This is a genomic window from Pectobacterium jejuense (assembly GCF_026800125.1).
GTDB lineage: Bacteria > Pseudomonadota > Gammaproteobacteria > Enterobacterales > Enterobacteriaceae > Pectobacterium > Pectobacterium jejuense.
Map to the genome: position 1 here is coordinate 115,344 of NZ_JAPQKX010000001.1, position 56,735 is coordinate 172,078.

The following is a 56,735-nucleotide window of genomic DNA, read 5'->3' on the forward strand; positions in this document are numbered from 1 at the left end:
GGAATCAGCGGTAAGAGGCATGCGCGGTAAGAAGAAACGGCCTGCCGGGATGACAGAAAATCATCCCGGCAGGCCGTTATGCTACGGATGTGTGACGACAGAAGTCAGAACAAAATCAGAATAAATCTACCCGCACGTCTACGCCAACGGTTCGGCCTTCGTTGACCTGTGCATAGCCCGATGTACCGCTCATAAAGCCAAAGGTACGGTAGCGGCGGTCGAAAACGTTATCCACATAGCCGGCGATATTCACCCGGTCGGTAGCCTGCCAACTGAGGCGCAGGTCGGTTGTGGTATAGGTGCCCTGACGCAATGCATTGTCGCCGTCGAAGTAGTGCGGCCCTACCACGTTGAAGGCCAGACGCGGCATTAACGCGCCAAACGAGGTATCAATCAATCCGTTCAGGCTGGTGCCGGCACCGTAGCGCGGGACGAAGGGCACGCGTTTATCCTGATAGCTCTCACTGTCGCCCGTAAATTCAGAACGGACATAGGTGCCGTTGATATCCCATGACCAGTTGGGAACGAACTGCCACTTCAGCATCATCTCTACGCCGCTGGCGTCGGCACTACCTGCGTTGCTGAGCGTTTGCATACCGACCGGGCCGGAATACAGCTGCATATCACGCGTGTGGGTGTGGAACACTGCGCCCTGAAGCTGCACATCGCCGCTCTGGTAGCGTGAGCCGATTTCATAGTTAATCGATTTCTCTGCGCTATACGGAATGGCCTGCGTGCCGGCGGCAGGTGAATAGTTAAAGCCGGTTGGCTTGTAGCCCTGCGCGACGCGAGTATAGACACGCCAGTCATTATTCAGCAGATAGCTGGCGGAGAGCTGTCCCAGTACCTGATCGTCATCGACGCTATTGCGGTCGCCCACGTTCATGCCGGAGAACTGCTGGTGGTAACGGGTTTCGGCTTTATCGTGCGACACGCGCAGCCCGCCGCCCAGATCGATGCGGTCGGTCAGATGCCAGGTCAGATCGCTGTAGGCGGCTAAGGTCTCCGACGACGTATTGGCATTGCTCTTCATGAACGGAGAACCTGCCGTGCTGTAGGTCAGATCGAGTTTTTCACGCGTGTTCTGTCGGTAAAGACCGAACACCATATCCACCGTGCGGCCTGCACCGTGTGTCGCGGCACGCAGTTCCTGCACGTCCTGATTCCAGCGCTCCGGCATGTCGGCCATCAGCGTACCGTTCGGGAAGGTACGGTCGTAATTTTGCTGTTGCCACGCGCCGATCAGGCTGAAGATCCAGTTATCGGTGGTGTATTTTCCGCTTAGCGACTGGCTGTGTGTACAGCGGCGTAATGTCGGATCGGGGGCGCCCGCGGCGATCTCCAGTGTCCGATTTTTAGCATCGCCAAACGGCAGATAAGTATCCTGCGTGGCGCGCGTACAGTCTTCCGTCAGTGCCAGACTGGTTTCCCACGGCTGACCATCGGGTGCCAGTCGCAGTCGAAGATTCCCGACGCTGGACTTTGTCCCGCCGAGATTGTCGCTGCCTGTGGCAGGGTTGGTCATCGCGCCTGAATCGACCTGACGCAGCAGCGTAACGCTGCCGTACAGCAGGCCATCCTGAATGGGGCCGCTGAGGTTGATTTTGCCGTGATAGCCGTCGCGGCTGGCGACGCCGCCTTCGACATAACCACGCGGCGTGCTGTCCGGCTGTTGAGTTACGATGTTGATAATGCCGCCCTGTGCGCTTTTACCATACAGAGTCCCCTGTGGGCCTCGCAGCATTTCGATGCTTTCCACATCGGAGAGCGCCTGCACGGTGTTGGTGGCGAGCTGTGGTACGCCGTCCACGTAGACCGTCACCGCCGGACTGTAGAAATCCTGGGCGGAAGACACGCCGCGTAGTGAGATGGAAGGGAACAGCAGGCTACCGTTATTGCCGAGGTTCAGGCCGGGCATCACGCGGGTCAGCTTGTCGGTGCTGGTCACGCCAGCATCTTTCAGCTCCGGTGCCGTCACGACGGTAGAAGAGACGTTATTGGCCGAGGCGGAATAGGGCGACTGTTTGCTGGCGGTAACAACAAGCGTATCGTCCTGAGCAGCAAAGGCATAAGAAGAGAGAAACATGCCAGTTAAGGCAAGCGGATAAAGACGCATTATTTTCATTATTAAATCCCTGAAAAGACTAAAATTGCTGTCAACGTAACGGCTTTCATCACGACGCGCTGTAGTACGATACGGAAAGCTACAATACGGAAAGCTACAATACGGAAAGCTACGATACCGAAAGCTACGGTACGAAAAGCGCGTAAGACAGAGAATGATGAAAGTTAAATGATAATTGTTTGCATTTTTTGAGCTACCCGTATCGGGTCTATTTCAACCCGAATACAGCAGACTGCCTGCGAGTTTTCCCTTCCACTAATCCTGCCCCTGCTGGCTTGCTGTAGCTGGGGGAATCCCCTCTGAAAATAGGCGGGAAAAGCGCACTGATAGCCGTTTGGCGGGCCACAGGCTGGCGACGGCGAAGCAGGCCAGCACGCCCAGCGTGGTTTGATAGTTCGTGTGATGGGCTAACTGGAGCGCAGCAATCGACACGATCATGGCGACGGCAGCGTCGGTCGATTGGAACAGCGCATAGTCGGACACGGGCTGATGCGGTCTGACTAAGCCCATCAGGACGTTATATAGCGTGACAAACCCGATGGCGGCAGCCAGATTGACCACGCCAAAGAGCGCGATCCAGGCGTTCAAAGGATACAGCGGGTAGCCGACGGCCAGCACAATGGCTAACAGGGCGTGCACAACCATCACGGGCAGCAGGCAGCGCAGTGCGCCCATGCGTCGAATCAGGACATTGGCGAGCACAATCCCTACGCCGCTGACGGCGGTGCTGTACACGGTCATGATGATACCCAGTTGGCTCAGGCTAAGCTGTCTGTCGATCAGCATGACGGTCTGTAGCGCCATCATGCCGCGCATCGCCAGATAGAAAATGGCCGTGAAGGCTAATACCGGCCAGAGCGCTTTAAACGTCAGACGATTTAGCGTCGGGCGTGCGGCTTGCTGACTCTGACGATCCTGAGTTTGGCTATGCTGGATAGGGGATTGCTGGAGATAGCGCAGCGGCAGGATGAGCATCAACAGCGACAGCCCCGCCAGCGCGAAGAAGCCGCCTCGCCACCCGGCCTGTTCCGCAATACTCAGGAACGCATAAGAGCCGAACAGAATACCCAGATAGCTGCCGCCGACCTGCGCGGTATTCGCCAGCGCGCGACTGGTGGCGCTGGTGGTGCAAATCGTGATGCCGTCGGCATAGATATCGTGGCTGGCGGAGAGCAGTGCCAGCAGCATCAGCGCAATGATAATAGTGAGGACAGAGTGCTCGGGGGAGATGACGCCAATCACAACCAGCGTTGCCGCCATCGCGATCTGGAGCAGCACCAGACTGCCTAAATAGGGATTGCCGCGCAGGGGAAGTGCGTGACGCTCGCCCCACGGTGCCCACAGGCATTTGGCAATCCACGGCAGAAAGGTCAGCGACAGCCAGCTTAGCTGCGCTAGATCCAAACCCGCGTGGCGAAAGTAGCCCGCCACGCCTTGCATAATGAGGGCGGTGATCATGCCCTGATGGAGGTAGAAACACCAATAGGGCAGATAGCGTGTCATCGAATTGTGCGTCATGGTTTACTGCAATCCAGCAGCGTTATCGCCAGCGCCTGTGCTTCAAGCGAGGTGGCGACGACAAAATAGGCATACGGCGCTTGCCCAGACTGCGCCCAGTTCTCCGCCCATTCCACGTACTTTTGCCTTTTGGCTTCGTCGCTTTCGATACGAATCGCACCCGCACAGTATTGCTGTTGCAGGCTGACGTTATCGCGTGTCCACTGAAGGTAAGCATTCATAAAGACGGGGGAACGATGGGGCAGGTCGGCACCCGTCATACAGAGTACAAAACGTTCTTGTGCGGCATACAGCTGAACGATCTGCGCCATATAACCAGCGGATTCATCGTCGGGCACCTGTTCTGGCATGTGTAAGAAGACCACCGGCCAGGCGTCTGTATCAAGGAAAGGATGTGGCGTTGCAATGGAATCGGGCATGGCGGTTTCTCCTGCTTATAATGGAGAAAATGATAATCATTCGCTGTTGCGGCGCTACCCGAATCCAGTCTATTTGTACCCGTATCGGGATGAACGGGGGGCTGCTAAATGTTCAGGCGCTTGAAAGCAGAAGGCGTGACGCCGAACTGCTTTTGGAAGGCGGCGCTAAAGTGGCTGGCGTTGGCGTAGCCCAGATCGGTGGCAACCACCATGACGGGCGCACCCGTGACAAACAGCCGACGCCGTGCTTCCTGCATACGTTCGGCCTGAAATAGCCCATAGATACTGTTATTGAAGAGTTGGCGGAATCCGCGTTTCAGCTTGAGTACGCTTAATCCGGTTTCTCTGGAGAGCATGGCGATAGTGGGGGCTTGTGACAGATCCGCCAGCAGCAGATCTTTGGCCCGCAGCAGCTTTTGGCGATCGGCCAGGCTGAGCGTGTCCTGCTGCGGAACGGTGTCGGCATGTCCGGCGACGGCGAGGCTAACCAGAATCATGCTTTGCCCCAGTAGCCACAGCGGCGCATGGCGGTTTTCGCCGGCCTGCTGCGGGTGCGTCAGGCTGGACAGCGCATGGCTTAACACCTGAGCGGTTGCCCGCATTTCGGCATTGCAGTCGCAGCGGGTGCAGAGTCGGCCGGAATCCAGCTGCTGTCGCAGATTACCGGTGAGATCCGGTACCCAGTTAGCCAGTAGTTCAGGGCTCAGCGACACCGTGACGCTTTCAAACCGTCCGGCGTAGGACGACGTGCCCTGACAGTCCGGGGTGTAGCTAATACAGCCCGAATCTTGCTTCAGCACGTGCTCCCGTCCCCGATCGCCTTTCAGCGAGAATTGCGAATCTCCCTGCAACGAACAGGAAAAATTGATGCGTCCCCAGTCGTCGTGCAAATGCATGGTTGTCGGCTGCCGGAACTGCCCACGCCACACCAGAATATCCAGCCCTTCCTGAAGCGTCGCGCGCAGCAGGCTACAGTCCGCGCCGGTATCCGGCCGCACGACGTGCAGCTCCGCGATCAAATTCGAAATGGTGACTTCAGGCTCGCTGGTGGCTTTCAGTGGGGAGGCATTCAATGGACAGACTCCTGAAGATACGGGTTGCGGTTATCGAACGATCATCGCACCGCAGTTGATGACAGAAACCCGTACCGATTCGGGTAGAAATCGGCTCGAATCGGGTAGATACGCAATTGAGAATAGTTATTATTCCTGACTTTATTGCCGCCGTCGAGTTGATTTGCTTGGGTTACGGGTAAGCGACTGTGCGGGAAGGAGAAAAGAGAAAATTATGCCACATTCCGCTGTCGAGGGCGGTTCATCTGCCGCCGCGCCGCCTTCTATGCCACAGAACCGTGCCTGGCACATTATGCACCCCGTAAGAGGGCAAATTCGTCTGGCGATGTGCCTGTCGGGGCTGTCGGTTCTGGCTGGCATCGCATTTCTGCTTTTTCTGGCGTGGAGTATCCAACTGCTGATCGTGCAACCTGCGTCATGGCCGCTGTTGACGATGGTCGGGGCTGTGTTGTGCCTGTGCGCCAGTTATCTGCTACGTCTGCTGGCATTTAATCAGTCTCACTACGCCGCATTTCGGCTGGAAAATCAGATTCGCAGCGCGCTGGCGGAACAGCTGGCGCGGATCCTGCTGGGCGAGGTGCAGCGTTTGGGCACTGGCTCGTTGGCGAAGATCGTTCAGGATGATGTAAAAGCGCTCCACCTGTTTGTGGCGGATAGCACGCCGCTCTATGCCCGCGCCTTTGTGGCACCGCTGTGTACGGGGGCGTTACTGTTCTGGCTGGATTGGCGTTTAGCGCTGGCCGCCTTGCTGGTACTGGTCATCGGTGCCGTAGTGCTGATGCTGGCGATGCGCAATGCCGGTGAGATGAATCAGCGCTATAACCAGGCGCGGGAGGACGTCAGTACCGCCGTGATCGAATTTGTGCAGGCGATGCCGGTGGTGCGCACCTTCGATACCGGCGCGTCAACGTTTGGGCGCTACCAGCAGGCGCTGGAAAATTATCTGGACGTGCTTACGCGCTGGTATCAGCAGGCGGGGTTTTCGGCGCGTTTCTCCTTCGCGGTGCTTAACCCGCTTCCAACGCTGCTGGTGCTGTGCTGGGTGGCCTACGGTTTCTATCACGCCGTCGATCTTGATTTCAGTCTGTGGGTCGCGGTGCTGCTGCTCGGTAATGGCATGGCGGAGGCCGTCATGCCGATGATGGCGCTGAACCATATGGTGGCGAAAACCCGATTGAGTATCAGCCGGATTCAGGACGTGCTGGCGCTATCGCCGCTGCCGGAAGCGGAAAGTGATGCCTTGCCCGTCGATGCCAGCGTGAGCGTTGAGCAGGTGAGTTTCCGCTATGACCAGCACACGAGCGACTGGGTGCTGGAGGACGTCAGTTTTCAGGTGCCAGCAGGATCGGTTACGGCGTTGGTGGGGGCATCTGGCGCAGGGAAAACCACTGTGGCGCGACTCATTCCCCGCTTTTGGGATGTAACGGGCGGGCGCATTTTGATTGGCGGCGTTGATATCCGGCAGATGAAAACCGCCACGCTCATGCAGCAGGTGTCGTTTGTTTTTCAGGAGTCATTCCTGTTTGCGGACACCATCGCTAATAACATCCGACTCGGTTTGCCTGAAAAAAGCATGGACGAGGTGATAGCCGCCGCGACGGCGGCGCAGGCGCACGATTTTATCATGGCGTTGCCGCAGGGTTACGACACGCTGGCCGGTGAGCGCGGCCAGTTCCTGTCCGGCGGACAGCGCCAGCGTATCGCCATCGCGCGGGCGCTGTTGCATAACCGGCCGATTCTGGTGCTGGATGAACCGACGGCCTTTGCCGACCCGGAAAACGAGGCGGCGCTGCTGGCGGCACTTGGCGTCCTGATGCAGGGGAAGACGGTCATTATGGTGACGCACCGTCTGTCGACAATTCGTGATGCTGACCAGATCGTGGTCTTCGATCGTGGACGGCTGAGTGAATCGGGTCGGCATGAGGCGCTACTGGCGGCACAAGGCCGCTATAGCGCACTGTGGCAACACTATGAGCAGGCGCAGAACTGGGCACTAGGCAGCGCACCGTGTAGCACATCGTCGAGCAACGGGCAGTCAGGAGATCGCGCGTGATGAACAAAAACCATACCGTCATAAACCATTCCGCCATAACGACGCGGCTATCCGCGTGGTGGCACACGTATCGTCAGTTGGAGCGGGTGACGGGTTCACAGTCTCGGTTGTTCCGTCGGTGTTGCTTAAGCCTGCTGGCGGCGGCGATGACGCAGGGACTGGCGCTGGCGTGTCTGTTTCCGCTGCTGTCGGCTTTTGCCCATGCGGCGGCTTCCCGCGAGATAGCGATGTGGCTGGCGTTCATGACACTCCTGAGCCTGCTGACGTTGGTGCTGCGCTGGTATGGTCAAGGGTTTGAATATCGTGGGCAGCTTGCGGCGGCAACTCATGAACTGCGTATGCGTCTGGGAGAACAGCTGCGGAGCATGCCGCTAACCACGCTTCAGTCCGCAAGGGCGGGGGATATCAACGTGCTGCTGCTGGGCAGCGTGGATGAGAACCTGAACTATATGCTGGCGATAGTAAACCAACTGCTGCTGGCTATCGTGACGCCCGTCGTGATAGCGCTCGTCATGCTGATGGTGGAGTGGCGACTGGGCGTAAGTCTGTTGCTGATCTTTCCCGCTATCGCGCTGCTTTATCGCTGGCGGCGACCGACATTTGCCCGCACGATGCAGGCGCTGGCGGAGGTGAATCAGCAAACCAGCGCCGATATCGTGGAATATGTGCAGGGGCTCGCCGTCCTGAGAACCAGCTGTCAGCAGGCTGAACGTACGTCGGCGCTGCGTCAGCGTTTTCAGCACCTACAGCAGATACAAACGTCGGCTCACCGCAGCGGTGCCAAACCCGGCGCAGTGGTTACTAGCGTCGTGGAGTTGAGCCTGCAAGGTGTGCTGATTTTGGGAATCAGCGGCGTTGTGGTAGGCGCGTGGGATATAGCTATCGTCGCTGCGATGATGGTGATTGTAGTACGTTTCTCTGAACCGCTGGCGACGTTTGTCAGCTATACGGCCGTGCTGGAACTGATTGATACGGCGCTGCATCGCATTGACGATCTGCTGGCGATTGAACCGCTTCCCGTACACCAGCCTGTTGAGATGCCGACGACGTATGCGATCACGTTCGAGCAGGTGAGTTTTCGCTATGCGGACAAGGCTGAGGCGGTGCTCGATAGGGTAGATATTGCGCTGTCGGAGAAGGGGATGACGGCGTTGGTCGGGCCGTCGGGTTCGGGGAAAACGACGATAACGAGACTGCTCATGCGTCATGCGGATCCGCAACATGGGCGTGTGTGTATCGGCGGCGTGGATATTCGCCACATTCCAACCCGTGAATTGAATAAGCTGATTTCCGTGGTATTTCAGGATGTCTATTTGTTTGATGATTCCGTGCTGGCAAACATTCGGATGGCACGCCCGGATGCCAGCGACACAGAGATCGAGCGAGCTGCCGAGGCTGCACAGTGTCTGGACTTTATTCAGCGACTGCCGCAGGGATGGCAAACGCGGCTGGGCGATATCGGCGGCAGATTATCCGGCGGTGAACGGCAGCGTATTTCGATTGCGCGAGCTTTATTGAAGGACGCGCCGATTGTGATTTTGGACGAACCGACGGCGGCGTTGGATACCGAAAGCGAACTCGCCGTACAGCGGGCGATTGACAGGCTGGTTCAGGACAAGACGGTGATTGTCATTGCGCATCGGCTATCGACAATTGTGGGCGCACATCGAATTTTGGTTGTCGAGAATGGGGGGATTTCCCAGCAGGGAACACATAATGAATTACTGCATGCTGAAGGCCGTTATCGCGCGTTGTGGAACGCGCAGCAGAAGAGTAAGAGCCTATCCCACCATGCCCATGCTTAAGGGGTATGTCGAGGGGGGATAGATTTGATGGGATTATAACGGTTCGGGCTTGATGAGCTGTAATTCTACGCCCAGCCTGATGGCGTGTTTGGCATTCAGCACGCCCAGTTTTTTTACTACATTACCAATATGGAATTTCACGGTGCTGATTTTGATATCCAGAATCAGCGCAATTTCCGGGTAGGTTTTTCCCATGCTGGCCCAGTACAGAATTTCGTTTTCGCGCTGGGAGAAAATCTCTTTGTCACCTTGCTTTTTACTCTGCGGGCTTTGCGTCATCTCTTTGTAAAGATTGGTGATTTTCTCATGAACGGCAATAAGCAGCATTTGCAGTTTGTCTTTGTTTTCTTCAACAATATTTTCCATATCCGTTGGCGCGTGTTCTTCAAACATAATCGATAACGCCGCCAGATTATTATTGTTGTCATGCAAGACAAAGGTGTAGCCATTAACAATATCGTACTCTTTTGACAGATTAAAAATCTTGGAAAACTTCAGCTTAGAGTTAATAACGATGTTGTCTTCCCAGGAGAACGGCGAGACTTTATTTATCGCCGTCAAAATAACCGGATCAATATGCTGATAGTTATTTTCTTTATAGGTATTAACCCATTCCTGCGGGTAATTTGAGATGATCACAACCTGAGAGGGGTTCTTCTTGTTCATGATCATGTAGGCGTATTTCAGGTCGCCATATTGCTTTAATTTTCGGCCGAGATAGCTTTTTATCGTGTTATTGATAATTTCATTGTCAGAGCAAAATACAGACATGTAACGGCCTCAATAAAAGCAAGAAAGTACCTATGATATAGATGGCATCCTAAAAGTATAGTGCTGACCTATACCTAAGTCTAACTACTGTTACCCCATGATATCACTTATAATTTTTTCATGAACAGGACAATTTATAAAAAAATTCAAGAAAGTAAATTTTAAAAAATTGTTACAAATTGATTTGCCAACCCAGGGAATTACCCATAATTTTGTTCCTGTTCTGTCTACTGAATTTAGGGTGTGTGGTGTCAAGCCACGCACCCTAAAAACAGTTATCCCTTCATTCGGAGCTGGATAGTAAATAATCCGTTTTCGCTTATCAACCCCCGTCGTACTTTGCTGTTCATCGTCATGCCTTTCTCGTTCTTCTCTCGTTGTTACAGGCTGCAATGCTGCGTTGTGTAAAGAGGCGGCGGCGAGGCTAATGTTTTGATAATATTGCTATATCGAATTCTATTTTGCTCGTCAGCATCGGCTGGCAGGAGTGGTGATGAAAGTCCGCACTAAGGCTCGCCGTGAGGCTATCGTGAAAACAGCGGCGCTGCTTTTTCAGGAAATGGGCTATGAACGCGCCACCATGAATGAGCTGGCGAAGCGGGTCGGTGGTTCCAAGGCGACGCTGTATGGCTATTTTTCAACCAAAGAAGAACTGTTTACGGCTGTCGTTCGTGAACATGCGACCATGCATCTGTCCGAGGCAACGGCGGAGCTGATGACGGACACGCTGGCAGCCGAAACGCTGGACGTACAGCTGTCGCGCTTCGGCGAACGCATTCTGTACGTGTTGACCAACGATAGCAGCGCGATGGCAATTTATCGGATGGTGGTGGCAGAGGCCGGGCATTCCGATATTGGTTCGCTGTTTTATGATTCTGGCCCGAAAGAAAACGTTGATAAGCTGTCTGAACTGATGGCGGCGGCGATAGCACGGCAGGAACTTAAGCCGGGAAACCCACGTTTGCGGGCGTTACAGTTTTTGGCGCTGCTGACGGCAGAAATCGATGACCGCATATTCCACCGTCATTTACAGCCAATAAGCCTCGACCGCATCCGCGAGATCGTCGGGGATGCGGTCAGTATGTTTATGGCCGGGGCGGCGGCGTAGAGCAGGTGCCTTGGCGATTCGGCATCCAGCGAGTCGCCGTTGCGGCGATTTGCTCCGCTAGCCGCGTGATGACCTGCTGCTGAGCGTGCAGCATGGCGGTATCACTGTTCGCCGCCTGCTCGGTAAACTGGCTGCGACAGATCAACCGTGCGCGCTCATCTTCTTTTCCAACGGCGCTTAGGCTCCAGTCGGCGTCAAACGTCACCGATTGACCGGGCCAGCTATCAAATCGCCGAACCTGAAGCTGAATTCTGACCACCGGCGTGTCTGCCGAACGTACCAATCCTGAAACATCCTGCGTGTTGAGACGCTGCGTCAGATCGGCGGAAAGCGCGGTACGGATTTCCTCACTCAGCGGGCTGAGCCAACGGTCATTATCCAGCACGACGGCACCGCTATCACCCTGTCGAATAACGAGCTGCGACGTATCAAGCTGTGCTGGGACACCAACGGGCAGCACATCGATAAAAAAGGGTGCTGCATGTGTTGTGTTTGTCATAAAGGATAGCGTTGCAGCTGGCGAGGCGGGCGTCAGCAGCGTGTGGTAACGTACCGGAGGCGACGAGCAGGCGCTCAGCAACGCCATAACGGTAAGCGATAACAATAATGCCACTCGTTTCATCTTGAAGATCCTTCTCGGGAAAGGGGATCGCGGTTCAATGCTGCCGACGATGAATCACTTGGTCGCCCTTGCAGCAGCGACTCCGGATGACGGTCAATCTGCTCGGCTAGGCTGCGCAGGGCGCGCAAGGTGCGCTGAATTTCCTGTAGTGACTGCGTGATGCCCAGTTGCAGCGGCGAATCCTCTTCCAGAACATCCTGTGCGCGGCGTGTGGCCTGCTGCATTTGTTTCATCAACCGATTAGCCTCTGGCAATGTCTGTCCGTTAACCTGTCGCAGCGCTTTATTGGCTTCTACCAGCGTGGTGTTCATGTTGCGGCCGATTGCATCCAGCGGCAGGTTATCGATCTTGCCGATGATACTCGCCATCTGCGTTTGTAACCGATCGAATCCCCCATCGACGGTGGGCAGCACTAACGGGCGGGCGTTGAGATCAAACGGTGTCTTCGCCGCATCAGGCACAAAATCGAGTGAGATATAAAGCTGTCCGGTCAGCAAATTGCTCGGTGCCACCTGTGCACGCAGACCGTGTTCAACCAGATCGCGCGTAAACTCAGCAGTTTGCTGTTCGAGCGACATCGCCTGCTTAGGTAACTTATCCAGCACGTTGCCGAGCCGGTTAGGAAACACGTCAATGCTGACGACGGTTGGAAAGCGATAGCCCGTTTTGCTGTAATCCAGCTCAATAGCAGTGACATGGCCGATTTTGACGCTGGAGAATTCCACGGGCGCACCAATCTCCAGGCCGTGCAGCGAACGGTCAAAGCGGAGTTTGAAGGAGATGGGGGGACCATCCGGCGGTGACAGGGCTGATTCCCGATCGCTCGCCAGTTTGTAGGTGGTCAGCGGTTCCGGTCGGGCAATCGTGTTGTCCAGATCGGGCGTGGAAAACGCGATGCCGCCAGTCATGACGGCAGCGAGGGTTTGTGTTTTGAGGCGAAAACCGTTGGCGTCCACCGAGAGATCCACCCCGCTGGCATTCCAGAAGCGGGTATTGGGTGTAACAAAGTGGTCATAGGGCGCATCAATGAAAACCTGAAGCTGGACGCTGCGACCATCGCGATTCAACTGGTAAGACGCGACGCGGCCGACGGGGATGCGGCGGTAGTAAACCGGCGAACCGCTATCCAGCGATCCGAGATCGTCCGCCTGAATGACAAAACGGCTGCCCGGCATGCCGTTAATTACCGCGGGCGGCGACTCTAAACCGATAAAGCGAGTTTCTCCCTGAGTCGATTCGCCTTTATCGGCTCCAATGTAAGCGCCGGAAAGCAGGGTATCGATGCCTGTCACACCGTTGATAGCGACGCGTGGGCGAACCACCCAAAAACGGCTATCGGTACGCGCCAGATTTTCCGCATTTTTATTGAGCTGTACCGTGACGAGAACCTGCTGGCTGTCCTGACTCAGCGAGATGTCTTTTACACTGCCTATCACGACGTCTTTATATTTGACGACGGTGCGGCCCGCCTCAAGGCCGCTTGCGCTCTGAAAAGAAATCACGATTTCCGGCCCGGTATCCGACCAGGTGTGAATCAGCATAGCGAGCCCCGTTAGCATGGCGAGTGCCGGTACCAGCCAGATTAATGAGATTCGCCAGCGTTGGCGGATAATCACCGGCTCGCCGGGTTGTTCGTCGATCATTTCTTGTCACCTTTCCAGATAAGACGCGGGTCATAGCTCATGGCAGATAACATGGTCAGTACCACCACCAGCCCAAAAAAAAGAATGCCGCTGCGAGGTTCCGCTTCACTCAGCGGTGGAAATCTGACGAGCGCAGAAACGGCGGCAATGATGACGACATCCAGCATGGACCAGTAACCCACCCATTCCGTTAGCCTATACAGTGTCGCGCGCTCGGCCATCGCCTTACGGCTTTTTTGGCGAGACATGACGAGCAGCAGGCCGAGAATCAGAAATTTCATACAGGGGATGACAATGCTGGCGGTAAAGATCAGCAGGGCGATGCCGTAATCGCCGCTGTGCCAGAAATCCATCACGCCGCTTAAGATGGTGCTTTCGCTCCCCAGTCCGAACAGACGGGTGTACATCACGGGTAACACGTTGGCGGGGATATAGAAAATCAGCGCGGCAACCAGCAGCGCGGAAGAGTACGCGGTGCTGTCTTTGTGGGAAGGCGTCAGCCGCGACCGGCAGCGTGGGCAACGTACCGCATCGTGCGAGTCGGCATCATGCTGACAGACGAGCCCGCATACCGGACAGGCGACCAACGGCAACGGTTGGGGGGACGGATTACTTTTCATGGCTGACCACGCTGCGGTTACCGTCCGTGGGCACCAGTGACCACAGTGGGCGAAGGTCCACGCTGTTGACGACGACGAGCAGCAGCATCAGCGCCGCCAGCGCCCAACAGCCTGCCCCAGGCATCACCTGCATAAAACCGGAGAGCTTGATGGCGGCGATCAGAAAACCCAACGTCGCAATTTCCAGCATGCTCCAGGGACGAAGCCACAGCAGTATCTTCATTACAGGAATAAAACCGGGGGCGCAGCGGCCTTGATTAGCGAACATCAGCACCCAGCCAGTCAGCATGATTTGCAGAAAGGGGGCAATAATCAGGAGAAAAAAACAGCCTATCGCCAGCGGCAAGGTTGCCCCGTTAGCCAATGCGAGCGCCGCTTGCCACAGCGTGGCCGTATTCTGTAGCGCATGGAAACTAACGCTCAGTACCGGATAGCTATTGGCGATAAAAAACAGGATGGCCGCCGTTTGTATCAGTGCCAGCCGATGCCCGATATTCATCCAGCCTGAACGATACAGTGTGGCCTGACAGCGCGTGCAGCGTGCCGCCTCACCGGGGTTTAACGCTCGGTAATGATGCACGCTGTCACAGTGCGGACAGATAATTAAGTGGGGATAGATTGTCATCATGCTGTTCCGCACCGTGATAGTCGTTTTCCGCTTACTTCAGCATGTCAGCCAGTTCTTCAGCCGCTTTATCGATACCGACCTCTGCGGCGCTCAGTGCACCCACGCTGGCGCTGACGTTCATGGCGTTCGGGTACTGCTTCGCGACATAGGCATTGAGCAGTTTGTTGGTCGTCGCATCATAAATTTCAACGGCATAGTTCACGGATCCGTTGAGCAGACCTTCTTTGCCACGGATGGACTGCACGATGTTGTATGGCCCGCCAGCCAGGTCGAATTTGGTAAACGTGCCGGCAACCGGTGTTGTGGTATCGGCCCCCGTCAGCGTCAGTTTCAGCCGCAATGTGCCGGGGGCAGGCGAGGTCACTTCGTTGAAACGGGAGCGCAAGGTTTTACTGAACGTATCCTGCATATAGGCGGCCAGCGACTGCTTGTCCTGCTGTGACATGTCCTTGAACTGGTTATCGCTGCCCTGATAAATGCTGACCGGGTCGATGATGATGTGAGTGTATTGCGTCCAGTCGACGGGCGTGGTGTAGCGGTAAGGAATGCGATCCGCGTGCTCACCGGTGTTTTGCGCCAATTGCGAAGACGATGCGATGCCGCTGTAGCGCACGGGGGGATTACTCGCGCAGCCCGCGAGTACGACAGCCAGAGCCAATACGGTAGGACGTGCAACCCGGGATAATGTGAACATATGAGAATCCTGTAAAGAGAACCGCGAAATAGCGTGATAACACGCAGCCTTAGCCACACGACGTCCAGCCACGCCAGCCGCTGAGGTGCCAGAGCACCGTCACGGTTGCTATGCGTAAATGTCGGCATGCGTACTTTTTATAAAACTGAACTGTACGGTATGTTTTTAGTTTTTTCTGACTGCGCTGTCAAGAGAGGTGTGAGGTTTTCTTCTCAGGCAACATTTCTGTCACGATTTGGGATAAGGTGTTGGCAAATTCTGCCGATATTAATGATTCAGGGAATGTTATCTGCACCTTAAGGATGCTAGCCGACTGTTATACTGAAGAGGGCTGATATCCGTCTACTGGTCCGATGATTAGCATCGTTGGATGATAAGGTTGACACACTTAACAAATATTTACGTTTGACGCTGGATAAGATTAAAGAACACGACTATCACGTACAGTGGAGCGGTCGGATGTTGGTTCCTGTTTGCTCACATCTCGAATGTTGCCTGGTTACGGTATACCTATAATGACAATGACTCGCACTGAGGAAAGCATGGATAATTTTCAAAAAGAAATTGATGAGAGAACAAACCTCACCTCTGCTAATAAATTTGAACTCTTATTATTCCAGCTGGGCAAATCACCCGAAGGTGGCAAATCTGAGCTGTTTGGCATCAACGTGTTTAAGCTGCGTGAAATCGTGCCGATGCCTACGCTGACCAAAGCGGCTGGCATGAAATCGCCGATGCTGGGTATGGTCAACATTCGTGGACAAATCATTCCCGTTATCGATCTTCCTGCCGTAGTCGGCAGTTCATCGGAAACTGGCCTGAACATCCTCCTTATCACGGAGTATGCGCGTAGTACGCAGGCATTCGCCGTGGAGTCAGTCGACGATATCGTGCGTCTGGAATGGAGTCAGGTTCTGGCCGCTGAAGCGGGCGTGAGCAGCTCCTATATCACAAGTATTGCGCGTCTTGATAACGACAAAGACAGCAACCGTCTGGCGCTGGTGCTGGATGTTGAACAGATTCTGTTTGATATCATTCCTGGCGATCGCGAAACCAAGCTCAAGAACGCAGAAGAGAAAATTTACCCTTATACGCCAGGTGCGATTGCGATTGTCGCGGAAGATTCCAAAGTCGCTCGTTCGCTGCTTGAGCAGGGGCTAACCCAGATGGGCATTCCGTTTAGTATGCACATCACCGGGCAGGATGCCTGGAACAAGATTCGACAAATTGCGCTAGAAGCACAGTCGGAAGGCCGACCTATCTCGGATAAGATCTCAATGGTCCTGACCGATTTGGAAATGCCGGAAATGGACGGCTTTACGCTGACAAGAAATATCAAGCGTGAAGAATACCTGAAGAATATCCCGGTGGTGATTCACTCTTCACTGTCTGGTAGCGCGAATGAAGATCACGTACGCAATGTTGGCGCAGATGCTTACGTCGCGAAATTCGAGATCAATGAACTGTCGACGGCGATTCAGACGGTACTGAATAAAGTGAAACGCCGCTAATTAGTCAATCGCGCGAATTACCCTATTCGGCCTTTGCCTCCTCCTTGACGGGAGAGGGCAGAGGCCGATTTTTTTAGTCATTGAATACGGCCAGTATTGATCTGGTAGCAGAAGATTAATCCAAATCAGATGCCTGATGGCGCTCGGCGACCTGCTCAGACTCTTCGCCCCAGGTGCGGTTGACCTTACGACCGCGAATCACTGCCGGACGAGCGGCAATCTCGTCAGCCCAACGAATCACATGCGTATAGTCGTGTACGGATAAGAACTCTCCGGCGGAGTAAAGCGCGTTTTGTACCAGCCCGCCGTACCACGGCCAGACGGCGATATCGGCAATCGTGTAGCTGTCACCTGCTAGATAACGGCTCTCTGCCAGTCGACGGTTGAGTACATCCAACTGACGCTTGGTTTCCATCGTGAAACGGTTAATCGGGTATTCAAATTTTTCCGGCGCGTAGGCGTAGAAGTGCCCGAACCCACCGCCAACGTAAGGGGCGGAACCCATCTGCCAGAAGAGCCAGTTCAAGGTTTCAGTACGCGTGGCGAGGTCGTTCGGCAGCAGCGCGCCAAATTTCTCGGCCAGATACACCAGAATGGAACCGGACTCGAACACGCGAACCGGTTTTTCGCCGCTTTGGTCAAGCAAGGCGGGGATCTTGGAGTTCGGGTTGACGTCGACAAACCCGCTGGAGAACTGATCTCCATCACCTATCTTAATCAGCCAGGCATCGTACTCTGCTCCCGAATGGCCTAGCGCCAGCAGCTCTTCCAGCATGATTGTCACTTTCACGCCATTTGGCGTTGCCAGCGAGTAAAGCTGAAGTGGATGCTTGCCAACGGGCAGCGCTTTTTCGTGCGTTGGGCCAGCGATTGGGCGGTTAATATTGGCGAAAGCACCGCCGGAAGAGGCGGGCTGCCAGACTTTTGGCGGCACATAGGTTGGGGACGTAGCCATTCAAAATCTCCTTATGCATGAAAAGAGAGCGAGTTAAGTCAACACCATAACAAACTCACGCAGCTCGCTGATACCGTTCTGTTCTATCTCTACTTATTTAGGATATAACGCGAGATCCGCACATTGCTGAGGGAAGAAGTCAATGTGCGGATTGCCTTCAAGGCTTAATAGCCGACGGTAAAGCGCTGACGAGAGTGTGCCGGGTTTTCAATTTCATCAACCAGCGCAACGGCATAGTCTTCGAAGGAGATGCTGCTGCCTTTATCGTTACTCAGCAGCGTGTCTTTGCCGAGGCGGAAGGTGCCTGTGCGTTGACCCGGAACAAATTCGGCGGACGGTGAAAGGAACGACCAATCAAGATCGTTTTCCTGTTTTAACAAGTCAAGGAAAGCTGCGCCGCGAGAGGCTTCAGGACGATAAGCATCAGGGAAATTTGGCTGATCGATCAGGCGCTGGCCGGGTGCAATTTCAAGGCTCCCCGCGCCGCCGACGACCAGATAGCGTTTCACGCCTGCAGCTTTAACGGCTGCAATCAGGGTAGCTGGATCGGACGAACCAAATTTAACGGCGCTGACCACGACGTCATGTCCTTTGAATAATGCGACCAGCGCATCTTTGTCCAGCGCGTCACCCTGCTTAGCGGTAACGTTCGGCAGTGAAGCAATTTTTTCTGGCGAGCGTGCGATGGCGGTGACCGTATGCCCACGGTCCGATAATTCTTTAAGAATGCGTGAACCGGCATCGCCTGAGGCGCCAATGAGAGCGATATGTGACATGTAGACTCCTTATTATCTTGTTTTGGGACTAAGTAACAAAAATAGACTATAGAGAATCTGGATGGTACATTCCCGGCTTTCTCCCTACAAGAAGTCACCAGTATGCAACTAGGTCACACAACAATGACTAATGACACCCTCAACCATGACGCGGTTAGCCAAAAAACATCGCCAGCGGAAAACGCCGACGATTCCGCGTTTGATCATCCTTGTCCGATCCGTGATGTGTTGGATCGCATCGGCGATCGGTGGAGTCTGTTAATACTGGAAGCGCTGGCGCAACAGACGCTGCGTTTTAACGAATTACATCGCCATATCGACGATATTTCGCGTCAGATGCTGTCACGCACGCTAAAACGACTCGAAGCTGATGGATTCATACATCGGACGATCTATGCGGAAGTTCCCCCGCGCGTGGAGTACACGCTGACACCATTAGGGCACTCCTTTTTGCAACCCATGCAGTTGTTGATTCAGTGGGCTGATAAGAACCATGCCGAAATTTGCCGCTCTCGCCGTCAGGCCAGACTGCGCGATGTCTGAATCGCCATTTGACGCTTAATCAATTGCTCTATCCAATCGACATATCACGGCATTGTGCGACCTTGTTCGCACGAGGCCAGCATGTCATTTCACTTGCATCGTAAATCTGGAATGTCGCTTCGGCTTCTTTAGTTGTGTCGGTGCATGTCGTTTGTTATCACGTCATTATTCACATTATAGCTTTTAACCTATATAGCATTTGAGCTATATTAGAGGTGGCCCAGTGTGGAAAATTGAAACGACGGACGTGTTTGATAACTGGTTCAGCGCTTTTATGATGAGATGATCCCGCTTGCCGATCGGGAATTCACAAAGTATCTGAAAAAATCAGAGAAGAAGGGGTAATGCTATGGGCAGAACGCTGGAACAGCTTCTTGCGGATGAAAAACCAGATGTCGCCGCCGATGCTCACGCTATAGCGGCAGACATGTTACTCAATATTCATCTCGCCGAACTGCGTGAGAGGGTACAAAAAACGCAAGTGGAAATGGCGCAGGTGCTTGGCTTAAAACAGCCGACCATTGCGGGAATGGAAAAACCCGGCCGCGATCTGAAACTTTCTACACTCAAACGCTATGTTGAGGCGACCGGCAGTAAACTACGCCTTGATGTTGAACTGCCGGACGGTTCTCACTACGGGTTCACGCTGTAACGCCCCATCTCGTATGGTAGCAAAGAGGGGCTACCCTATTTGTCCACTCGGGTTACTGCGTCATTAAGCAGCGTGAGATAGCGTGAACTCGAAATATTCCTGCCGGTGATGACGCAGACGGTTTTGCGTCCACCAATCTCCTTCGCGTAGCGAATGGCTCCCGCGACAGCGGGCACCCCTGAAGGCTCGACAACATGGCGATGCAGATCGAGCATTGACAGCATCGCTGCTTTGATTTCGTCTTCTGAGACGGTGAGCACGCGATCGACGCGATCACGAACCAGCGGCCAGGTCATCGCGCTGGGCTCTATATAGCCACTCACGCCCTCGGCGATGGAGGGGGCCAGATCGACGGAAATCGCTTCACCCGCTTCTTTCCAGCGGGCGAACGTCGGGCTCGCTTCACTTTGTATGCCCCACACTTCGATCGCGGGATTGATTGCTTTGGCCGCTGTCGCAATCCCGGAGATGAGCCCGCCGCCGCCGATGTTCACCAGAATAATCTCTGCATCCAGCCAGTCCTCCATGATTTCAAAACCGACAGTGCCACCGCCTGCAATCATATGCGGGTTGTCGTAGGCAGAAACGAAGGCGGCACCTGACTGCTGCGCCGCTGCGATAGCCGCCTGCCTCGCTTCTTCGATGTCATCAAAGAACGTAATATGTGCGCCACAGCTTTTCATGGCTGCGACCTTCATGGGATCTGCCGCGCGTGGCAAAAAGATGGTTACGGGGATGCTCGCAACCTGCCCGGCATAGGCGAGCCCTAATCCATGATTTCCTGCCGTTGGGGCAATGACGCCAGCGCGGCGCTGTTCTGCATCCAGATTGGCAAGCACGTTTGCCGCACCACGCAGCTTAAAGCTACCGGTCTGCTGGAGGTTTTCCATTTTGAGTCGGATTTCCGCACCAACAAGGGAGGATAGCGGTGGCGAATGATCCAGCGGTGTCCTGCTTATTGTTCCCTTGATCTGCTGAGAGGCGGCGTAAATATCCTTCAACGTTACAGAGTCGGTTGCCCTTTGGTGTTTGCTTGTCATAGTATTCTCCAATCAGCTGTATATGGAAATGACTATATAGGTATTTAGCTATATGAACAAGCATGTGACGACAACGGCCGATTTGCTGCGAGCGCTCGGCAATGAGCAACGGCTCATTATTTTGGAATGGCTCGCCGATCCCCGCGCACACTTCCCGGAACAGCAGGACGGGGATCTGGTTAACGATGGGGTTTGTGTCGGTTTTATCACTGAGAAAATTGGCTTGAGCCAGCCAACCGTCACCGGCCATCTTCAATATCTTTCAAAAGCCGGGATTGTCACATCGAAACGCATCAAAAATTGGGTGTTCTACAAACTCGTCCCTGAGCGTTTAGATGAGGCGACCGCCGTATTATCTGAACTGGCCAAGACTGCCTCTCGTCAGCAGTAAGGGGCGCTCAAGGTATTACTTTCCCTGCGATTTTGGCCTGGCTGTGCGTCCCCGCGCAGCAGGTTTTACGGGCACCGTTTGGCCGTATTCCATCCACCATGCGGTTAACGCCTGCATCGTCGGCCCAAGCCCGCGAGCCTTATCCGTAATTTCATACTCGACGCGTGGAGGGACTTCCGCGAAAACGGTGCGAGATACCAGACCGTCCGTTTCCAGCTCACGCAGTTGAGCTGTCAGCATGTGTTGCGTAATGCCGGGTATCGCTTTTCGGAGCTCTCCGAAGCGATAAATCCGTTGATTGAGCAGCCACATAATTTCTAGCTTCCACTTGCCTGCCAGCAGCCCAAATGCCCGGCGCATTTCCTCGTGCATGTTGATCTCAGGATTGCCATTAGTCTTGTTTTCCATACTAACCATCACTATTTCATCCTACTTGCGGTAATTCATGTTAGCAGACATTCTGCACCAACGTTGGAAAACACCCGTGAGGAAATGTCATGCAAGCACACTACATTTACTGGATCAGTACCGCACTGTTATCACTGCTGTATATCGCCTCAGCGACGATATACCTCACCAAAAGGGAGTGGGTCCGCCAGACGATAATTGACTTTGGTTACCCCGGCTATCTTGTGCCGATCCTCACCGCAGTGAAGATCCTCGCTGTCGCTACCATCCTTTCCCGCATTAGCGTGCCGCTCAGCGATCTGGCCTATGCGGGCATGTTCTTTCATCTGCATCTTTCGGCTATTGCGCACATTGGCGTACGTAAGCCTGGTGGTGCCTTACCGGCAGGGCTAGGGCTCGTATTGTTGATAGCGTCCTTTGCTACCCAAAATGCGGCGCGTGAGACTCCTTCGCCTTATGGCGATATCGGCACAGAACACCATCTGACGAGTAGCGCGAAGGGGAGTGCGTACTGACCTGAAGCGTCGTTCGTTTTGGCCTTTCACATTTTATCAAGATATAAGGGAGCAACATGAAAGTGACACTGTTTGGTGCGACGGGGAAAACAGGGCGTTATTTGATTTCCGAGGGTCTTAAACGCGGAATAGAACTGACGGTGTTTGCGCGCACGGGTTCTTTATTTGACGATCCAAACGTCCGTGTTATTCGCGGCGAATTGACCGACAAAGAAGCGCTGAAAGATGCGATTCAGGGCGCAGATGCCGTGTTGTCCGCGCTTGGTCCAACCGCGTTGAAGCACCCCAACACGTTACCGATTACCCGAGCGATGCAATCCATTATTACGGTGATGAAGCAGGAAAATGTCACCCGTCTGATTGCGGTTTCGACCGGAACGGCGGCTGACCCGGACGACGGTTCAGACTGGAGAATTCGGTTTCCTGCATGGTTGATCAAAATAATGATGGCAAGTGCTTATCAGGATATTATTGCTCTCGCAAAAACAATCCGCGCCTCGGAAGTAGAGTGGACGTTGGTCCGCGTTGCCTTTCTTAATAACCATCCCGCCTCGGGCCCCCTTAATGTGGGGCTTTATGGCAAAACCAAACACACCATGACGTTATCCCGTGAGGCATTAGCCACGTTTATGTTCGATCAATTACTGGATGATCAATTCATAAACAGGGCTCCGGGAATTAGCACGAAATGAAATGCGTCTAGAGTAGTGTGCGCGTGTGATCATAAATCGAGGCCTTGATTCATGATCACTGCTCATAAACTCATGCTGATTTGGCACGATTATCCTTTGGACTAAACCCTCTATCCGGTTTGGGGCGTATCTTGGGATTATTTCTGACATCAGCAGCAGAGGGCAGGGCGACATGCGTCAGTGTTAATCCTGCCAGTGCGCTAATCAGCATCCTTCGGGTGGAATCATGTTCGTCAGTCATGGTCAGGTTCCTTATCGTTCCGATGATGGACAGATTTGATGCGTGCTTCGCTAACTGTCCGTTTTTGTGACTCGTGCGGTCAGCGCGATTAGCGCACTGGCTAAGGTAAATAAGGCGATGATCCACGCCATCGTCCACGGTGTCCCATCGCTTCGCAGCGCAAGCAATAACGAGGAAATAATCCCACTACCGTACTGTAGCGATCCGATGAGGGCGGACGCTGAACCGGCAATGTTCGGTACCGCATCAAGCGCGGCGGCGGTGGAAGTGGCGGCGATGATGCCGTTCATCGAAAAGAAGACAAACACCGAAACCACAATCAGAGCCATTCCCCCGATATGCAGTTTCGTGCCGATAGCCAGAACGAAAGAGGCAGCGGTGGCGATCAGTACAGCAAATTTAAGCAGTTTCTCTAGCGAGTAGTGCTGAACCAGACGACGGTTCACCACGCTCATTCCCATCACGCCGACGATATTCAGCGCAAATAGCCAGCCGTAGTGCTGTGGATCAACCCCGAAGTAGGTGATGTAGACAAAGGCCGAACCGGTAATAAAGGCGTAGGCGGCAACATAATAGAACGTCAGGCATAAGGTGAAACGCATGAAGTTAGCGTTCGTCAGCAGGGCATAATAGTTGCGAAAGGCGCTGGGCAACGACGCCTTCACCCGCCGATCTTCGGGTAACGTTTCAGGTAGCCAGCGTAATGAAATCAGCATGGCGATACCAACCACCGCCAGCAGCCAGAAAATGGCATGCCATGATGTTACTTTAATCAGCTGTCCGCCGAGAAGTGGCCCGGCAATCGGTGCAATGGCCATCACGATAATGAGCGTCGAGAGCATTTGCGCAGCGCGGGTGCGGCTAAAGAGGTCGCGGATCATCGCGCGAGCCAGCATCGGGCCGGTACACGCGCCCAGTGCCTGAAAGACTCGCCAAAAAACGATTTGCGACATATCCGTAGACAGGGCGCAGCCGACAGAACCGATGATAAATAGGACCATACCAATAAACAGCGGCACCCGACGCCCCAGATGATCGCTTAACGGCCCCCAAATCAGCTGTGCGATGCAAAAGCCGATTAAAAAGCCGGTGATGGTCAGCTCCGCATTGCCCTGTAAATCTTTTGCCATGACGGGCATGGCGGGCAAATAAATGTCTGTCGATAACGACGTGAATGCCATCAGTGCACTAAGAATGGCAATAAAAAATAGTCCTGATGCTTTTTCCGGGCGGGTTTGAACTTGAGTCATATCTATCCATTGGGTCTTATATTCTTCGGACTATCTTATCGGGATTGTGTCTGGTGATAATCGGGTTCGGCAGGATAGGCGTTATGAGTGGCGCTCATGAATCAGCGGTGATTTAAGTGAGGAAGGGGGCGTAAGCCCCGTGAATTTAAAAGGTGTAGGTTTAAGCATTATTGTACGGCACGCTTCCAACGTGGCAGGTAAGCGAATGCGATGGCAACAAGCCCCATACCGCCAGCCAGAAAGAAGGTTAGCTGCATGCCATTCGCGAGGGAAGCGGGGGCGGCATGGGTAAAATCTTCCGTGCCGACCCCCAGAGCGAAGACCTGTCCCATGATTGAAGCACCCGCGATCAACCCAATATTGCGCGACAGGTTAAGCAGGCCAGAGACCGTACCGCGCTGCTGGCTTGGAACCTCAGCGAGGGTAGCGGTGTTGTTGGCCGCCTGAAAGAGCTGATAGCCGGGCGTCAAGACAACAATGGCAAGAATGTATCCCGTGACGCCGAGCAGATTGGGCAAGATCGCCAGCATGAAGGTGCCCGTCACCACAAGAGAGAGCCCGGCGGTAAGAGCCCGTTTAAACCCCCAGCTATCGACCAGTCGCCCTGATGGAATCCCGCTAAAGGTCGCAACGGCAGGGCCAATGGCCATCACCAGTCCCACCAGCGTTTCCTTCAGTCCAAGACCCAGACCAAGGTAGTAGGGGCCGACGATCAACGTCGTCATAATAATGGCGGTGACGGCCGCATTAATCGTGAGATTCGGCCACAGTGTGGTGTTCCGCAACGGCGATCCTCCTGATTGCGCAGCCTTTTCCTTCACCGGCGTGGCCGGCAGTAGGGTAAAAGCCATGAACAAAACGATCGTGACCAGCGGGATCTGTATCCAGAACAGGCTACGCCATCCTGCTATCGCAAGCAGGAAGCCGCCGACAGAAGGGCCAAGCGCGGTACCCAGTGCGGACACCGTTCCCAGTATCCCCATCGCTCGCCCGACATGCTTCTCACCGGCTGTTTGCCTCAGCAGTGCCATGCCGAGCGTCATCAGGAAGGCCGCACCGATCCCCTGAAGTGCTCTTGCCGCGATAAGTTGCCACAGCTGGGGGGCAATGGCACACAGCAGCGAAGCGAGGGCGAAAAGTCCAAGACCTGCAATGAAAACGGGCTTCAGCCCATAGCGATCGCCAAGGCGACCTGCGAGCACAACCGAAAGCGCCATGGCCGCAAGGTAGGAGATGACAACGGCCTGCACCTGCGCGAAGGGCGCTGAAAATACCGCTGTCAGCGTCGGAAGGGCAATATTGGCAATACTTGTTCCCAGCGAGGCCGACAGGATTGCGAGTGCCAGTGTAATGGTGACCCCCGATGTGGCCTGCTCTGGTTCGCCCGGTTGGTTAATTGTCATTTTTTATCCTTGTCAGAATGTGGGTTCCAGAGCATGCTACAAATTAAAGTCGACTTGAGGTCAAGCATGAAATTTCTGGATATAGGCGAAATCGCGGAGAAGAGTGGAATCAAGCCTTCGGCGCTACGTTATTACGAGGAAATTGGGCTGATTGCTTCGGTGTCCCGACATGGGCTTCGGCGGCAATTTCCTGCCGACGTGCTGCTGCAACTCAGGCTGATTACGATGGGGAAGTCGGCGGGGTTCTCACTGCAAGAAATCGCCGGCATGTTTAACAAGGATGGGATGCCGGACTTGCCCCGCACCGCGTTGCATAAGAAGGCCGACGAAATCGATCGGCAAATCCATGAGTTGAAGATATTGCGCGACACGCTGCGGCACGTTGCCGACTGTTCTGCGCCATCGCATATGGAGTGTCCGACGTTCAGGAAGCTCGTTGAAACCACGCACCGAAGACGGGATAAAACGAGCAAGCCAGCCATTCGAAAGGCTCCCCAGAAGACGAAAAAATAACGTGTAATCCGCTATCCGTGGCGGATTTTCTTACGCGAGAAGACTCGCGCGCACCGGATATGCAACCGGTTTCTTATTTCTGTTCTTGCCCTCGCTTTTCCTCTAGAATTTCTGCCATTCGGGCCGCGCTGAATCAAGTCAACGTCAGGCAGACCCACGACATTAAATAATCAGCATTGATAAAGGATAAGTGCCATGAGCGAAAGATTTCCGCACGGCTTTATGTGGGGTGGGGCTACCGCCGCGAATCAGGTCGAAGGGGCCTACAATATCGACGGCAAAGGGCTGTCGATTGTTGACGCCATTCCCGGCGGCAAAGCGCGTTTAAACATCGTGGCTTCCGACGCGTTTGACTTCACGCTGGATGAGCAGCGCTACACTTATCCTAACCATAAAGGCATCGATCACTACCATCGCTTCCGTGAAGATATTGCGCTGTTTGCCGAGATGGGTTTCAAATGCTATCGCTTCTCCATTGCCTGGACGCGCATCTACCCGAACGGCGTTGAGCTGGAGCCCAACGAAGCGGGGCTGAGTCACTACGAGCAGGTGATCGATACCTGTATCGCCCACGGCATCGAGCCCGTGATTACGATCTCTCACTATGAGATGCCGCTGCATCTTGCCACCGTTTTTGGCGGCTGGAAAAACCGTGAGTTAATCGGCCACTTCGAGCGTTTTGCTCGTACGGTGCTGGAGCGCTTCGGGCATAAAGTGAAGTACTGGATGACCTTTAACGAGATCAACGGCGCTGCCCACTTCCCGATCATGAGTCAGGGTCTGACGGTACAAACCGGTGCGCTGGATCCACAGGCCAAATTTCAGGCGTGGCATAACCAGTTTGTCGCCAGCAGTCTGGCGGTGAAAATTGCGCATGAGACCAATCCGCAGATTCAGATCGGTTGCATGATTCTGTTTGCCACGAATTACGCCTATGACTGTAACCCTATCAATCAGTTGGCGGCGCTGAAAGAGACTCAGTCATTTAACTTTTACTGCGCGGACGTGCAGGCGGGCGGGAAATATCCCTACTATGCGAAAAGCCTGTGGCAGTCGCTGGGCGTCACGCTGGATATTCAGCCGGGAGATCTGGAGCTGATTAAACAGCACACTGTCGACTATATCGGCTTCAGTTATTACATGTCTTCCACCACCTACAAAACTGATCCAGATGCGGCGGCAGCCCACGGCAACCTGCTGGGCGGGGCGCGCAATCCGTTCCTGGAAGCCAGTGAGTGGGGCTGGGAAATCGATCCGATAGGGCTGCGCATTGCGCTCAACCAACTGTATGACCGCTACGAAAAACCGCTGTTTATCGTCGAAAACGGTCTGGGCGCAGTGGATAAGCCGGATGAAGACCGCTACATCGCCGATGACTATCGTATCAACTATCTGCGTCAGCACATCGAAGCAATGGCAGACGCGATTGCCGACGGTGTTGAGCTGATGGGATATACCCCGTGGGGCTGCATCGATCTGGTCAGCATGTCTACCGGCGAGATGAGCAAACGCTACGGTTTTATCTACGTCGAACTGGATGACACGATTTCCGGCAGCGGCAACCGCTATAAAAAGAAATCGTTCCATTGGTATCAGAAAGTGATTGCCACTAACGGTAGTGATATCAGCTAAATGAAGGCTTCCCGATGCTGAGGGGATCGGCATCGGGAATGTTTTTTCGCAGACCAGAAATTTATCGTCCAGACTTAACCCAAAGACGTAGTCTGCGCAGGCATTGTGCTTTACACTGCGCGCTGCAAAAACTGAGTAGATAAACGATTAAGTAGGCGACAATGGCGATGAACGGAACGATCACAACCTGGTTTAAAGATAAAGGTTTTGGATTTATCAAAGATGAAAACGGCGATAACCGTTATTTTCATGTGATTAAGGTCGCCAATCCTGATCTGATTAAGAAAGATGCGGAGGTCACTTTCGAACCCACCACGAATAACAAGGGGTTGTCAGCTTATGCTGTGAAAGTGGTGCCGGAAAGTAAATACATCTATATTGCAGGTGAGCGCCTTAAGCTCACGTCGATCAAGTCTTATCTGGTTTACAGCGAAGAAGTGCCCGCCGACACCAGTATTGATAAAGAAAATGTGGTGCTGTCTGTGGGGATACTGATGAATAGTATCAGGCCGAAATCAACCGCTAAGCCGGGTGAAATGCGCTCGCTGAAAAAACTGGCGATCACTACCTTCCAGGGAACGACGTTAATCTTCTCGGAAGATGAGATAGACATCGATGCCACGGTGAAAATGCTCAAGGTCTGAAATCATTCGGACTGACCCTGTGCCGAAATCTCTGCGCCACTCACCAGCAGAATTTCGGCATTGTTTCCGCTAGCTCCCTCCAAACTCAAGCCGCACAGCGCTGCAATCTGGTACTACCCCAAAAATTACAGGTATAATCCTACAAATTATTCAACGGGTTTAGGAACGAAGATGACAAAGCTCACCTTACAAGAGCAGATGCTAAAAGCGGGATTAGTGACCAGCAAAAAAATGGCCAAAGTCCAAAGAACGGCGAAAAAATCACGCGTTCAGGCTCGTGAAGCAAGAGAGGCTGTGGAAGAAAATAAAAAAGCACAGCTTGAGCGTGATAAGCAGCTAAGCGAACAACAAAAACAAGCTGTTTTATCTAAAGAGTATAAAGCGCAGGTGAAGCAGCTCATTGAAATGAACAGAATCAATATTTCAAAAGGCGATATTGGTTTTAACTTCACAGATAATAATTTAATTAAAAAAATAACTGTGGATAAGCTGACGCAGGCTCAGCTGATTAGCGGCCGTCTCGCTATTGCTCGTTTGGTGGTTGATGGCAGCAGCGAGAGTGAATACGCGATTATTCCCGCGATCGTAGCCGATAAAATTGCACAGCGAGATGCGAGCAGTATTGTATTAAATAGTGCGCTGAGTCAGGAAGAGCAAGACGAAGACGATCCGTATGCTGATTTTAAAGTGCCTGATGATTTAATGTGGTAATTAACGCTTTGCCGATGCGTATATAGATGAAAAGCCCTTACGGGCTTTTCATTAAGGCTATGTATGACTCAACTCGGACTGAACTGCTGTGATCTATTTGGCGACGTTATTTACCCAAGAGCTCTCTGCGGACGATTTCTGCGCCTGCACTTAACGCATTGAGCTTGCCTCTTGCGACGCGACGAGATAAAGGAGTCATGCCACAGTTGGTGGACGGATAGAGCTTGTCGGCATCCACAAACTGTAGGGCTTTTCGTAACGTATCGGCGACTTCCTCGGGTGTCTCAATGGTATTGGTTGCCACGTCAATGGCACCGACCATCACTTTTTTACCGCGAATGAGTTCAATAAGATCCATTGGAACACGAGAGTTCTGACATTCCAGTGAAATGATATCGATAGCCGATTTTTGCAGCTTAGGGAAAATTTCTTCATATTGCCGCCACTCGGACCCCAGCGTCTTTTTCCAATCGGTATTGGCTTTGATGCCATAGCCATAGCAGATATGTACCGCAGTTTCACATTTAAGCCCTTCAACGGCTCGTTCTAAAGCGGCAATTCCCCAATCATTCACCTCATCAAAAAAGACATTAAAGGCAGGCTCATCAAATTGGATAATGTCGACACCCGCCGCCTCTAATTCTTTGGCTTCTTGATTAAGAATTTTAGCGAATTCCCAGGCGAGTTTTTCGCGACTTTTATAGTGGCTATCATAGAGCGTGTCGATCATCGTCATGGGACCAGGCAGAGCCCATTTAATGGGTTTTGTGGTTTGCTGACGTAAAAATTTGGCGTCTTCAACAAAAACGGGTTTTTGGCGAACCACCGCACCAATGACTGTCGGCACACTCGCGTCATAGCGATTACGAATTTTAACGATCTCACGTTTCTCGAAATCAACACCGCTGAGGTGCTCAATAAACGTCGTGACAAAATGTTGGCGCGTTTGCTCGCCGTCGCTGACAATATCAATCCCTGCCTGTAGCTGATCGGCCAGGCTCAAACGTAGCGCATCTTGTTTGCCCTCAATCAGTTCCTCGCCTTGCAATTTCCAAGGGGACCAAAGGGTCTCAGGCTGTGCCAGCCAAGAAGGTTTCGGTAAGCTGCCTGCAGTGGAAGTGGGTAACAATATTTTCATAATAATCGATGACCTTGTGTGTTTGGTTAATCAAAGAACGTAATTAGCAGACCATTGCTCAAGAATAGCTTGGTATGGTTTGATGAAGTTTTTCTCAGTAAACTTTCCCTGCTCGATAGCCAACAGGCTACGTTCTTCTCTATCGTAAACAATTTGAGTGAATGAATGATCCTGATGATTCAGGCTTGGCTGATAGCACTGGCCTGCTGCAGAGTTCGCATTGTAAATCTCAGGTCGGTAAATCTTTTGAAAAGTCTCCATCGTGGCGATGGTACTGATCAGCTCAAGATTCGTGTAATCACTCAGTAAGTCACCAGAAAAATAGAAAGCTAAAGGCGCGACACTATTTGGCGGCATAAAATAGCGAGCCTGCAATCCCATTTTATGGAAGTACTGATCGGTCAATGAATATTCATCTTGCTGGTATTCGACGCCTAACACAGGATGCTGATTTCCAGTCCGATGATAGGTGTTTTTACTTGAAACACTCAGGCATATAACCGGCGCTTTACTAAAATTTTCTTTGTAAGAATCTGAGTTTACAAAGCATTTAAATAGGTTGCCATGCAAGACGCCAAAGCTATCGGGGGTGCTAAATCCGGGGTGATTCTTATTATGATCTGACAGCAAGACGCTAAAATCATAATCTCGCACGTAGGAGGAGAAATTATTTCCTACAATGCCTTCAATGCGCTCGTTGGTTTTTTTATCAACAATATTGGTTTTCAGTATTTCAATGACTGGGAAGCTGTTGCCATTGCCTTCTATATCAACCTCAACGGAAATGATATCAAGTTCGACAGAATAGCGATCCCCTTTGGGGTTATCCCAACTCGCCAAAGAATTGAAACGATTGTCAATCATCGTTAAGGCGTTGCGCAAGTTCTCCTGGCGGTTTTTTCCTCTCGCCAGGTTCGCAAAGTTGGTCGTGATACGCGTGTTTTCGGAGGGGTTATAATTTTCATCGAAACACGTGTTCTTAATCGTAAAGGTAAAATTCTTATTCATCGCGATCTAGCATCCTAATTCTTGATATAAAACCTGAATTTATTGCTTGTTTTTCCAAGGTTTTCAGGTCTTATAATTTTGCAGGTTTCATCTTGTCTATAGTAGTGCACAATTTATGCCAGAGTCATTGCGTGAGTAAAAGTGATTTAATTTCAATAGACATGAGCCATCTTCATGACTTGATGTGTGGTCTGGATCGGTAACGTTGCCGTGGTCTTTGTTATGCGGAATTTACACTTGTAATTCATTGGGTTAGAGTCGAGTGGCTGCATAATCTCATGGTAAGGCTAAAACGGAAACGCTCACACTGCCTTTCGCTCTTAAGAGGCTACACTGTCCTCGTTTAGTGCCTTGTCCCATACGGATGACAGAAAAACGACATAAGAATGGTATTATTCAGTCCAGATGATGCAAGCATCAACGGACATAGACCTTAACCCTTGGGGACGACTCATGAATAATGAAATACCGCTTAAATTTTATGACATCACGGATGAGTATTCGACCGAATCTGACAAGCCGGTGAGCGAGTCAGAACGTGACGCTCTGGCGCGCTATTTCCAACTGCTGATCACCCGCTTAATGAATAACGAAGAGATCAGTGAAGAGGCGCAGAAAGAGATGGCCAGTGAAGCCGGTATCGACGAGTTTCGTATTGATGAGATCGCGACGTTCCTGAATCAATGGGGCAATGAATAACGCTTGTTGAGGTCATGGTGAAAGGATGCAAAGCGAGTGTCGCTGTGTCTGTTTCCCATCTTGGCCGACCGTCCTAATATGCTAAAAACAAAAATCCCGCCTCGGTTTCCTGGAGCGGGATTTTTAAATGTGGTCTCTGCTGGGGCAGGTTAGGACAGGGAACGTCGTTTATCTATCCCGCGTACTGGCCTGTCTGTGGCTGTAACTGATAAACCCATGCCGTAACTTGCTGGTTTTCCGCTGTCGTAACCACAACCTCAACGCGATCGTAGCCGTCTTCAAACTCATCCAGCATTGGCCAGTGCGCCTCAAGATTAGCGGACAAAAACAGGTAGCCGTTGACGCGAGGCCCGCGATCATCCAGCACGATCCCCGGAAAATCCGCGGCAGCGCCCCAGCCACGCTTATAAAACGTGCCTGTCACGTAACCCGGCAGCCAGTCTCCACCGATGTTTTCCAGAATATAGGCATTTTCGTGACCCGGACGCAGCGTCCCGTAGACAAACAAGCGTTCCATTTTCCCTCGTCAATCAAAACAATGAATACCCAACGGGTGAAGAGTAATGCTCACGTTAGGGTTTAATAAAGCGGTTCGCAACAGGTTCTGCCTAAAAACGTTCGGTTGCCTTTTTATGTTGTCACTGACGTGGCTAAAGCGATACATCCCCTTAACCCGCAGGTTGGCATAATGGCGGTTCCGAGGGGGAATTTGCAGCTTGATGAGCTAAAGAATGTGATTGAGACGGGGCTATCTGATGGCACCATCCGAAGTGATGAAACCGTCTGGCGGTACCTTCCTGGATCCCTGGCCTACAAAAATTGCTCGTTTGGTGTGAGGAAAAATATTTTCCCAGTTCGTTTATTAATGCGCTGATACGTGATGCTGGTATAGGCGATGAAATAAGGCATAGCGTGAAAAATAGCTATGCCTTTTAATACAACGATACCTTTAATACAGGAATTCAGCGGGTATTAATGATGATGCAGCAGGTCATCAACAACCTGACCGCTGGTAAGTTGATAAGGATAATATGTTGGCCAGTTATCCATTTCTTTAAGGATCTCTTCTTGAGAGGTATTTCCCATAAAGATATGGAAGTGAGCCGATTTACGCGGCGCGATGGTGTGATCGCTGAACTGGACGTATTTAGGTGCTTTCGATTGGGCATCTTTACATTCAAAGAGGTAGCGCACACCTTTTTTACCCGATACATAATTAAGGATCTTATGCCCAGCGTAGCCATAATGGCATGAGGCGACTTCGCCATCTTTATGGAATTCCATGATGCCATTTTCTATTTTTATTTCTGAAACAGTGGTGGCGTAGCCTTTACGGTAATAATCTTTAACCTTTTCAAAAGTGTTGCTCTTATCGTTTTCCGCTTTCTTTTTGAAAACCGGATCCATTTCACCTGACAGCATAAGAGGGTAAATCGACTGCCACATACCTTCCCAGTCGGTAAGCGCTCTATCTTTTACATCGCTATTATTGAAAACACCATTGGCTGCTTTCTTTTCCATTTCGGTCATGGGCGCACCATGTAAATGGTCGTGCTCGTGCTCGTGGTCGTGGTCATGGTCGTGAGAATGCTCATGACCGTGATCGTGGGAATGACCATGATCGTGAGAAGTACCGTGCTCATGGACTTTGCCCGATCCCCCGACAGCAACAATGTTGAACGGATGTCCCTGTACATCCATTGTGCTTGTTTCTTTCAGCTCCACCGCATCCAGCACGTGAATTTTGCTCTTTAGAGGATCGGTAATATAAATGCTGTTAGCCGCGACGGCGATACGCGGACGCGCATCGTTCCAATGTCCGTCCATAGAATACGGGTCGGTGACGCGCACAGACTTGGTAATCTCACCCTTGAGCACATCAACCTGATTTAACTTGCCGTCTTCCGTAAAGACATAAGCGTATTTTGGACGTACCGGATCGACGGCGAAATGCACGCGGCGGGTTGGCAACTGTACCAAACGGAAGCTCTGCGCTTCAGTTGGGTCGATAAGTACGATGCGGTCTGGGCCGTAGTTACCGATAAAGTACTGCATGCCTTTACCGCCGATCAGTGTGGAAACGCTGCCTTTCGGTAACGCGCTGGAGTAAGGCAGATGACGGATTTGGGGAGTATCGCCTTTCTGGGTCACCAGCAGCAGGCCAGTTTCGCAGGACAGAGCGTAAGTATCGCCGGAACTGGCAGAACCGTGCAGACCGGGGCAGGCCACATTCTCACCGACAGTTTTACTATCCAGACTGATCACATGGGCGCCGATTGGGCGTTTGGAGGCATCTTCTGGGTTAGGAATAGAGGCGACGATATGGTTGTCATACGGAACAGCAACGCCATGATGCGCCGCACCAACAAACACTCTTTTCGCGTCATTGCCGTCGTCCAGCACCGCGTGTTCACTCAAGACCATCGCGTAACGTTCGCCATCAAACCACTGGGCGACTTTGCCCTGACGTTCGACGAAATGTCCCGGCTTTTTGCCTGTTAGTTGGGTCTTAAGTAATGTGGGTTCATCGATATCAATATCGGCGTGATCGCCGTGATCGTGGAATGAGATGCCGGAACCGATCATAGAGACGGTTTCCGCACTGCCCTGAACGGCAAACACTGTCGCACCGTTTTCACTGCGATAAAGTGATGCTGGTCCTTTCACGGTAAAGGAGGTCAGCTTGTCGCCATTAAGGGCATCAATCACGTTTACGACGGGTTTGTCGTGATCGGCGACGAACAGACGCCAGGCGGTGACATCTTCTTCTGCCGCCATTGCTGATCCCGCAGTACCCAGCAGAATGGCTGAAATAGATAGCGGTAATAAAAGCTTTTTCATGTGGATCTCCATTATCAAATAGTCCAGATTCGAGTGAAATCAGGGAGTTTGCTTATCGTCAGCCAGCGCCGACACGATGGTGTTGACGTTGTGCTGCATCATTGCGATATAGGTAGGTGCCGGGCCGGAAGGGCCGGAAAGCGCGTCGGAATAGAGCACGCCTGCAATGGGTAAACCGGCTTCGGCTGCAATTTGCTCCACCAGTCGTGGGTTCGAAATATTCTCGGTGAAGACGGCGGCGGCGCGGTCTTTCTTTATCTCGCGCAGAATGCCTGCGACATCGGCGGCAGAAGCTTCAGACTCGGTAGACACCCCTTGAGGGGATAAAAAGTGGATGCCATAAGCGTGCTCGAAATGGCGAAAAGCATTGTGGCCGACCACCACTGTGCGGCGTGATGCTGGGATGCGAGCCATTGCACTATCGGTGGCCGTGCCCAGTTTGATGAGTTTTTCCTCATAGGCTTTGGCGTTAGCCTGATAGGTGTCGCAACCGCTTTTATCCGCGGCGCAAAAGGCGGCGGTAATATTTTTCACATAAACATGGGCATTAGGCAGCGACTGCCAGGCATGAGGGTCGAAAGGGGCGGCATGGAATACCGCTTTACCGTTATAGAAATGGTAATGCCCGCCAGCAGGGTCGCGAATAATCTCTGCACCTTTAGTTACTTCAACCACCGGTGCTTTGCTCTCACTGGCCTCAATAAGCCGGTTAATGAATCCTTCAAACTGTAAGCCGTTAATTAAAATTACGTCGGCTTTCGCCATCGCCATCGCATCCGCAGGGGATGGTTCATACACATGCGCATCGCTGTCGGGGCCGACGATGGTGCGCAGCTCAATACGATCTTGGCCGATGTTTTTTGCCATATCGCCTAAGATAGAGAAGCTAGCAATAACATTGAGCTTGGCATTCGCCTGAAACGGCAGTAACAGGGAAAGCAAGACAGCGACGCTGAGCGCCGTGGTAATTTTCATAGGATTTACTCCGTGCGTGAAGCGCGCGTGTTAACTAACGAAGAGTGAGAAGGGCTGCGGGTGTTTTTCATCATGACAAGGCCGGTTGAGACTAGATAAAAAACGCCGTTGGCGAGAATAATGGCTGGACCTGATGGCAGCGAATAGTGGTAGGAGAACAGCAGACCCGTCACGCAGGCTACCATCCCAATCAGCACCGAAAACAGGCAAAGCGTGATGACGCGATGGGTCCAGAAACGAGCGGTGACGGCTGGGAGAATCATCAAACCAACCGACAGCAGCGTACCTAGCGCCTGATATCCTGCCACGAGGTTTATCACCACCAGCGTGAGGAACAGGAAATGAACCGGCGAACTGAGCCGGGACACGGTGCGTAGGAACAGTGGGTCCAGACACTCAGCAATCAGCGCGCGCCACAAGAGTCCCAGTGCCAGCAAAGAGGCGGCGGAAACGCAGGCGATGAGAGTTAGTGCTTGCACATTCAGCGCCAGAACGGAGCCGAAGAGCACATGCATCAAGTCTACGCTCGATCCGCGCAGCGAAACGATAAGCACCCCGAGCGCCAGTGAGATAAGGTAAAACGCCGCCATGGAGGCATCTTCCTTTTGTACCGTTAGACGCGACACGACCCCGGAACCTATCGCCACGACCAGCCCGGCAACCATGCCGCCGAGGGTCATTGGAATGATTTCCAGACCATAGAGCAAAAAACCAAAAGCGGCACCGGGTAGCACGGCGTGGGACATGGCATCCCCGACCAGACTCATACGGCGTAGGGTCAGGAACACACCCACCGGACACGCGCTGAGCGATAGCAGCAATGCTCCTATAAGGGCGCGGCGCATAAAGTTAAATTCGACAAACGGATTGATGAGTAGCTCGTAAAGCCAGGTCATTATCGGTCTCCAGCCACGTAAAGCGTGGTGTCATGCCGACAGAATGCGGGTGGGATTGGGCTGTGTTTCATCACCCACGAGGTTTCTCCCCAGGCGACCACGGTGCCATTGATCATTAATGTTTCTGGGAAATGGCGGTTCACAAGTTCAGGGTCGTGTGTCACCACAACGACGGTACGTTGCTGTGAGTGCCAGTTTTTGATCAGGGCCAGCATATCCTGCGTGGTCGCCGTATCAATGGCATTGAAGGGCTCGTCGAGTAAAATGATACTGGCGTCCTGAACAATCACTCGGGCAAATAGGGCGCGTTGAAACTGACCTCCAGAGAGTGCGCTGAGTGATTTATTTTCAAAACCCGCCAGTCCAACCGCTGCAAGCGCCTGAACGACGCGTATCCGATCCTGGCGACGATGCCAGCCCATCAAACCTCTATCTTGCCAGAGCCCTAGCGATACCAGGTCGCTGACAGTGGCAGGAAAGCTGCGATCAAGCTCCGAGATCTGGGGCAAATAAGCGATCCGTGCACCTGATGCGATACGGCAGATACCTGACTGAGGTTGCAGTATTCGGGCAATCCCCTTCAGTAGCGTCGATTTACCCGAGCCGTTCGGGCCGACTACCGCAGTCAGAGAACCTGTGCGAACCGAACCGGTGATAGTGCTCAATACTGGATTTCCATCGTAGCCGAGCGTCAGCTCTTCGACCTGTACTGCAAAATCCGTCATCTCATTAATGTTCCATTATTACGCTAATTTTGTGATGTTATAACGTATCATTAATGAGTGTAAATATTTAAGATAGTTTTTACCGCAAAGTGGAATGCTGCATGAAAATCAACCTAATCATGAGTACCAGACTGTACTGAACCCAATAATGGCGCTGTACAGGGCTTAACGTACGAGTCGGGGCATTGTGGAAGTTGAGGGGAGGGCAAGCGGTGGGCCAATACGGAATAAAGTGCTAAAAAGCAAAAATCCCGCTTAAGCTGCCTTAAGCGGGATTTTCTAAATTTGGCTCCTGATTGGGAGCGTCTTTGTCGGTAACTGGCTAATAAGTAAGCTAATCATGAATCCACTTTCTGTCAAGACCACTAGTAGGCGTATGTTATATAAAGCTAGTTTGAGTACACGTTGCATGCTGTGATCATTACTATGATGTTACTTGAAAGGGAAGCGTAGTCAGAGCGAGCGCATAGAGTTTTCCCCACAGCGGAGCTGTGTCCAAAGAGAGCTGACAGTCTGCTCAGTGGCAGAAGCAGATATGGTCAATACCATAGTGTTAATCAATGGGGAATATGTCGGCTTACGTGACGCGAACAATACACTGTTGACAATACCGGTATGCTTAACGACAAAAAGACTAAAAATGTGTACCAGCATGTGCCACCGCTTTGGGACATAGTCCAGAAAACATAATTATAAAACAGAAAGATAATAGTTCTTGATGTGATGACCTTTGCCTCGCTGCTCGTCGTAATGTTAGTTTTGCAGATACAGATTTTTATGGGCTGGGTATCACTCAACCTATCATCATTACACTGACACTTGGTTTGTTTCCTGATGCCCTGATACGTCTCGATTCCTACCGTAATTATTTGCAGGCATTCACCCATGTAAACGGGGGGCACCGAGGAATAGGGGCTGGAAACTGTGCTTTGCCTGCGTTTGATGGTGGATAGCGAAATGGAACAAATCCAATGCTGGAGCCGACAACCGTCCGTTCTCTCATTTATACCCGGCCCTGATCTGGATGACATTCTGTACTGATAGATTGTCAATGGTAGCTGAAAAAATCCCCCCAAGGTGAACTTCTGGAACAGGGAAATCAGACTGACAAAATACATGGCACTAATTGACTGCACTATTTATGGGTGATAATAAGTAGACACGCCAATTCACATAAAGTAACAATATGACGATCTTTGTCGAATCTAACTGTATTGATGATTTACTCAAGGACGTTCACGCTGCTATTCTCGAACGAGGTATCAAAAATACAGCAACGAAAGGCGCGACTATCGAGATTCTGGGCGCGGGGCTTGTTCTCACGGATCCTCTCAGGCGCGTCAGCAGAACTGAATCCCGAAGTAAAATAATTAGCTGTCTTGGTGAGTTATTGTGGTACCTGACTGGTGATAATGACGTCTCGTTCATCCGTCATTATATTCCAGGATATACCAGATATGCGGAGGAGTGCGGGAAGGTTCATGGTGGGTATGGACCCCGGCTTTTCAGTATGCACGGCCTGTATAATCAGCTCGATAACGTTACTCGTTTACTTTGTGATAAACCAACCAGCCGGCGAGCGTTGATACAATTATTTGATGCAGCGGACCTGATGCCTGCTGAAGGTAAAGCTCGGGAATACAAAGATATACCCTGTACAATATCACTCCAATTTTTGATCAGAGAAAAGCGCCTGCATTTGTTTGTTAATATGCGTTCCAATGATGCTTTTAAGGGGCTGACACATGATATTTTCGCATTTACCATGCTGCAGGAGTATGTAGCAAGGACCATCGAATGTGAACTAGGGCAGTATTACCATTTTGTATCAAGTTTACATCTGTATGACACCGACATCCCAAGTGTTCATGCGCTACAGCGCGAAGGTTTCATGAGCACTCGCACAATCATGAGTGAAATGCCAGCCGTGAAATCATTAGATGAGAGATTCCAGCTACTTGGTATCGAACGGGAGCTGAGACTTAATAAATTCACTGATCTGGATCTGACAGGGTTAAATGACTACTGGAAGGATTTAATGCGAATAATTAAAATTCACTTCCTTTTTAAAGATAAATCCATAGATTCTTCAGAAGAAGCAAGAAAAGAAATTAGTAAGTTTAAAAATAAAGAATATGAAATTTTCTTTGAAGGAAAGTAAAGATGAGAAGACATCATGCTGTACCTGATTTAATCGTCGCATTACAACAGTTTGATCATAATGAATATCCACTGCAGGGACTTCAAAGCAACGCACACTACACTACATTTGCTATGCAGCTCATAGACAGTATGAGACGGATACTATATGTGGAAGCGACTTATGGTGGTGAAAAACATGTTACTCCTTTAAGGGCTGAGCCTAATTCCGAATACTTTGATCCTCTACTCGCTGCCAGAATACATCATGAGCAGGGGAATTATGATGAAGCTTGTTGGTTGATATTTTTATTTACTCATTTTGGTAAAAGCATTAAGACGAACTGGCAGCTTTGCCGGGATATTTACGGCGGATTGGGAAGTCGTACCTGGACCTGGCAAAGTGTTACACAGGATTTCCCTGCTTTTGAACGTTGGTTCAAGGAGGTTTCTCCTGAACTAACTAGAACAAGCATACAAAGGCAATACGGTAATCACCGGAAATATGAAACATTAAAATCGAGTTCTGGACGTTCTATTCCAAGGGTTTTTCGGTCCTATATCGAATTTGTAGGCCGCACATGTAGTCATGAAGCCCGATTCGCGGAGGCGGCTTCTGTTGCCCCAACACCTGAGGCTCTCTTTGAGCTACTTTATTCTAATATGCGCAGTGTAATTTCCTTTGGTAGGACAGCGAAATTTGATTATCTAACGATGTTAAGGAAAACGAATTTATTGAATATTCAGCCAGGCCACCTTTTTTTGACAGGATCAACAGGACCGATAAAGGGGAGCAGGCTTTTATTCAGTAACAACAGAGACTTTGGTGATTCCGTTACTGTTCTGAATGAAAAACTGGCAGCCCTGTCTGAAATACTCCCTCTCCAGTACCTCAGAATGCAGGTATTGGAGGATGCTCTGTGTAACTGGCAGAAATCCCCTAGCAGCTATGAGTACTTTGGGGGATAAATCCTAGCGTACGTCATCTTTCTTATATCTCACCTTAAGTTTGTTAAGGTGAGAGTAAGGGACATTGCCGATATGTTGTAAATATCCTAGAACGATTCCTCTGGACACCCCAATTTTTTTCGCCACCCTGACCATCTCTTTCCAGTTTCTGACCCCATAGTTACTTATTTCTTTCTGAAAAGGTTTGGGTATAAGGATATTTGCAGCAAACTCGTTTGCTTCGATTTCTTCTTGTGAAGTCAGCACTACGTCGCCTTCTAGGCGAATACTAACTGCGTCATGAAGAATTAAATGGCCAATTTCATGGAATAGGGTGAACCAGAAATGATCGTCAGTGTAGTATCTAAAGCTGACGATCAGCGTTGCGCGATCGGGTTCAAAAAAACAAGTTGCGCCGCTTGCGCGGCAACCTGATGGTGTTGGCAATACCACCAACGAAACACCTGCAGTTGCGAGAAGTTCTCTGATATAAGGAATAAATGTTTTCAAATCAGGTTCATTGGTCGCCTGACGAAGCTCTGGTAAAAGTGATTTCAGTATATTTTTATTCCAGTTATCACATTTATAGCTGGCGCTAAGTTCTTTAGCCTTCGTTATCCATACTAAGTCCGCCATGGGTTCTGTTTTCAGACTGATGGATTTTCTGAAAGCAACAAGCGGCGCTTCCGTGTTAATTTTATAATTAAAATCATTTACAGAATTAATGCCAAAAAAGCGCAGACAGTTTCTCAGTTTTGATTCGCGTGACGGGCTTTTAGGTATCCAGCCATACTCGATCATATCCCTTACGGGGAGAGAATTCAGCCATTCACGGTTAATATTGTCCAAATATTCAATATGCTGGCGATAAGCACTTTCGCGTTTCAGCCAGAATTCGACAGACACGTTAAACACATCTTGCAACTTGTATGCCAGAGATTCATTGAGATGAACATGACCGGTCAACAGTTGTTGACCCTTACCAACAGATAAGCCAATTTTTTTGCTGAGTTCTTCGTCTGTAAGACCATGTTCATCCATCAGATCTATGATTGTGTCGCCTGGAGGAGATACCCTATCGGGGCTGAAGTTGAGAATACCAATCATTTTTCATCACCTATGAACATTAACTTAATTCGACTAACGATCTCCCAATTAATTGAATTATCTGGATTCTTTGGAGGATCTGTGTGCCCGCATACGAAACCAAAACGAACCTCAGAGTCGAGTTTTAGTATAATGTATTCTTCCCCGTCCTGAAAGCCTATCTCTGGACTGCCTACGGGAAGTTCCCAGACGTTCTTGCTGACATGAATATCAAAAAGTCGGGCAATTAATTTGGCCGATAGACGCCCGCCCAAAGCTGAATCTGCATAGCTCTGACTTTCGCAAATGTTTCTTAAATGTTTGCTGTCGAAGGAAATATGCAATGTTAATCGCTTATAGAGTTTTGATTCCTCAACTTATAGCAAAATAACACATAGATCTCAAAGGGGTAATGTCGTGCACACTGTAGACGGCGCTGCATTTTAATGTTACATGATGATTATCATTATTTAATCCTGCGAATTCTATGATCTATAAACATTTAAATACGCGTGGTCTGTCAGATGTTGTTGCCGAAATGGATCGGCAGGATATCAAGTGGGGTGCGGACCGAGACCTGGATCCGTTTATTTGGGCAGCCATTCTGGGGGAAGAAGTTGGTGAATATAACCAAGCTATTCTCCATGATCATTATGGTGGTAAATGTGCCGGTACCTGTCGTGAAGAGCTGGTCCAGATCGCAGCTGTTGCGCTTCAGATCATAGAGTATTACGACAGAAAATCTGATTAGTACCACCGCGGCCGCAGCTCAAATAGCAGAATGGATACAGGCATCACTACATTTCGCGTAGCGGAAAGGACGCTATCCAGAGGATATATGCTTGTATATGACTAGGCGGCTTTCATCCGGACACCTGAGCACTCCTGGGGATGGAACATAAGGCTGGCATCTGGCTAATGCCGGCGATGAAATAACTGGAAGGTGTATTAACCAGTAGGTACAGGCCGTGTGAATCAGAAACTTTGAAGGGTTTTGCGGATGATTTCATGTTGCAGTTTTTTGAGCCGTTAAGAGACATTTGGGGGTCACTCCGTCATCGAACCAACGTGACCCCGAATCTGACCACCAGATTCTCTCGATGCGGAGGGAAAACAGAATGTGCGCCGGAAAGACTTTTGCACGTGAATGCATTGAATAAAATGATAAAAACAAAAATCCCGCTTAAGTTGCCTTAAGCGGGATTTTCTAAATTTGGCTCCTCTGACTGGACTCGAACCAGTGACATACGGATTAACAGTCCGCCGTTCTACCGACTGAACTACAGAGGAATCGTGTGAACGGGGCGCATGATATCCGCCACCCGCGGTACTGTCAACGGCAAAATCAGCTTTATCGTCTGACTGTTTAGGCTGTGTACAATTCGCTGTTTTTTTATGGGTTAGTAAATGGATGGTGCACGATAATTGGTGCTGCTTTGCCAGTTTTTTAGACGGGCGAGCGGATCCTGCCGATAGAACTTTTGAAAGCAGCGGTATAGCTCGGGGAAACGCTCGTCGAGAAGTTCGGGGGCGCTGAAGAAGTATTCCGACAGCACCGCAAAGCACTCTGCCGGATCGTGGACGGCGTAGGGATCCATGCTGGCGGCATCTTCGCCCACCAGATCGATTTCTTCCTGCAAGGCATCCATCGCGCCGTGCAGATGCTGTTCCCACGCAGCAATCTCGCGCAGAGGGATAAGGGGGACGCCCGTCGCTTCGCCGCTGCTGCGGATGTCCAGCTTGTGTGCGACTTCATGAATTATGAGGTTGAAACCGGAGAGGTCGAAGGAATCCTGCACTTCCTGCCAGTTGAGAACAATCGGTCCCTGATCCCAACTTTGGCCGGATTGCACCATTTTCCCCTTATGCACGAGCCCGATGTCATCCTGCCACTCTTCCTCAACAATAAACGGACCGGGGTAAATCAGAACTTCATGGAAGCCATCCAGCGCATCCATTCCCAGCGACAACACCGGCAGGGAAAACAGCAGGGCGATGCGCTGCTGCATGATGTCCGTCAACACCAGCTCCTGCAACGGAATTAGGCGCTTTTGCTTCAGAAACTGATCGGCAAGGGCGACCAGTTGCTGGAGCTCTTCGTCGCTCAACGGCGCGAGAAGCGGGATGGAAATCGCAGCTTGCCAGTGTTCAAGCGTCTGCACCTGAGGTTGAGTGTTTTTCCACGGCCATTTAATCATTGTTATTGCTCGTTCAGTCGTCACTTGAATTTAAAGGCGAGGGCGGGTGCTGTTAACATGCCGTAAAAGTAGGCATCATGGCAACTGCTAAACGGAGAGATGGCGGCGCGGCTGAACGGCCAGTCTCGAAAACTGGAGTAGGGCAACGCGATCGGGGGGAAAATCCCCGTCTCTCCACTGCTATTCAAACACTTACCCCGCATTTAGTCTGTGACGCTTTCCACACTTGGCAGTAGCTTAAAGCGGACAGCTCAAATCCCCTTCTTCACAATGTAGCATGCCTTTAAACTCTTCTACGCGCTCGGCAGTTTTCTGCGTCAGGCACTGGGAATACACCATGCCATGCACCGATCCTCCGGTTGTCGGGAAGGTCTGAAACTCACAGTCAGCGTCGCGGTACGCGATCCATTTTCTCTGCGCTGACTTGAGCAACTCCTTGTGTTCTTCAATCACCAGTCGTTTTACGACATCCTGATACAGCCGATTAAGCTCGCCATCCACTTTTTTATATTCATTAGCAGCACACTGGCTCATCTCCAACTGTGTGTTGGCGTTGCCACAATCTGTGGCGGCGGCTTGAGTGATGGGAAGCAGCGCAAAAAGAGCAATGGCTAGCTTTTTCATTATTGACCCTCTGTAAGTCGGCACTCTGTATTCAGGCGCATATGTGATGGGGGAACGGCCTTGCAAAGATTACTCTCAATCATCCCGTCCCGTACTGACAAATCCCATGTACTGAACTACTTTCATAAGGAATCATCACGTTACGGAGGTTGATATGGGATTTTGGCGTATTGTACTGACTATTCTCTTGCCACCGTTGGGCGTGTTACTGGGGAAAGGCATCGGTGGGGCATTTATTCTGAATATTATTCTGACGCTGTTAGGTTATTTTCCTGGGTTGGTGCATGCGTTTTGGGTGCAGACGAAAGATGATGGCATTTAGTGTCTGACAAGCCTGTTCGACGATTATGATGAAATAACGGGGAGACATCGTGCTCCCCGTTACCTTTTTATTGATGCGCACTATTGTGTGGCACTCACGACCTGATTACGCCCTTGCTGTTTTGCCTGATAGAGCGCGATATCGGCGCGGTTAATCAACATACTGAGCGTCTCACCCGCCCGATATTCCGCAACGCCGCAGCTGGCTGTCACCTGAATGACGCATTCGCGGTAGGGAAGGTGCGTGGTTTCAATACTGTGACGCAGAGCTTCGGCACGCTGCTGCGCGGCGTTGAGATCGCAATCGTCGAGCAAAATGACGAATTCCTCGCCTCCCCAGCGGCAGGATTGATCGCTGGAGCGGGTGTTGCTCGATAAGATGGAGGCAACCTCTTTTAACACCAGATCTCCGACGTTGTGGCCGTACTTGTCATTGATTTTTTTGAAGTGGTCAATATCAATCAGAATAATGGAGAGCGATTTATGCTGTAAGGCATTTTTCGTCCCGAGACGACGGAATAAATAATCAAATGCCTGACGGTTCATCAGGCCTGTTAATTTATCGGTCGTCGCCATCTGTTCCAGACGGCGTTGATATCCGCCAATGGTCAACCACAGCAGGAACAGGAAAAGGACGCTGACGAACATGCTAATACCCAGATTTTTAAGCAGTGTGGTGAACAGTCGCTGTTCACTGGGGTGGCTGGTTTGTTCAACCACCAAATACCAGCCGAATTCAGGGATGAATCGGGTATTGAGGAAAATATGTTCCCCGTTTGCTTGATATTCATAGGCACCGCCGGGGGCGGTCAAAATCGTGGTCGCAATCCGGTTCAGCCCCTGCTGTTCTTGAATTTGCAGCGGGCGCGTGTAGCTTTCTCCGTGCAACGTAATGTTACCTTCTTTATCAATGAAATAAATTGTCCGGTTATAGCGCTGTTCGTATTTTTCAATCAGGTGCTTAACGCGATCAACCGGGATGCCCACGCCGGTAATGCCAATAAAATTGTCTTCATAATCCATGACTTTATGGTTAATGAAGATGTCCAGACGTGTGCGTTCTTCAGGATCGATGCGGAGATCGACAACGTAAGGCATATCATCCGATAGCGCTTTATGCTGGAAATACCATTGATCGTCGGGGGATGACTCCGAGACGGTTTTTAGGATGCGTTGTTGGTCGTAATAGAGCCCGGTTTTATCAGAAATGAAAAAAGAAAATACGGTGTTGAAGCGGCGATCGATCTCCTTTAGATAGCGGAATAGCGCCTGCGGATCGCTTTCATTTTTTAGTACCCAGTCACGTAAAAAGGTATCGTGCGCCATTAGCGACGAAATAAAGATCGGTTTTAACAAATCCTGCTGGATTTCCGAATAAACGTTATCGCTGGTTAGCGGCAGGGTATTCTCTTCAATTTCTTCTTCCAGTGATTCTTTAGCGACTTCATAGCTAGTCCAACTGATAACCAGAAAGGCGGCGAGCAGCATGGAGCCGAGTATTATGATTGCGCGTGTTTTATCAAGCCAGCGGGCATTATTGATGAATCCTGTCTGCAAAATAATCTCCCCAGAGAATCATTGATGAGATAGGTGAATAAGCGTCTGTTTTCACCTAAAAATGGTGGCGCAACATTTTACTGGAATGACGGTATGGCACAGTGGATACAGGAATTGCTGACTCGTAGAATTCAGTATAGTGGGTCCTGTGTGGAAGTATTAGTGACAGACGGCTGGAACGTAATGTTTTGTATTATATTGTGGGCTTGTTAAAGCTCCCTTGCCGGTTTGATTATCCCTATGGTTAGATTTCATCAATCAATGATGTTGGGTGGATGACCATGAGCCATTATTCAGCAGCGAAGGAATCAGGCCCAACAGCGCTTTTATTTATTAATAAACAGGCGCGGAATGGCGATTCCTCAGCACGCTATGTGAAAGAATTATTGCAGCAAAGCCAGATCAGCATCGTCGAACCGGATGAAAAAGACACGGGTTCGTGCAGCGATATTATACGTGGGTATGCGGATCGGGTGGATTTTGTGATTATCGGCGGTGGCGATGGCACGCTGAATTCTGCCGCGCCCGGCCTGGTCGATACCGGATTGACGCTAGGCGTGCTGCCATTAGGGACGGCAAATGACTTTGCCCGTACGGTGGGCATCCCCCGAGAGATACGACAGGCCGTGCAGGTTATCGCTAGCGGGCAGCGGCGCGCCGTTGATTTGGGGGAGGTCAACGGGCATCTGTTCTTTAACGTTTCCAGTATTGGGTTTTCTGCGGCACTGGCGCGCGGGCTGTCGGCGAAATCCAAGAAACGCTGGGGCACATTGGGCTATGCGCTGGCGGCCTTTAAGCTCTTGAAGCAAAGTCGTCCTTTCCGCGTTGAAATTGAGCATGACGGTATCAAAGAGCGGGTGAGAACCGTGCAGGTGTCGGTGGGAAACGGGCGTTTCTACGGCGGCGGCATGGCGGTAGCTGACAGTGCCGCGCCCGATGACGGTCGGCTGGATGTGTATAGCCTGGAGGTTTCTCACTGGTGGGAAATGGTGGCACTGATCCCCTTTATCCGTAAGGGGACGCACGGTCGCTGGCGCAAGGTCCGCGCTTTTTCCGCCAAACAGCTGACGTTGAGTACCCCGAAACCGCACGATATCAATGCCGACGGCGAGCTGATTGGCAAAACGCCAGCAGTCTTCGGGATCAGAGAAAAGGCGATTCAGGTTTTTGCGCCACCGGTGCCTGATTAGAACGTGAACCTAAAACAAACAGGGACACCGCATGGTGTCCCTGTTTGTTTATAAAGAATGATTCAGCGGATTATTTAAATACGCGGAAACGCTCTTCAAAGGAAATATAGGTTTTCTCACCGGCTGGTTGCTCGACTGAGCCAAATGGCATTTGAGCACGAAGTTTCCAACTGGCTGGCAGATTCCACTGTGCTTTAACATCATCGTCAATCAGCGGATTGTAGTGCTGGAGTGAAGCGCCAATTTTTTCCTGCGCCAGCGTAGACCACACGGCAAACTGAGCAATACCGGTTGAATGTTCAGACCAGACCGGGAAGTTATCGGCATAAAGCGCGAATTTTTCCTGTAGCGCGTCAATCACGGCGGTGTCTTCAAAGAACAGGACGGTACCTGCGCCAGCTGCAAAGGAAGCCAGCTTATTTTCTGTCGCGGCAAAAGCGTCCGCCGGTACAATTTTCTTCAACTGCTGCTTAACAATATCCCACAGTTTGTGATGCTGCTCGCCGAACAGAATCACAACGCGTGAGCTTTGTGAATTAAAAGAGGAGGGGCTTTCATTAACGGCTGCGGTAATGAGGGCGGTAATCTGATCTTCTGATATCGGTAATTTATTACCGATGGCATAGATTGAACGACGGGCCTTGATTGACTGCAAAAAAGCATTACTCATGGTGTGTTCCTCAGTTTACGTGATGATTTGCCCTGATAATGTGTCACTGATTTTCGCCGTATTCAATGGCTTATCGTGCCGGATACCAATCTTTCCTTTTTCAGCCTGATTCGCCGCAGACGTCACAGTGCGGGTTTTTCGGCAGCATCATTTCGCGAAATTGCAGCGTCATCGCATCGAACATCAGCAGTCGTCCGGTGGCCAGCTTGCCGTAACCGGTCAGCAGCTTAATGGCTTCCATCGCCTGCAAACTTCCGATGGTGCCCACCAGCGGCGACATCACGCCTGCCTCGACGCAGGTCAGCGCATTGGCACCGAACAGACGGCTGAGACAATGATAGCAAGGTTCATCAGGTTGATAGGTAAAGACGCTGATTTGGCCTTCCATTCGAATTGCCGCCCCAGAGATCAGCGACTTCTTGAGCTGAAAGCCAATGCGGTTTAGGCGGTTGCGAATGTCGACATTGTCGGTACAGTCCAGCACGGCATCGTGTTTGCTGACTAGCACGCTCAACGCCTCGTCATCGAGATCGCCATCAACCGTATCGAGCGAAAGATGCGGATTCATGTCAGATAATGTCAGGCGTGCGGATTCCACCTTCGCCATCCCGATACGGGCATCGCGATGCAAAACCTGACGTTGCAGGTTAGACAGAGAGACCGTGTCAAAATCCAGCAGTGTTAAATGGCCAACACCCGCCGCGGCCAGATACTGCGCGGCGGCACAGCCTAGCCCGCCTAGCCCGACAATCAGCAGGCGCGAGGCCTTCAGCTTTTCCTGTCCGTCAAAATCAAAGCCGCGCAGCACAATCTGTCGATTGTAGCGCAGCATCTCTTCATCACTCAGCTCCGGTAACATGCTCAGTGTCCCAGCAGCGCGTTGAAAGGCTCGATTTCAACCCATTCGCCAGCGGTGACGCGACCGCGATCTTGCTCCAGTACAATGAAGCAGTTACCGAGGCTGAACGAGCTGAAAACGTGTGAACCCTGATGCCCGGTGGTTCTGACTTCTAGCTCACCCTGCGCGTTGCGGCTGAAAATACCACGTTGGAAATCGGTGCGCCCCGGCGTTTTTTTCAGGGCGCTGGTGGTTTTGACGCGAACCCGTGGCGGCAGACGCCATTGTGTATAGCCAGACAGGCGAGCCAGCAGTGGCTGAACCAGTTGATAGAACGTCAGCGCAGCAGAAACCGGATTCCCCGGCAGGCCGCAGAACCAGGCGTGTTGCAGCTTGCCAAAGGCGAAGGGCTTCCCAGGTTTGATCGCCAGCTTCCAGAAGTGGATATCGCCCAGCTCATCCAGCATTTGCTTGGTGTAATCCGCCTCGCCAACGGAAACACCGCCGCTGCTAATCACCAGATCGGCAAGCTGGTCAGCCTCATGGAACGCGGCACGCAGCGCTTCGGGATCGTCGCGGATAATCCCAAGGTCATGTACCTCGCAGCCCAGCTGTTGCAGCATCAATCGGACGGCGAAACGGTTGGTGTCATAAATCTGGCCGTCTGCCAGCGGTTCGCCGACGGGTTGCAGTTCATCACCGGTTGAAAACACCGCGACTTTCAGGCGGCGCACCACGTCAATCTGCGCAATCCCCAGTGAAGCCAGCAGCGGCAGCTCCGCTACGCCAAGCTTGCAGCCCGCGGGTAACACGCTGGCACCAGCCTGAATATCTTCTCCCGCCAGACGAATATTCTGGCCGGGTTTTACCTCATGCGGAAAGCGGATGCCGTCCTCGCTGACGTCGGCCTGTTCTTGCATGATGACGGCGTCGGCTCCTGCGGGGATCGGCGCACCGGTCATGATGCGAATGCAGGTTCCCGCAGGCCAGTCGCCAGTGAAGGGCGCGCCAGCAAACGCTTTTCCAGCCAACGGCAGCGTTGTTGAAGCTGACAACTCGGCGCAGCGTACGGCATAGCCATCCATCGCGGAATTGGCGAAAGGGGGGACGTTAATCGGGGAGGCGATAGCATGGGCGGTAATCCGTCCTGCGGCGTCGAACAGGGATACGCGCTCTGTCTCGGTAAGGGAAGGAACCTGAGAAAACATGTTTTCCAGAGCTTGTTCAAGAGTCAGTAAACCTGCGTTAACGCTTTCCATCTTCACTCCACAGCTTGTTTTATCAATACGACTGATTTCATTAATATGATTTATTTCATCAGTAAGAATCGTGTTTCGGCAATGCGCCGTTCATAGGCGAAAACCCGTTTCCTATGCCAGTATTAATTATGTCAGAGTTCGTAACGTGGGTGAATGTACGCAGGTCAAGGAATAGGGCTTTTATACCCGTCATACTTCAAGTTGCATGTGCGTTGGCTGCGTTCAGTCACCCGAATCACTTACCTGAGTAAGCTCATCGGGATGCCTTCTCTTGCCGCCTTCCTGAAACTCGAATTATTTAGGGTATAGCGAATGACTCGTCAGGCATCAAACGACAAGGATGGGGGGCGAAAGCGTCACTTTTTTCCCCTCGACTCGCCCTATTTCGGGCAAAAGTGGGCGGATTTGCAGGACATATTGCCTCTGATGGCGTGTCTTTATGACAATTAACTTAATGTTATAAAAAGAAATTTTTCACCGTGCCGATTTCAGTTTCCGCTTTACATCATACCTTGCGCTAAATATAGTCGAAAATCGCTGATAATTTGTCCCTGACCGCGTTGCGCTGATTTCAGCCGCATTTATATGGAGATTCGCCGTTCATGTCGCCCACACAGGATCATTATGCCTCGCTATCTTCCCCTGTTCCGGGGCTGATTTTGCCTGAAAAACGGGTGGTGGAGGTGCGCAACCTGAGCGTCTATTTTGAGCAGCAGGGGCAGCGGACAGAGGCGGTGCGTAATTTGACGTTCTCTGTCGATCGGGGCGAAACGCTGGCTATCGTCGGAGAGTCGGGATCGGGTAAGTCGGTAACGTCGCTGGCGCTGATGCGGTTGGTTGAGCATGCGGGCGGCGTGATTCATCAGGGCGACATGCTATTTCGCCGTCGCGATGGGCAGGTGCTGGATCTCCGCGGTGTCCGTCAGCGTGCGATGCGCACGTTACGCGGTGCGGATCTGGCGATGATTTTCCAGGAGCCGATGACGTCGCTGAATCCGGTTTTCCCTGTCGGCGAACAGATTGCCGAGTCGATTCGCTTACATCAGGGGATGGACAGACACGCCGCGCGAGCAGAAACCTTACGTATGCTGGATCTGGTCAGAATACCGGAAGCGCGCAACGTGCTGGATCGCTATCCGCACCAGCTGTCTGGCGGTATGCGCCAGCGGGTGATGATCGCGATGGCGCTCTCCTGCAAGCCGTCGCTGCTGATTGCCGATGAGCCGACGACCGCGCTGGATGTCACCATTCAGGCACAAATTCTGCAACTTATCCGTGTATTACAGCGTGAAATGGAAATGGCCGTGATTTTCATCACCCATGACATGGGCGTGGTGGCGGAAATGGCCGAGCGTGTACTGGTGATGCACCGTGGGGAAAGCGTCGAAGCGGGGAGCGTTGGGCAGATCTTTGCTGCACCGCAGCATCCGTATACGCAGGGGCTGTTGGCGGCGGTACCGGCGTTAGGATCCATGCGCGGTCAACCGTTCCCGGAAAAGTTTCCGCTGCTGGATCAACGCTCGGGACGTATTGCGGACAACGTACCGCAGGATACCGTGCCCGCGCAGTCAGAACCGATCTTACAGGTTAGCAATCTGGTGACGCGTTTTCCCATTCGCAGTGGTTTATTGAACCGCGTAACCCGACAGGTGCATGCGGTGGAAAACGTCAGCTTCGATCTCTGGCCTGGCGAAACGCTCTCGCTGGTCGGCGAATCGGGATGCGGCAAATCTACCACCAGCCGCGCGTTGCTCCAGTTGGTTGAAAGCCAGAGGGGCGAGATTACCTTTAACGGTCAGCGAATCCATCAGTTAAAAGGGGCCGCGTTACAGCACCTGCGGCGTGATATTCAGCTGATTTTTCAGGATCCCTATGCGTCACTGGATCCTCGTTTGACGGTCGGTTTCTCGATTATGGAACCGCTGCTGGTGCACAACATTTGCCGTCGACAAGAAGCGGAAAAGCGCGTTGAGTGGCTGTTGTCGCGTGTCGGGCTGGAGCCAGAACACGCCCGCCGCTATCCGCATGAATTTTCCGGCGGTCAGCGCCAGCGCATTTGCATCGCCAGAGCGCTGGCGCTGAACCCGAAAGTGGTGATTGCGGATGAAGCGGTATCCGCACTGGATGTGTCGATTCAGGCACAAATCATTAACCTGATGCTGGAACTGCAACGTGAATTCGGCATTGCGTTTTTGTTTATTTCACATGATATGGCGGTGGTTGAGCGTATTAGCCATCGCGTGGCGGTGATGTACATGGGGCAGATTGTCGAGATTGGCTCGCGGCAAGATGTATTCGAGCGGCCTCGGCACCCTTATACCCGCAAGCTGATGTCGGCAGTACCGGTTGCCGATCCCTCACGCCGCCAGCGTGAGCAGGTGCTGCTGGTTGATGAAATACCCAGCCCGATTCGGGCGCTTGGCGATGAGCCGATCACGGCGCCTCTGGTTCAGGTCGGTGAGCGACACTTTGTTGCGCACCATCCAATAGCCGGCGCGTATTGACAGGGATTCACAAGGAGAACGTAGCATGAGCGTAATGACGATAAAGCGGCGCTGGTTAGTGGCCGCAGGAGTAACCGCTGCGATGGCGGCTTCACCCGTCTGGGCAGCCAAAGATGCGGTTATCGCCGTGGGTTCCACGTTTACCAGCCTGGATCCGTATGATGCCAACGATTCGCTATCGCAGACGGTGGCGAAGTCCTTCTATCAAGGTCTCTTTGGTTTCGATAAGGATATGAAGCTGGTGAACGTCTTGGCGGACAGCTATGACGTCAGCCCGGATGGCCTGACGTATACCGTCAAGCTGCATCCAGGTGTCAAATTTCATGATGGAACGGCGTTCAACGCCGCCGCAGTGAAAGTGAATCTGGATCGCGCCAGTAACCCAGACAGTCGCCTGAAGCGATATAACCTGTTCAAGATGATCGACAAAACTGAGGCGGTTGACGATCTGACGGTGAAAATTACGCTGAAGACGCCGTTCTCCGCGTTCGTGAACAATTTAGCGCATCCGGCGGCGGTGATGATCTCGCCGGCAGCGTTAAAGCAGTACGGCAAGGACATTGGTTTCCATCCGGTCGGCACCGGTCCGTACCGTTTTGTGACCTGGAATCAGACCGATTTTGTCAAAGTCGAGAAATTCAACGGCTACTGGAAGGCTGGGCTGCCTAAGCTGGACAGTATCACCTGGCGTCCGGTGGTGGATAACAACACGCGCGCGGCGCTGCTGCAAACCGGTGAAGCGCAGTTTGCTTATCCGATACCGTTCGAGCAGGCCAAGGTGCTGGAGAAAAATGACAAGCTGGCCTTGGTGGCATCGCCGTCGATTCTGCACCGCTACATCAGTATGAATGTCACGCAGAAGCCGTTTGATAACCCCAAAGTGCGTGAGGCGCTGAACTACGCGATCAACAAAGAGGCGCTGATTAAAGTGGCGTTCTCCGGCTATGCGACGCCGGCCGAAGGGCCACTGCCGAGCAGCATTGATTATTCAGTAAAATACCACCCGTGGCCTTACGATCCGGCCAAAGCGCGCGAGCTGCTGAAAGAAGCGGGCTACCCGGACGGCTTCACCACGACGCTCTGGTCGTCGCATAACCACAGTACGGCGCAGAAAGTCTTGCAGTTCACGCAGCAACAGCTGGCACAGGTTGGCGTGAAAGTGCAGGTGACTGCGATGGATGCGGGGCAGCGCGCGGCGGAAGTGGAAGGCAAGGGCGTGAAAGAAACGGGCGTTCGCCTGTTCTATACCGGCTGGTCAGCCTCAACGGGTGAAGCGGACTGGGCGCTGTCGCCGCTGTTTGCAACGGCTTCCTGGCCGCCTGCGCAGTTCAATACGGCGTTTTACAGCAATCCGCAAGTCGATGCGGATCTGGCGAATGCGCTGAAAACGACGGATCGGGCGGAAAAGCAGAAGCTGTACAAAGATGCACAGGACAAAATCTGGGCCGATGCGCCGTGGATTTTCCTGGCGACAGAGCGCCTGGTGTCGGCGAACAGCAAAAAACTGACCGGGTTTTACGTGATGCCGGATACCTTATTCAGTTTTGAGGATGCCGATCTAGCGGAGTAATCCACCGCAAAAGAATGACCAGGGAGTCGGGTAGCCGTGAGGCTGCCCGCAGTGGTCAACACACGTTCACTCATAGGGAGTCTGACGCATGTCTGTGGAAAACTGTTCATGCTGAATTATTTTATCAAACGACTACTGGGACTGATTCCCACGCTCCTGATTGTGATGGTGCTGGTGTTCCTGTTCGTTCATCTGTTACCCGGCGATCCGGCGCGTTTAGCCGCCGGGCGGGAAGCGGATGCTGCCGTTATTGAGATGGTCCGGCAGGATTTGGGGTTGGATAAACCGCTGCCGCACCAGTTCTGGCACTTCTTTACCAATGTCCTGCAAGGGGATTTTGGCACGTCTATCGTATCGAAACGCCCCGTCACCGAAGAGATCGCCATGCGCTTTATGCCGACGTTTTGGCTGACGGTATGCAGCATGGTGTGGGCAGTAATTTTTGGCATGGCGATCGGCATCGTGTCTGCCGTGTGGCGCAACGGCTGGCCGGACAGAATCGGAATGACGCTGGCGGTCTCCGGTCTTTCTTTCCCTGCTTTTGCGCTCGGCATGCTGTTAATGCAGGTCTTTTCTGTTGAACTGGGATGGCTGCCGACGGTGGGGGCAGATACCTGGCTGCACTATATTTTGCCCTCACTGACGCTGGGTGCGGCGGTTGCCGCGGTAATGGCGCGGTTTACCCGTGCATCGTTTGTTGATGTCCTGCAAGAAGATTATATGCGTACGGCGCGGGCAAAAGGCGTGCGCGAATCGCTGGTGGTGGTAAAGCACGGGCTGCGCAATGCGCTGATTCCGGTGGTTACGATGATGGGGCTGCAATTTGGGTTCTTGCTCGGTGGCTCAATCGTCGTGGAGAAGGTCTTCAACTGGCCGGGGCTAGGACGGCTGCTGGTGGATGCGGTGGAGATGCGCGACTATCCGGTGATTCAAGCCGAGGTACTGCTGTTTTCGCTGGAGTTTATTCTGATCAATCTGCTGGTGGATATGCTGTATGCCGCGATTAACCCAGCCATTCGTTATAAATAAGGAAAGGGAATGAGACACTGGCGACGTAACGCTATGCTGGCGACGCTCCCTGTCATTAGGGATAAATCGGCTCGTACGCCGTGGCGTGAATTCTGGCGGCGCTTTCTTCGGCAGCATGTCGCGGTCACCGCAGGCGTGTTTGTGCTGCTGCTGATTGCTATCGCGTTTCTGGCACCGTACCTGATGCCCTATGATGCCGAGACCTACTTCGATTATGACCGCCTGAATGAAGGCCCGTCGGCGGCACACTGGCTGGGGGTGGATTCATTAGGACGTGATATTTTCAGTCGGATCCTGATGGGAACGCGTATCTCGCTGGCGGCGGGTATTCTCTCGGTGCTGGTCGGGATGATTATTGGCACGACACTCGGTCTGGTGGCGGGCTACTACGAAGGGTGGGCGGACAGGATCATCATGCGCCTCTGCGACGTGCTGTTTGCCTTCCCCGGTATTCTGCTGGCGATTGCCGTTGTGGCGATTATGGGCAGTGGGATGGCGAATGTGATTGTCGCCGTGGCGATTTTCAGCATTCCGGCTTTCGCCCGTTTGGTGCGCGGCAATACGCTGGTGCTGAAGCAGCTTACCTATATTGAATCGGCCCGCAGCATTGGTGCCAGCGACAGGACGATCCTCTTTCGGCATATTTTGCCCGGTTCGGTGTCTTCCATCGTGGTGTTTTTCTCGATGCGCATTGGAATGTCGATCATCACGGCAGCCAGCCTGTCATTTTTAGGACTGGGCGCACAGCCGCCGATGCCGGAGTGGGGAGCGATGCTGAACGAAGCGCGGTCGGATATGGTGATTGCCCCGCACGTCGCGATCTTCCCGAGTCTGGCGATCTTTCTGACGGTCTTGGCGTTTAATTTATTGGGTGACGGCCTGCGCGATGCGCTCGACCCGAAATTGAAAAACTGAATAAAAAGCAGCGATAAAAAAAGCGCGGCAAACGCCGCGCTTTTTAGCAGCCACACACCATTAGAACGAGGTGCGTTTGTAGCTGCGGTACTGCGGTTGCCAGAAGTTATGGTCAATCGCCTTCTGCAACGCATCGGCTGAAGTCACTACGGCTGCGCCCTGCAGCTGTGCAGCTTTACCCACATCCAGTGCAATACGCTTGGACACCTGCTGGATATCGGACAGATCCGGCAGCAGAGCGCCTTCACCGTTGTTCGCCAACGGCGAGCAGTCAGCCAGAGCGCGGCTGGCGGCCATCAACATACCGTCAGTGATACGCTTAGCACCCGACGCCAGTACACCTAACCCGATACCTGGGAAAATGTAGGAGTTGTTGCACTGTGCGATAGGGAAGATTTTGCCCTGATAGTTAACCGGAGCAAACGGGCTGCCGGTTGCGACCAGCGCCGCGCCTTCTGTCCAGCGAATGATATCTTCTGGACGGGCTTCCACGCGGGATGTCGGGTTAGACAGCGGCATCACGATAGGACGTGCGCAGTGCTTGTGCATTTCACGGATGATTTCTTCCGTGAACAGACCCGGCTGGCCAGATACACCGATCAGGATGGTCGGCTTGGCATTGCGTACCACTTCCAGCAGTGAAATCGCG

At 52.1% G+C, this 56,735-nt stretch carries 54 protein-coding genes, 2 tRNA genes and 2 pseudogenes (1 of these 58 only partly in view); 24 read left to right on the forward strand and 34 right to left on the reverse strand.

The features are described 5' to 3' along the window. Positions 1-115: 115 nt before the first annotated feature. The 4 genes from NXT09_RS00460 to NXT09_RS00475 form a co-directional block, all read right to left on the reverse strand. The gene (locus NXT09_RS00460) at positions 116-2,125 is read right to left on the reverse strand and encodes a TonB-dependent siderophore receptor (protein ID WP_268578481.1); all 2,010 of its coding nucleotides are present in this window, start codon (positions 2,123-2,125) and stop codon (positions 116-118) included. 255 nt (positions 2,126-2,380) lie between these two features. Then, complete coding sequence (locus NXT09_RS00465; RefSeq protein ID WP_268578482.1) at positions 2,381-3,643, reverse strand: MFS transporter; 1,263 nt, start codon at positions 3,641-3,643, stop codon at positions 2,381-2,383. Next, positions 3,640-4,062, reverse strand: coding sequence for a hypothetical protein (locus tag NXT09_RS00470; RefSeq protein ID WP_205551166.1), 423 nt, complete (start codon positions 4,060-4,062; stop codon positions 3,640-3,642). The genes NXT09_RS00465 and NXT09_RS00470 overlap by 4 nt, the downstream gene beginning before the upstream one ends. Positions 4,063-4,166: 104 nt before the next feature. Beyond that, on the reverse strand, positions 4,167-5,135 hold the full coding sequence (locus NXT09_RS00475; protein ID WP_306417418.1) for a helix-turn-helix transcriptional regulator: 969 nt from the start codon (positions 5,133-5,135) through the stop codon (positions 4,167-4,169). 214 nt (positions 5,136-5,349) lie between these two features. On the opposite strand from NXT09_RS00475, the gene NXT09_RS00480 reads away from it, so the two are divergent. Beyond that, the gene (locus NXT09_RS00480; RefSeq protein ID WP_370690886.1) at positions 5,350-7,188 is read left to right on the forward strand and encodes an ABC transporter ATP-binding protein; all 1,839 of its coding nucleotides are present in this window, start codon (positions 5,350-5,352) and stop codon (positions 7,186-7,188) included. Next, entirely contained in the window at positions 7,188-8,993 is a 1,806-nt protein-coding gene (locus NXT09_RS00485) for an ABC transporter ATP-binding protein (protein WP_268578483.1), read from the forward strand. The genes NXT09_RS00480 and NXT09_RS00485 overlap by 1 nt, the downstream gene beginning before the upstream one ends. Before the next feature lie 33 nt (positions 8,994-9,026). Here NXT09_RS00485 and NXT09_RS00490 read toward each other — a convergent pair whose 3' ends face one another. Further along, positions 9,027-9,764: a LuxR family transcriptional regulator gene (locus NXT09_RS00490; RefSeq protein WP_205551164.1), complete on the reverse strand. Its 738-nt coding sequence runs from the start codon at positions 9,762-9,764 to the stop codon at positions 9,027-9,029. Positions 9,765-10,257: 493 nt separating this feature from the next. Here NXT09_RS00490 and NXT09_RS00495 point away from each other — a divergent pair, with 493 nt between their 5' ends. Then, entirely contained in the window at positions 10,258-10,872 is a 615-nt protein-coding gene (locus NXT09_RS00495) for a TetR/AcrR family transcriptional regulator (RefSeq protein ID WP_268578484.1), read from the forward strand. On the opposite strand, the gene NXT09_RS00500 is transcribed toward NXT09_RS00495, so the two are convergent. Genes NXT09_RS00500 through NXT09_RS00520 form a run of 5 tightly spaced genes read right to left on the reverse strand, consistent with a single transcriptional unit; the run spans position 10,850 to position 15,079 of the window. Next, positions 10,850-11,494, reverse strand: a complete 645-nt coding sequence (locus NXT09_RS00500; protein ID WP_268578485.1) for a PqiC family protein — start codon at positions 11,492-11,494, stop codon at positions 10,850-10,852. The genes NXT09_RS00495 and NXT09_RS00500 overlap by 23 nt on opposite strands. Then, the gene (locus tag NXT09_RS00505; RefSeq protein WP_268578486.1) at positions 11,491-13,137 is read right to left on the reverse strand and encodes a PqiB family protein; all 1,647 of its coding nucleotides are present in this window, start codon (positions 13,135-13,137) and stop codon (positions 11,491-11,493) included. Before NXT09_RS00505 ends, NXT09_RS00500 begins: the two co-directional genes overlap by 4 nt. Further along, complete coding sequence (locus NXT09_RS00510; RefSeq protein ID WP_268578487.1) at positions 13,134-13,757, reverse strand: paraquat-inducible protein A; 624 nt, start codon at positions 13,755-13,757, stop codon at positions 13,134-13,136. The genes NXT09_RS00505 and NXT09_RS00510 overlap by 4 nt, the downstream gene beginning before the upstream one ends. Next, on the reverse strand, positions 13,747-14,382 hold the full coding sequence (locus tag NXT09_RS00515) for a paraquat-inducible protein A (RefSeq protein WP_268578880.1): 636 nt from the start codon (positions 14,380-14,382) through the stop codon (positions 13,747-13,749). The genes NXT09_RS00510 and NXT09_RS00515 overlap by 11 nt, the downstream gene beginning before the upstream one ends. Positions 14,383-14,416: 34 nt before the next feature. Beyond that, positions 14,417-15,079, reverse strand: coding sequence for a DUF3313 domain-containing protein (locus NXT09_RS00520; protein WP_268578488.1), 663 nt, complete (start codon positions 15,077-15,079; stop codon positions 14,417-14,419). 542 nt (positions 15,080-15,621) lie between these two features. Here NXT09_RS00520 and NXT09_RS00525 point away from each other — a divergent pair. After that, the gene (locus NXT09_RS00525; RefSeq protein ID WP_095699050.1) at positions 15,622-16,590 is read left to right on the forward strand and encodes a chemotaxis protein; all 969 of its coding nucleotides are present in this window, start codon (positions 15,622-15,624) and stop codon (positions 16,588-16,590) included. Between the two features lie 115 nt (positions 16,591-16,705). On the opposite strand, the gene yghU is transcribed toward NXT09_RS00525, so the two are convergent. After that, positions 16,706-17,545: a glutathione-dependent disulfide-bond oxidoreductase gene (gene yghU, locus NXT09_RS00530; protein WP_010298718.1), complete on the reverse strand. Its 840-nt coding sequence runs from the start codon at positions 17,543-17,545 to the stop codon at positions 16,706-16,708. Between the two features lie 164 nt (positions 17,546-17,709). Further along, the gene (locus NXT09_RS00535; RefSeq protein ID WP_044203472.1) at positions 17,710-18,321 is read right to left on the reverse strand and encodes an NAD(P)-dependent oxidoreductase; all 612 of its coding nucleotides are present in this window, start codon (positions 18,319-18,321) and stop codon (positions 17,710-17,712) included. Between the two features lie 102 nt (positions 18,322-18,423). Between NXT09_RS00535 and NXT09_RS00540 the strand changes: the two genes are divergently transcribed. Both NXT09_RS00540 and proR read left to right on the forward strand, forming a co-directional pair. Next, entirely contained in the window at positions 18,424-18,864 is a 441-nt protein-coding gene (locus NXT09_RS00540) for a winged helix-turn-helix transcriptional regulator (RefSeq protein ID WP_370690887.1), read from the forward strand. A gap of 349 nt (positions 18,865-19,213) precedes the next feature. Then, the gene (proR, locus tag NXT09_RS00545) at positions 19,214-19,516 is read left to right on the forward strand and encodes a transcriptional regulator ProR (protein ID WP_174877502.1); all 303 of its coding nucleotides are present in this window, start codon (positions 19,214-19,216) and stop codon (positions 19,514-19,516) included. A gap of 35 nt (positions 19,517-19,551) precedes the next feature. Here proR and NXT09_RS00550 read toward each other — a convergent pair whose 3' ends face one another. Further along, a complete protein-coding gene (locus NXT09_RS00550) occupies positions 19,552-20,556 on the reverse strand; it encodes a threonine ammonia-lyase (RefSeq protein WP_268578490.1) in 1,005 nt (334 codons plus the stop codon). A 52-nt stretch (positions 20,557-20,608) separates the two neighbouring features. Between NXT09_RS00550 and NXT09_RS00555 the strand changes: the two genes are divergently transcribed. After that, positions 20,609-20,947, forward strand: coding sequence for an ArsR/SmtB family transcription factor (locus tag NXT09_RS00555; protein ID WP_095994191.1), 339 nt, complete (start codon positions 20,609-20,611; stop codon positions 20,945-20,947). A 15-nt stretch (positions 20,948-20,962) separates the two neighbouring features. Here the strand turns inward: NXT09_RS00555 and NXT09_RS00560 are convergent, their stop codons facing one another. Then, positions 20,963-21,355: a winged helix-turn-helix transcriptional regulator gene (locus tag NXT09_RS00560; RefSeq protein WP_235776296.1), complete on the reverse strand. Its 393-nt coding sequence runs from the start codon at positions 21,353-21,355 to the stop codon at positions 20,963-20,965. 89 nt (positions 21,356-21,444) lie between these two features. Between NXT09_RS00560 and NXT09_RS00565 the strand changes: the two genes are divergently transcribed. Both NXT09_RS00565 and NXT09_RS00570 read left to right on the forward strand, forming a co-directional pair. Beyond that, positions 21,445-21,870 (forward strand): DoxX family protein, encoded by a 426-nt coding sequence (locus NXT09_RS00565; RefSeq protein ID WP_268578491.1) that lies wholly within the window; start codon positions 21,445-21,447, stop codon positions 21,868-21,870. Between the two features lie 56 nt (positions 21,871-21,926). Continuing rightward, the gene (locus tag NXT09_RS00570) at positions 21,927-22,562 is read left to right on the forward strand and encodes an NAD(P)-dependent oxidoreductase (protein ID WP_268578492.1); all 636 of its coding nucleotides are present in this window, start codon (positions 21,927-21,929) and stop codon (positions 22,560-22,562) included. 70 nt (positions 22,563-22,632) lie between these two features. Here NXT09_RS00570 and NXT09_RS00575 read toward each other — a convergent pair whose 3' ends face one another. From NXT09_RS00575 to NXT09_RS00585, 3 genes are all read right to left on the reverse strand, one after another. Beyond that, the gene (locus NXT09_RS00575; protein ID WP_268578493.1) at positions 22,633-22,803 is read right to left on the reverse strand and encodes a hypothetical protein; all 171 of its coding nucleotides are present in this window, start codon (positions 22,801-22,803) and stop codon (positions 22,633-22,635) included. 50 nt (positions 22,804-22,853) lie between these two features. Then, positions 22,854-24,053 (reverse strand): multidrug effflux MFS transporter, encoded by a 1,200-nt coding sequence (locus NXT09_RS00580; RefSeq protein ID WP_268578494.1) that lies wholly within the window; start codon positions 24,051-24,053, stop codon positions 22,854-22,856. Positions 24,054-24,220: 167 nt separating this feature from the next. Continuing rightward, on the reverse strand, positions 24,221-25,456 hold the full coding sequence (locus tag NXT09_RS00585; protein WP_268578495.1) for an MFS transporter: 1,236 nt from the start codon (positions 25,454-25,456) through the stop codon (positions 24,221-24,223). Between the two features lie 66 nt (positions 25,457-25,522). Between NXT09_RS00585 and NXT09_RS00590 the strand changes: the two genes are divergently transcribed. The 4 genes from NXT09_RS00590 to NXT09_RS00605 all read left to right on the forward strand — a co-directional run bounded on the left by NXT09_RS00590 (position 25,523) and on the right by NXT09_RS00605 (position 28,956). Next, positions 25,523-25,969 carry a helix-turn-helix domain-containing protein gene (locus tag NXT09_RS00590; RefSeq protein ID WP_205551133.1) on the forward strand — a complete coding sequence of 149 codons (447 nt, stop codon included), beginning with the start codon at positions 25,523-25,525 and terminating at the stop codon, positions 25,967-25,969. 195 nt (positions 25,970-26,164) lie between these two features. Continuing rightward, on the forward strand, positions 26,165-27,601 hold the full coding sequence (locus NXT09_RS00595; RefSeq protein WP_268578496.1) for a glycoside hydrolase family 1 protein: 1,437 nt from the start codon (positions 26,165-26,167) through the stop codon (positions 27,599-27,601). A gap of 161 nt (positions 27,602-27,762) precedes the next feature. After that, positions 27,763-28,245, forward strand: a complete 483-nt coding sequence (locus NXT09_RS00600; RefSeq protein WP_268578497.1) for a cold-shock protein — start codon at positions 27,763-27,765, stop codon at positions 28,243-28,245. 171 nt (positions 28,246-28,416) lie between these two features. Then, entirely contained in the window at positions 28,417-28,956 is a 540-nt protein-coding gene (locus tag NXT09_RS00605; protein WP_240585001.1) for a DUF2058 domain-containing protein, read from the forward strand. Between the two features lie 106 nt (positions 28,957-29,062). On the opposite strand, the gene NXT09_RS00610 is transcribed toward NXT09_RS00605, so the two are convergent. Beyond that, positions 29,063-30,094: a methionine synthase gene (locus tag NXT09_RS00610; RefSeq protein ID WP_095699060.1), complete on the reverse strand. Its 1,032-nt coding sequence runs from the start codon at positions 30,092-30,094 to the stop codon at positions 29,063-29,065. 30 nt (positions 30,095-30,124) lie between these two features. Next, positions 30,125-31,102, reverse strand: coding sequence for a DUF1852 domain-containing protein (locus tag NXT09_RS00615; protein WP_268578498.1), 978 nt, complete (start codon positions 31,100-31,102; stop codon positions 30,125-30,127). 453 nt (positions 31,103-31,555) lie between these two features. On the opposite strand from NXT09_RS00615, the gene NXT09_RS00620 reads away from it, so the two are divergent. Then, positions 31,556-31,801, forward strand: coding sequence for a YmjA family protein (locus NXT09_RS00620; protein ID WP_205551123.1), 246 nt, complete (start codon positions 31,556-31,558; stop codon positions 31,799-31,801). A 172-nt stretch (positions 31,802-31,973) separates the two neighbouring features. Here NXT09_RS00620 and NXT09_RS00625 read toward each other — a convergent pair whose 3' ends face one another. The 6 genes and pseudogenes from NXT09_RS00625 to aztA all read right to left on the reverse strand — a co-directional run bounded on the left by NXT09_RS00625 (position 31,974) and on the right by aztA (position 37,238). Beyond that, positions 31,974-32,318 carry a gamma-glutamylcyclotransferase family protein gene (locus tag NXT09_RS00625; RefSeq protein ID WP_268578500.1) on the reverse strand — a complete coding sequence of 115 codons (345 nt, stop codon included), beginning with the start codon at positions 32,316-32,318 and terminating at the stop codon, positions 31,974-31,976. Positions 32,319-32,773: 455 nt separating this feature from the next. After that, positions 32,774-33,361 (reverse strand): annotated as a pseudogene (gene zinT, locus NXT09_RS00630) (metal-binding protein ZinT); the annotation flags it as partial. Positions 33,362-33,469: 108 nt separating this feature from the next. Continuing rightward, positions 33,470-34,654, reverse strand: a pseudogene (aztD, locus tag NXT09_RS00635) (zinc metallochaperone AztD); the annotation flags it as partial. Between the two features lie 27 nt (positions 34,655-34,681). Beyond that, positions 34,682-35,617 carry a zinc ABC transporter substrate-binding protein AztC gene (gene aztC / locus NXT09_RS00640; RefSeq protein ID WP_268578501.1) on the reverse strand — a complete coding sequence of 312 codons (936 nt, stop codon included), beginning with the start codon at positions 35,615-35,617 and terminating at the stop codon, positions 34,682-34,684. Between the two features lie 5 nt (positions 35,618-35,622). Then, complete coding sequence (gene aztB, locus NXT09_RS00645) at positions 35,623-36,513, reverse strand: zinc ABC transporter permease AztB (RefSeq protein ID WP_268578502.1); 891 nt, start codon at positions 36,511-36,513, stop codon at positions 35,623-35,625. Beyond that, positions 36,513-37,238, reverse strand: coding sequence for a zinc ABC transporter ATP-binding protein AztA (gene aztA / locus NXT09_RS00650; protein ID WP_268578503.1), 726 nt, complete (start codon positions 37,236-37,238; stop codon positions 36,513-36,515). Before aztA ends, aztB begins: the two co-directional genes overlap by 1 nt. A gap of 1,186 nt (positions 37,239-38,424) precedes the next feature. Between aztA and NXT09_RS00655 the strand changes: the two genes are divergently transcribed. Both NXT09_RS00655 and NXT09_RS00660 read left to right on the forward strand, forming a co-directional pair. After that, positions 38,425-39,399, forward strand: coding sequence for a thymidylate synthase (locus NXT09_RS00655; RefSeq protein ID WP_268578504.1), 975 nt, complete (start codon positions 38,425-38,427; stop codon positions 39,397-39,399). A 2-nt stretch (positions 39,400-39,401) separates the two neighbouring features. Next, a complete protein-coding gene (locus NXT09_RS00660; RefSeq protein WP_268578505.1) occupies positions 39,402-40,346 on the forward strand; it encodes an alpha-glutamyl/putrescinyl thymine pyrophosphorylase clade 3 protein in 945 nt (314 codons plus the stop codon). Positions 40,347-40,349: 3 nt separating this feature from the next. Here NXT09_RS00660 and NXT09_RS00665 read toward each other — a convergent pair whose 3' ends face one another. Beyond that, positions 40,350-41,432 (reverse strand): XRE family transcriptional regulator, encoded by a 1,083-nt coding sequence (locus NXT09_RS00665; protein ID WP_268578506.1) that lies wholly within the window; start codon positions 41,430-41,432, stop codon positions 40,350-40,352. A 466-nt stretch (positions 41,433-41,898) separates the two neighbouring features. On the opposite strand from NXT09_RS00665, the gene NXT09_RS00670 reads away from it, so the two are divergent. Next, a complete protein-coding gene (locus NXT09_RS00670; RefSeq protein ID WP_268578507.1) occupies positions 41,899-42,162 on the forward strand; it encodes a MazG-like family protein in 264 nt (87 codons plus the stop codon). Between the two features lie 463 nt (positions 42,163-42,625). Here NXT09_RS00670 and NXT09_RS00675 read toward each other — a convergent pair. Both NXT09_RS00675 and mtfA read right to left on the reverse strand, forming a co-directional pair. Further along, positions 42,626-42,701: transfer RNA gene (locus NXT09_RS00675), tRNA-Asn, on the reverse strand. Between the two features lie 110 nt (positions 42,702-42,811). After that, entirely contained in the window at positions 42,812-43,609 is a 798-nt protein-coding gene (gene mtfA / locus NXT09_RS00680; RefSeq protein WP_268578508.1) for a DgsA anti-repressor MtfA, read from the reverse strand. Between the two features lie 93 nt (positions 43,610-43,702). On the opposite strand from mtfA, the gene NXT09_RS00685 reads away from it, so the two are divergent. Next, positions 43,703-43,786 (forward strand) — tRNA-Ser (locus NXT09_RS00685). A 60-nt stretch (positions 43,787-43,846) separates the two neighbouring features. Here NXT09_RS00685 and NXT09_RS00690 read toward each other — a convergent pair. Further along, a complete protein-coding gene (locus tag NXT09_RS00690) occupies positions 43,847-44,233 on the reverse strand; it encodes a lysozyme inhibitor LprI family protein (RefSeq protein WP_268578509.1) in 387 nt (128 codons plus the stop codon). A 154-nt stretch (positions 44,234-44,387) separates the two neighbouring features. On the opposite strand from NXT09_RS00690, the gene NXT09_RS00695 reads away from it, so the two are divergent. After that, positions 44,388-44,555: a YqaE/Pmp3 family membrane protein gene (locus NXT09_RS00695; protein ID WP_010280855.1), complete on the forward strand. Its 168-nt coding sequence runs from the start codon at positions 44,388-44,390 to the stop codon at positions 44,553-44,555. An 80-nt stretch (positions 44,556-44,635) separates the two neighbouring features. On the opposite strand, the gene NXT09_RS00700 is transcribed toward NXT09_RS00695, so the two are convergent. Beyond that, positions 44,636-46,111, reverse strand: a complete 1,476-nt coding sequence (locus NXT09_RS00700; protein WP_268578510.1) for a sensor domain-containing diguanylate cyclase — start codon at positions 46,109-46,111, stop codon at positions 44,636-44,638. Between the two features lie 275 nt (positions 46,112-46,386). Here NXT09_RS00700 and NXT09_RS00705 point away from each other — a divergent pair, with 275 nt between their 5' ends. Beyond that, positions 46,387-47,301 carry a lipid kinase gene (locus NXT09_RS00705; RefSeq protein ID WP_268578511.1) on the forward strand — a complete coding sequence of 305 codons (915 nt, stop codon included), beginning with the start codon at positions 46,387-46,389 and terminating at the stop codon, positions 47,299-47,301. 70 nt (positions 47,302-47,371) lie between these two features. Here NXT09_RS00705 and NXT09_RS00710 read toward each other — a convergent pair whose 3' ends face one another. From NXT09_RS00710 to moeA, 3 genes are all read right to left on the reverse strand, one after another. Beyond that, positions 47,372-47,971, reverse strand: coding sequence for a nitroreductase family protein (locus NXT09_RS00710; protein ID WP_268578512.1), 600 nt, complete (start codon positions 47,969-47,971; stop codon positions 47,372-47,374). Between the two features lie 100 nt (positions 47,972-48,071). Next, positions 48,072-48,830 carry a molybdopterin-synthase adenylyltransferase MoeB gene (gene moeB / locus NXT09_RS00715; protein WP_268578513.1) on the reverse strand — a complete coding sequence of 253 codons (759 nt, stop codon included), beginning with the start codon at positions 48,828-48,830 and terminating at the stop codon, positions 48,072-48,074. A 2-nt stretch (positions 48,831-48,832) separates the two neighbouring features. Beyond that, positions 48,833-50,068 (reverse strand): molybdopterin molybdotransferase MoeA, encoded by a 1,236-nt coding sequence (gene moeA / locus NXT09_RS00720; protein ID WP_268578514.1) that lies wholly within the window; start codon positions 50,066-50,068, stop codon positions 48,833-48,835. Between the two features lie 602 nt (positions 50,069-50,670). Between moeA and NXT09_RS00725 the strand changes: the two genes are divergently transcribed. The 4 genes from NXT09_RS00725 to gsiD all read left to right on the forward strand — a co-directional run bounded on the left by NXT09_RS00725 (position 50,671) and on the right by gsiD (position 56,086). After that, positions 50,671-52,572, forward strand: a complete 1,902-nt coding sequence (locus NXT09_RS00725; protein ID WP_268578515.1) for a dipeptide ABC transporter ATP-binding protein — start codon at positions 50,671-50,673, stop codon at positions 52,570-52,572. Between the two features lie 25 nt (positions 52,573-52,597). Then, entirely contained in the window at positions 52,598-54,142 is a 1,545-nt protein-coding gene (gene gsiB, locus NXT09_RS00730; protein WP_240585019.1) for a glutathione ABC transporter substrate-binding protein GsiB, read from the forward strand. A 108-nt stretch (positions 54,143-54,250) separates the two neighbouring features. Further along, a complete protein-coding gene (gene gsiC, locus NXT09_RS00735) occupies positions 54,251-55,171 on the forward strand; it encodes a glutathione ABC transporter permease GsiC (RefSeq protein WP_039480114.1) in 921 nt (306 codons plus the stop codon). Between the two features lie 9 nt (positions 55,172-55,180). Beyond that, complete coding sequence (gene gsiD, locus NXT09_RS00740; RefSeq protein WP_268578516.1) at positions 55,181-56,086, forward strand: glutathione ABC transporter permease GsiD; 906 nt, start codon at positions 55,181-55,183, stop codon at positions 56,084-56,086. A 60-nt stretch (positions 56,087-56,146) separates the two neighbouring features. Here the strand turns inward: gsiD and NXT09_RS00745 are convergent, their stop codons facing one another. Then, on the reverse strand, positions 56,147-56,735 hold the end of the coding sequence (locus NXT09_RS00745) for an NAD-dependent malic enzyme (protein WP_268578517.1). The gene runs 1,109 nt beyond the window's last position; the window shows 589 of its 1,698 coding nt (coding positions 1,110-1,698); the start codon falls outside the window, past its right edge; the stop codon is at positions 56,147-56,149.

Coding starts and splice junctions, on each gene's coding strand:
- NXT09_RS00460 (WP_268578481.1), bottom strand. CDS start 2,125: ATGAAAATAATGCGTCTTTATCCGCTTGCCTTAACTGGCATGTTTCTC.
- NXT09_RS00465 (WP_268578482.1), bottom strand. CDS start 3,643: ATGACGCACAATTCGATGACACGCTATCTGCCCTATTGGTGTTTCTAC.
- NXT09_RS00470 (WP_205551166.1), bottom strand. CDS start 4,062: ATGCCCGATTCCATTGCAACGCCACATCCTTTCCTTGATACAGACGCC.
- NXT09_RS00480 (WP_370690886.1), top strand. CDS start 5,350: ATGCCACATTCCGCTGTCGAGGGCGGTTCATCTGCCGCCGCGCCGCCT.
- NXT09_RS00485 (WP_268578483.1), top strand. CDS start 7,188: ATGAACAAAAACCATACCGTCATAAACCATTCCGCCATAACGACGCGG.
- NXT09_RS00490 (WP_205551164.1), bottom strand. CDS start 9,764: ATGTCTGTATTTTGCTCTGACAATGAAATTATCAATAACACGATAAAA.
- NXT09_RS00495 (WP_268578484.1), top strand. CDS start 10,258: ATGAAAGTCCGCACTAAGGCTCGCCGTGAGGCTATCGTGAAAACAGCG.
- NXT09_RS00500 (WP_268578485.1), bottom strand. CDS start 11,494: ATGAAACGAGTGGCATTATTGTTATCGCTTACCGTTATGGCGTTGCTG.
- NXT09_RS00505 (WP_268578486.1), bottom strand. CDS start 13,137: ATGATCGACGAACAACCCGGCGAGCCGGTGATTATCCGCCAACGCTGG.
- NXT09_RS00510 (WP_268578487.1), bottom strand. CDS start 13,757: ATGAAAAGTAATCCGTCCCCCCAACCGTTGCCGTTGGTCGCCTGTCCG.
- NXT09_RS00515 (WP_268578880.1), bottom strand. CDS start 14,382: ATGACAATCTATCCCCACTTAATTATCTGTCCGCACTGTGACAGCGTG.
- NXT09_RS00520 (WP_268578488.1), bottom strand. CDS start 15,079: ATGTTCACATTATCCCGGGTTGCACGTCCTACCGTATTGGCTCTGGCT.
- NXT09_RS00525 (WP_095699050.1), top strand. CDS start 15,622: ATGGATAATTTTCAAAAAGAAATTGATGAGAGAACAAACCTCACCTCT.
- yghU (WP_010298718.1), bottom strand. CDS start 17,545: ATGGCTACGTCCCCAACCTATGTGCCGCCAAAAGTCTGGCAGCCCGCC.
- NXT09_RS00535 (WP_044203472.1), bottom strand. CDS start 18,321: ATGTCACATATCGCTCTCATTGGCGCCTCAGGCGATGCCGGTTCACGC.
- NXT09_RS00540 (WP_370690887.1), top strand. CDS start 18,424: ATGCAACTAGGTCACACAACAATGACTAATGACACCCTCAACCATGAC.
- proR (WP_174877502.1), top strand. CDS start 19,214: ATGGGCAGAACGCTGGAACAGCTTCTTGCGGATGAAAAACCAGATGTC.
- NXT09_RS00550 (WP_268578490.1), bottom strand. CDS start 20,556: ATGACAAGCAAACACCAAAGGGCAACCGACTCTGTAACGTTGAAGGAT.
- NXT09_RS00555 (WP_095994191.1), top strand. CDS start 20,609: ATGAACAAGCATGTGACGACAACGGCCGATTTGCTGCGAGCGCTCGGC.
- NXT09_RS00560 (WP_235776296.1), bottom strand. CDS start 21,355: ATGGAAAACAAGACTAATGGCAATCCTGAGATCAACATGCACGAGGAA.
- NXT09_RS00565 (WP_268578491.1), top strand. CDS start 21,445: ATGCAAGCACACTACATTTACTGGATCAGTACCGCACTGTTATCACTG.
- NXT09_RS00570 (WP_268578492.1), top strand. CDS start 21,927: ATGAAAGTGACACTGTTTGGTGCGACGGGGAAAACAGGGCGTTATTTG.
- NXT09_RS00575 (WP_268578493.1), bottom strand. CDS start 22,803: ATGACTGACGAACATGATTCCACCCGAAGGATGCTGATTAGCGCACTG.
- NXT09_RS00580 (WP_268578494.1), bottom strand. CDS start 24,053: ATGACTCAAGTTCAAACCCGCCCGGAAAAAGCATCAGGACTATTTTTT.
- NXT09_RS00585 (WP_268578495.1), bottom strand. CDS start 25,456: ATGACAATTAACCAACCGGGCGAACCAGAGCAGGCCACATCGGGGGTC.
- NXT09_RS00590 (WP_205551133.1), top strand. CDS start 25,523: ATGAAATTTCTGGATATAGGCGAAATCGCGGAGAAGAGTGGAATCAAG.
- NXT09_RS00595 (WP_268578496.1), top strand. CDS start 26,165: ATGAGCGAAAGATTTCCGCACGGCTTTATGTGGGGTGGGGCTACCGCC.
- NXT09_RS00600 (WP_268578497.1), top strand. CDS start 27,763: ATGGCGATGAACGGAACGATCACAACCTGGTTTAAAGATAAAGGTTTT.
- NXT09_RS00605 (WP_240585001.1), top strand. CDS start 28,417: ATGACAAAGCTCACCTTACAAGAGCAGATGCTAAAAGCGGGATTAGTG.
- NXT09_RS00610 (WP_095699060.1), bottom strand. CDS start 30,094: ATGAAAATATTGTTACCCACTTCCACTGCAGGCAGCTTACCGAAACCT.
- NXT09_RS00615 (WP_268578498.1), bottom strand. CDS start 31,102: ATGAATAAGAATTTTACCTTTACGATTAAGAACACGTGTTTCGATGAA.
- NXT09_RS00620 (WP_205551123.1), top strand. CDS start 31,556: ATGAATAATGAAATACCGCTTAAATTTTATGACATCACGGATGAGTAT.
- NXT09_RS00625 (WP_268578500.1), bottom strand. CDS start 32,318: ATGGAACGCTTGTTTGTCTACGGGACGCTGCGTCCGGGTCACGAAAAT.
- aztC (WP_268578501.1), bottom strand. CDS start 35,617: ATGAAAATTACCACGGCGCTCAGCGTCGCTGTCTTGCTTTCCCTGTTA.
- aztB (WP_268578502.1), bottom strand. CDS start 36,513: ATGACCTGGCTTTACGAGCTACTCATCAATCCGTTTGTCGAATTTAAC.
- aztA (WP_268578503.1), bottom strand. CDS start 37,238: ATGACGGATTTTGCAGTACAGGTCGAAGAGCTGACGCTCGGCTACGAT.
- NXT09_RS00655 (WP_268578504.1), top strand. CDS start 38,425: ATGACGATCTTTGTCGAATCTAACTGTATTGATGATTTACTCAAGGAC.
- NXT09_RS00660 (WP_268578505.1), top strand. CDS start 39,402: ATGAGAAGACATCATGCTGTACCTGATTTAATCGTCGCATTACAACAG.
- NXT09_RS00665 (WP_268578506.1), bottom strand. CDS start 41,432: ATGATTGGTATTCTCAACTTCAGCCCCGATAGGGTATCTCCTCCAGGC.
- NXT09_RS00670 (WP_268578507.1), top strand. CDS start 41,899: ATGATCTATAAACATTTAAATACGCGTGGTCTGTCAGATGTTGTTGCC.
- mtfA (WP_268578508.1), bottom strand. CDS start 43,609: ATGATTAAATGGCCGTGGAAAAACACTCAACCTCAGGTGCAGACGCTT.
- NXT09_RS00690 (WP_268578509.1), bottom strand. CDS start 44,233: ATGAAAAAGCTAGCCATTGCTCTTTTTGCGCTGCTTCCCATCACTCAA.
- NXT09_RS00695 (WP_010280855.1), top strand. CDS start 44,388: ATGGGATTTTGGCGTATTGTACTGACTATTCTCTTGCCACCGTTGGGC.
- NXT09_RS00705 (WP_268578511.1), top strand. CDS start 46,387: ATGACCATGAGCCATTATTCAGCAGCGAAGGAATCAGGCCCAACAGCG.
- NXT09_RS00710 (WP_268578512.1), bottom strand. CDS start 47,971: ATGAGTAATGCTTTTTTGCAGTCAATCAAGGCCCGTCGTTCAATCTAT.
- moeB (WP_268578513.1), bottom strand. CDS start 48,830: ATGTTACCGGAGCTGAGTGATGAAGAGATGCTGCGCTACAATCGACAG.
- moeA (WP_268578514.1), bottom strand. CDS start 50,068: ATGGAAAGCGTTAACGCAGGTTTACTGACTCTTGAACAAGCTCTGGAA.
- NXT09_RS00725 (WP_268578515.1), top strand. CDS start 50,671: ATGTCGCCCACACAGGATCATTATGCCTCGCTATCTTCCCCTGTTCCG.
- gsiB (WP_240585019.1), top strand. CDS start 52,598: ATGAGCGTAATGACGATAAAGCGGCGCTGGTTAGTGGCCGCAGGAGTA.
- gsiC (WP_039480114.1), top strand. CDS start 54,251: ATGCTGAATTATTTTATCAAACGACTACTGGGACTGATTCCCACGCTC.
- gsiD (WP_268578516.1), top strand. CDS start 55,181: ATGAGACACTGGCGACGTAACGCTATGCTGGCGACGCTCCCTGTCATT.